Annotated in this window: 54 protein-coding genes and 1 riboswitch; of the genes, 26 read left to right on the top strand and 28 right to left on the bottom strand. The window is 33.5% G+C overall.

Features of this window, described 5'->3' with window-relative positions; translation table 11 throughout:
• Positions 1 to 49: 49 nt before the first annotated feature.
• The 3 genes from GTZ96_RS02585 to GTZ96_RS02575 form a co-directional block, all read right to left on the bottom strand.
• Positions 50 to 946, bottom strand: coding sequence for a hypothetical protein (locus GTZ96_RS02585; protein WP_161641030.1), 897 nt, complete (start codon positions 944 to 946; stop codon positions 50 to 52).
• Between the two features lie 306 nt (positions 947 to 1,252).
• Entirely contained in the window at positions 1,253 to 2,797 is a 1,545-nt protein-coding gene (locus GTZ96_RS02580) for an Rne/Rng family ribonuclease (protein ID WP_161641029.1), read from the bottom strand.
• A 398-nt stretch (positions 2,798 to 3,195) separates the two neighbouring features.
• The gene (locus tag GTZ96_RS02575) at positions 3,196 to 3,486 is read right to left on the bottom strand and encodes an HU family DNA-binding protein (RefSeq protein WP_024981932.1); all 291 of its coding nucleotides are present in this window, start codon (positions 3,484 to 3,486) and stop codon (positions 3,196 to 3,198) included.
• Between the two features lie 134 nt (positions 3,487 to 3,620).
• Here GTZ96_RS02575 and mutY point away from each other — a divergent pair, with 134 nt between their 5' ends.
• The 10 genes from mutY (at position 3,621) to GTZ96_RS02525 (ending at position 12,013) form a co-directional block, all read left to right on the top strand.
• Positions 3,621 to 4,655 (top strand): A/G-specific adenine glycosylase, encoded by a 1,035-nt coding sequence (mutY, locus tag GTZ96_RS02570; protein ID WP_161641165.1) that lies wholly within the window; start codon positions 3,621 to 3,623, stop codon positions 4,653 to 4,655.
• A gap of 54 nt (positions 4,656 to 4,709) precedes the next feature.
• Positions 4,710 to 5,150: a single-stranded DNA-binding protein gene (locus GTZ96_RS02565; RefSeq protein WP_161641028.1), complete on the top strand. Its 441-nt coding sequence runs from the start codon at positions 4,710 to 4,712 to the stop codon at positions 5,148 to 5,150.
• 23 nt (positions 5,151 to 5,173) lie between these two features.
• A complete protein-coding gene (locus GTZ96_RS02560) occupies positions 5,174 to 6,472 on the top strand; it encodes a gliding motility-associated protein GldE (protein ID WP_161641027.1) in 1,299 nt (432 codons plus the stop codon).
• Positions 6,473 to 6,497: 25 nt separating this feature from the next.
• Complete coding sequence (gldD, locus tag GTZ96_RS02555; protein ID WP_161641164.1) at positions 6,498 to 7,058, top strand: gliding motility lipoprotein GldD; 561 nt, start codon at positions 6,498 to 6,500, stop codon at positions 7,056 to 7,058.
• Between the two features lie 273 nt (positions 7,059 to 7,331).
• A complete protein-coding gene (locus tag GTZ96_RS02550; protein ID WP_161641026.1) occupies positions 7,332 to 7,901 on the top strand; it encodes a leucine-rich repeat domain-containing protein in 570 nt (189 codons plus the stop codon).
• A gap of 66 nt (positions 7,902 to 7,967) precedes the next feature.
• Entirely contained in the window at positions 7,968 to 8,621 is a 654-nt protein-coding gene (locus GTZ96_RS02545) for a hypothetical protein (RefSeq protein WP_161641025.1), read from the top strand.
• A 154-nt stretch (positions 8,622 to 8,775) separates the two neighbouring features.
• Positions 8,776 to 9,327 (top strand): hypothetical protein, encoded by a 552-nt coding sequence (locus GTZ96_RS02540; RefSeq protein WP_161641024.1) that lies wholly within the window; start codon positions 8,776 to 8,778, stop codon positions 9,325 to 9,327.
• Positions 9,328 to 9,475: 148 nt separating this feature from the next.
• Positions 9,476 to 10,093 (top strand): hypothetical protein, encoded by a 618-nt coding sequence (locus GTZ96_RS02535; protein WP_161641023.1) that lies wholly within the window; start codon positions 9,476 to 9,478, stop codon positions 10,091 to 10,093.
• A 280-nt stretch (positions 10,094 to 10,373) separates the two neighbouring features.
• Positions 10,374 to 11,000 (top strand): hypothetical protein, encoded by a 627-nt coding sequence (locus GTZ96_RS02530; RefSeq protein WP_161641022.1) that lies wholly within the window; start codon positions 10,374 to 10,376, stop codon positions 10,998 to 11,000.
• A 146-nt stretch (positions 11,001 to 11,146) separates the two neighbouring features.
• Positions 11,147 to 12,013, top strand: a complete 867-nt coding sequence (locus tag GTZ96_RS02525; protein WP_161641021.1) for a DMT family transporter — start codon at positions 11,147 to 11,149, stop codon at positions 12,011 to 12,013.
• Positions 12,014 to 12,096: 83 nt separating this feature from the next.
• On the opposite strand, the gene GTZ96_RS02520 is transcribed toward GTZ96_RS02525, so the two are convergent.
• The gene (locus tag GTZ96_RS02520; RefSeq protein ID WP_235972829.1) at positions 12,097 to 13,512 is read right to left on the bottom strand and encodes a M16 family metallopeptidase; all 1,416 of its coding nucleotides are present in this window, start codon (positions 13,510 to 13,512) and stop codon (positions 12,097 to 12,099) included.
• 13 nt (positions 13,513 to 13,525) lie between these two features.
• Entirely contained in the window at positions 13,526 to 14,851 is a 1,326-nt protein-coding gene (locus GTZ96_RS02515; RefSeq protein ID WP_161641020.1) for a M16 family metallopeptidase, read from the bottom strand.
• Between the two features lie 242 nt (positions 14,852 to 15,093).
• On the opposite strand from GTZ96_RS02515, the gene rplU reads away from it, so the two are divergent.
• Positions 15,094 to 15,501 (top strand): 50S ribosomal protein L21, encoded by a 408-nt coding sequence (gene rplU / locus GTZ96_RS02510; RefSeq protein ID WP_161641019.1) that lies wholly within the window; start codon positions 15,094 to 15,096, stop codon positions 15,499 to 15,501.
• A gap of 24 nt (positions 15,502 to 15,525) precedes the next feature.
• Positions 15,526 to 15,792, top strand: coding sequence for a 50S ribosomal protein L27 (rpmA, locus tag GTZ96_RS02505; protein ID WP_026709571.1), 267 nt, complete (start codon positions 15,526 to 15,528; stop codon positions 15,790 to 15,792).
• A 670-nt stretch (positions 15,793 to 16,462) separates the two neighbouring features.
• On the opposite strand, the gene GTZ96_RS02500 is transcribed toward rpmA, so the two are convergent.
• Together GTZ96_RS02500 and ahcY are read right to left on the bottom strand one after the other, a co-directional pair.
• A complete protein-coding gene (locus GTZ96_RS02500) occupies positions 16,463 to 19,282 on the bottom strand; it encodes an outer membrane beta-barrel protein (RefSeq protein ID WP_161641018.1) in 2,820 nt (939 codons plus the stop codon).
• Between the two features lie 180 nt (positions 19,283 to 19,462).
• Positions 19,463 to 20,779 carry an adenosylhomocysteinase gene (gene ahcY / locus GTZ96_RS02495; protein WP_161641017.1) on the bottom strand — a complete coding sequence of 439 codons (1,317 nt, stop codon included), beginning with the start codon at positions 20,777 to 20,779 and terminating at the stop codon, positions 19,463 to 19,465.
• Positions 20,780 to 21,087: 308 nt separating this feature from the next.
• On the opposite strand from ahcY, the gene GTZ96_RS02490 reads away from it, so the two are divergent.
• The gene (locus GTZ96_RS02490) at positions 21,088 to 21,720 is read left to right on the top strand and encodes a 4'-phosphopantetheinyl transferase family protein (RefSeq protein ID WP_161641016.1); all 633 of its coding nucleotides are present in this window, start codon (positions 21,088 to 21,090) and stop codon (positions 21,718 to 21,720) included.
• Between the two features lie 217 nt (positions 21,721 to 21,937).
• Here the strand turns inward: GTZ96_RS02490 and GTZ96_RS02485 are convergent, their stop codons facing one another.
• The 3 genes from GTZ96_RS02485 to GTZ96_RS02475 form a co-directional block, all read right to left on the bottom strand.
• Complete coding sequence (locus tag GTZ96_RS02485) at positions 21,938 to 22,345, bottom strand: group III truncated hemoglobin (RefSeq protein ID WP_161641015.1); 408 nt, start codon at positions 22,343 to 22,345, stop codon at positions 21,938 to 21,940.
• A 1-nt stretch (position 22,346) separates the two neighbouring features.
• A complete protein-coding gene (locus GTZ96_RS02480) occupies positions 22,347 to 22,628 on the bottom strand; it encodes a hypothetical protein (RefSeq protein WP_181033125.1) in 282 nt (93 codons plus the stop codon).
• Positions 22,629 to 22,708: 80 nt separating this feature from the next.
• A complete protein-coding gene (locus tag GTZ96_RS02475; RefSeq protein WP_161641013.1) occupies positions 22,709 to 23,305 on the bottom strand; it encodes a Crp/Fnr family transcriptional regulator in 597 nt (198 codons plus the stop codon).
• Positions 23,306 to 23,504: 199 nt separating this feature from the next.
• Here GTZ96_RS02475 and GTZ96_RS02470 point away from each other — a divergent pair, with 199 nt between their 5' ends.
• The 5 genes from GTZ96_RS02470 to GTZ96_RS02450 all read left to right on the top strand — a co-directional run bounded on the left by GTZ96_RS02470 (position 23,505) and on the right by GTZ96_RS02450 (position 29,386).
• Positions 23,505 to 24,239: a geranylgeranylglyceryl/heptaprenylglyceryl phosphate synthase gene (locus tag GTZ96_RS02470; protein WP_161641012.1), complete on the top strand. Its 735-nt coding sequence runs from the start codon at positions 23,505 to 23,507 to the stop codon at positions 24,237 to 24,239.
• Positions 24,240 to 24,884 (top strand): nicotinamide riboside transporter PnuC, encoded by a 645-nt coding sequence (pnuC, locus tag GTZ96_RS02465; protein ID WP_161641011.1) that lies wholly within the window; start codon positions 24,240 to 24,242, stop codon positions 24,882 to 24,884. It abuts the gene before it with no gap.
• A 29-nt stretch (positions 24,885 to 24,913) separates the two neighbouring features.
• Positions 24,914 to 26,530 (top strand): DUF4301 family protein, encoded by a 1,617-nt coding sequence (locus GTZ96_RS02460; RefSeq protein ID WP_161641010.1) that lies wholly within the window; start codon positions 24,914 to 24,916, stop codon positions 26,528 to 26,530.
• 3 nt (positions 26,531 to 26,533) lie between these two features.
• A complete protein-coding gene (arfB, locus tag GTZ96_RS02455) occupies positions 26,534 to 26,935 on the top strand; it encodes an alternative ribosome rescue aminoacyl-tRNA hydrolase ArfB (protein ID WP_161641009.1) in 402 nt (133 codons plus the stop codon).
• 297 nt (positions 26,936 to 27,232) lie between these two features.
• Positions 27,233 to 29,386 carry a TonB-dependent receptor gene (locus GTZ96_RS02450; protein WP_161641008.1) on the top strand — a complete coding sequence of 718 codons (2,154 nt, stop codon included), beginning with the start codon at positions 27,233 to 27,235 and terminating at the stop codon, positions 29,384 to 29,386.
• A 58-nt stretch (positions 29,387 to 29,444) separates the two neighbouring features.
• Here GTZ96_RS02450 and GTZ96_RS02445 read toward each other — a convergent pair whose 3' ends face one another.
• Positions 29,445 to 29,864 carry a Rieske (2Fe-2S) protein gene (locus GTZ96_RS02445; protein ID WP_161641007.1) on the bottom strand — a complete coding sequence of 140 codons (420 nt, stop codon included), beginning with the start codon at positions 29,862 to 29,864 and terminating at the stop codon, positions 29,445 to 29,447.
• A 162-nt stretch (positions 29,865 to 30,026) separates the two neighbouring features.
• On the opposite strand from GTZ96_RS02445, the gene greA reads away from it, so the two are divergent.
• The 4 genes from greA to GTZ96_RS02425 all read left to right on the top strand — a co-directional run bounded on the left by greA (position 30,027) and on the right by GTZ96_RS02425 (position 33,495).
• Entirely contained in the window at positions 30,027 to 30,503 is a 477-nt protein-coding gene (greA, locus tag GTZ96_RS02440; RefSeq protein ID WP_161641006.1) for a transcription elongation factor GreA, read from the top strand.
• 24 nt (positions 30,504 to 30,527) lie between these two features.
• Complete coding sequence (locus GTZ96_RS02435) at positions 30,528 to 30,917, top strand: HIT family protein (protein ID WP_161641005.1); 390 nt, start codon at positions 30,528 to 30,530, stop codon at positions 30,915 to 30,917.
• A 69-nt stretch (positions 30,918 to 30,986) separates the two neighbouring features.
• Positions 30,987 to 32,159 (top strand): transglutaminase domain-containing protein, encoded by a 1,173-nt coding sequence (locus GTZ96_RS02430; protein ID WP_161641004.1) that lies wholly within the window; start codon positions 30,987 to 30,989, stop codon positions 32,157 to 32,159.
• Between the two features lie 142 nt (positions 32,160 to 32,301).
• A complete protein-coding gene (locus GTZ96_RS02425) occupies positions 32,302 to 33,495 on the top strand; it encodes a transglutaminase domain-containing protein (protein WP_161641003.1) in 1,194 nt (397 codons plus the stop codon).
• On the opposite strand, the gene GTZ96_RS02420 is transcribed toward GTZ96_RS02425, so the two are convergent.
• A complete protein-coding gene (locus GTZ96_RS02420) occupies positions 33,492 to 34,637 on the bottom strand; it encodes a sensor histidine kinase (protein ID WP_161641002.1) in 1,146 nt (381 codons plus the stop codon). The genes GTZ96_RS02425 and GTZ96_RS02420 overlap by 4 nt on opposite strands.
• Positions 34,638 to 34,957: 320 nt before the next feature.
• Between GTZ96_RS02420 and GTZ96_RS02415 the strand changes: the two genes are divergently transcribed.
• Both GTZ96_RS02415 and aat read left to right on the top strand, forming a co-directional pair.
• Positions 34,958 to 35,326, top strand: coding sequence for a DUF3127 domain-containing protein (locus GTZ96_RS02415; RefSeq protein ID WP_161641001.1), 369 nt, complete (start codon positions 34,958 to 34,960; stop codon positions 35,324 to 35,326).
• Positions 35,327 to 35,425: 99 nt separating this feature from the next.
• Positions 35,426 to 36,064 carry a leucyl/phenylalanyl-tRNA--protein transferase gene (aat, locus tag GTZ96_RS02410; RefSeq protein WP_161641000.1) on the top strand — a complete coding sequence of 213 codons (639 nt, stop codon included), beginning with the start codon at positions 35,426 to 35,428 and terminating at the stop codon, positions 36,062 to 36,064.
• Here the strand turns inward: aat and GTZ96_RS02405 are convergent.
• The 15 genes from GTZ96_RS02405 to rplM form a co-directional block, all read right to left on the bottom strand.
• Positions 36,050 to 37,078: a M14 family zinc carboxypeptidase gene (locus tag GTZ96_RS02405; protein ID WP_161640999.1), complete on the bottom strand. Its 1,029-nt coding sequence runs from the start codon at positions 37,076 to 37,078 to the stop codon at positions 36,050 to 36,052. The genes aat and GTZ96_RS02405 overlap by 15 nt on opposite strands.
• 141 nt (positions 37,079 to 37,219) lie before the next feature.
• Positions 37,220 to 37,930, bottom strand: coding sequence for a HesA/MoeB/ThiF family protein (locus GTZ96_RS02400; protein ID WP_161640998.1), 711 nt, complete (start codon positions 37,928 to 37,930; stop codon positions 37,220 to 37,222).
• A 63-nt stretch (positions 37,931 to 37,993) separates the two neighbouring features.
• Positions 37,994 to 39,106 carry a 2-iminoacetate synthase ThiH gene (thiH, locus tag GTZ96_RS02395; protein ID WP_161640997.1) on the bottom strand — a complete coding sequence of 371 codons (1,113 nt, stop codon included), beginning with the start codon at positions 39,104 to 39,106 and terminating at the stop codon, positions 37,994 to 37,996.
• Positions 39,107 to 39,251: 145 nt separating this feature from the next.
• Positions 39,252 to 40,028, bottom strand: a complete 777-nt coding sequence (locus GTZ96_RS02390) for a thiazole synthase (RefSeq protein WP_161640996.1) — start codon at positions 40,026 to 40,028, stop codon at positions 39,252 to 39,254.
• Complete coding sequence (locus GTZ96_RS02385; protein WP_161640995.1) at positions 40,009 to 40,647, bottom strand: thiamine phosphate synthase; 639 nt, start codon at positions 40,645 to 40,647, stop codon at positions 40,009 to 40,011. Before GTZ96_RS02385 ends, GTZ96_RS02390 begins: the two co-directional genes overlap by 20 nt.
• The gene (locus tag GTZ96_RS02380) at positions 40,640 to 41,395 is read right to left on the bottom strand and encodes a hydroxymethylpyrimidine/phosphomethylpyrimidine kinase (protein ID WP_161640994.1); all 756 of its coding nucleotides are present in this window, start codon (positions 41,393 to 41,395) and stop codon (positions 40,640 to 40,642) included. The genes GTZ96_RS02385 and GTZ96_RS02380 overlap by 8 nt, the downstream gene beginning before the upstream one ends.
• Positions 41,371 to 41,967, bottom strand: a complete 597-nt coding sequence (locus GTZ96_RS02375; protein ID WP_161640993.1) for a thiamine phosphate synthase — start codon at positions 41,965 to 41,967, stop codon at positions 41,371 to 41,373. Before GTZ96_RS02375 ends, GTZ96_RS02380 begins: the two co-directional genes overlap by 25 nt.
• A 92-nt stretch (positions 41,968 to 42,059) precedes the next feature.
• Positions 42,060 to 43,883, bottom strand: a complete 1,824-nt coding sequence (gene thiC, locus GTZ96_RS02370) for a phosphomethylpyrimidine synthase ThiC (protein ID WP_161640992.1) — start codon at positions 43,881 to 43,883, stop codon at positions 42,060 to 42,062.
• Between the two features lie 128 nt (positions 43,884 to 44,011).
• Complete coding sequence (gene thiS / locus GTZ96_RS02365) at positions 44,012 to 44,218, bottom strand: sulfur carrier protein ThiS (protein ID WP_161640991.1); 207 nt, start codon at positions 44,216 to 44,218, stop codon at positions 44,012 to 44,014.
• 63 nt (positions 44,219 to 44,281) lie between these two features.
• A riboswitch (TPP riboswitch) is annotated at positions 44,282 to 44,377 on the bottom strand.
• Between the two features lie 87 nt (positions 44,378 to 44,464).
• Positions 44,465 to 45,028: a DNA-3-methyladenine glycosylase I gene (locus tag GTZ96_RS02360; protein WP_161640990.1), complete on the bottom strand. Its 564-nt coding sequence runs from the start codon at positions 45,026 to 45,028 to the stop codon at positions 44,465 to 44,467.
• A 3-nt stretch (positions 45,029 to 45,031) separates the two neighbouring features.
• Complete coding sequence (locus GTZ96_RS02355; RefSeq protein WP_161640989.1) at positions 45,032 to 45,679, bottom strand: queuosine precursor transporter; 648 nt, start codon at positions 45,677 to 45,679, stop codon at positions 45,032 to 45,034.
• 131 nt (positions 45,680 to 45,810) lie between these two features.
• Complete coding sequence (gene tsf / locus GTZ96_RS02350; protein WP_161640988.1) at positions 45,811 to 46,779, bottom strand: translation elongation factor Ts; 969 nt, start codon at positions 46,777 to 46,779, stop codon at positions 45,811 to 45,813.
• 127 nt (positions 46,780 to 46,906) lie between these two features.
• Positions 46,907 to 47,680 carry a 30S ribosomal protein S2 gene (rpsB, locus tag GTZ96_RS02345; RefSeq protein ID WP_161640987.1) on the bottom strand — a complete coding sequence of 258 codons (774 nt, stop codon included), beginning with the start codon at positions 47,678 to 47,680 and terminating at the stop codon, positions 46,907 to 46,909.
• 172 nt (positions 47,681 to 47,852) lie between these two features.
• Positions 47,853 to 48,239: a 30S ribosomal protein S9 gene (gene rpsI / locus GTZ96_RS02340; protein ID WP_161640986.1), complete on the bottom strand. Its 387-nt coding sequence runs from the start codon at positions 48,237 to 48,239 to the stop codon at positions 47,853 to 47,855.
• Positions 48,239 to 48,694 (bottom strand): 50S ribosomal protein L13, encoded by a 456-nt coding sequence (rplM, locus tag GTZ96_RS02335; protein WP_161640985.1) that lies wholly within the window; start codon positions 48,692 to 48,694, stop codon positions 48,239 to 48,241. The genes rpsI and rplM overlap by 1 nt, the downstream gene beginning before the upstream one ends.
• Positions 48,695 to 49,048: 354 nt before the next feature.
• Here rplM and GTZ96_RS02330 point away from each other — a divergent pair, with 354 nt between their 5' ends.
• The gene (locus tag GTZ96_RS02330) at positions 49,049 to 50,101 is read left to right on the top strand and encodes a LacI family DNA-binding transcriptional regulator (RefSeq protein ID WP_161640984.1); all 1,053 of its coding nucleotides are present in this window, start codon (positions 49,049 to 49,051) and stop codon (positions 50,099 to 50,101) included.
• 77 nt (positions 50,102 to 50,178) lie between these two features.
• Here the strand turns inward: GTZ96_RS02330 and polA are convergent, their stop codons facing one another.
• Complete coding sequence (gene polA / locus GTZ96_RS02325) at positions 50,179 to 53,025, bottom strand: DNA polymerase I (RefSeq protein WP_161641162.1); 2,847 nt, start codon at positions 53,023 to 53,025, stop codon at positions 50,179 to 50,181.
• A 248-nt stretch (positions 53,026 to 53,273) separates the two neighbouring features.
• Here polA and GTZ96_RS02320 point away from each other — a divergent pair, with 248 nt between their 5' ends.
• Positions 53,274 to 57,095: a T9SS type B sorting domain-containing protein gene (locus GTZ96_RS02320; protein WP_161640983.1), complete on the top strand. Its 3,822-nt coding sequence runs from the start codon at positions 53,274 to 53,276 to the stop codon at positions 57,093 to 57,095.
• Positions 57,096 to 57,671 lie beyond the last annotated feature (576 nt).

Here is a 57,671-nt window from a genome sequence, read left to right as displayed (position 1 = left end):
TGAGTGGGGAAGCGATTGATAAAAATGTAGAAAGAGGAATATGGAAAAGTTATTCAACTTCAAACATATGTATTATTTGTGGTAATAATAATTCGTAATTCATGTAAATATTTTCTAAAGGTTTTAAATTTAATTTTTTAGTTCCAATCAATATTGAGCATTCCTTTATTTTTAGCTCAGCATTATACATTCTACTATTAAGAGGAGTAAGAATCTTATTTTCTATTCTTTTAGTTTTAACAAGGTTAATCCTGTCTTTTTTATTTAAACCTCTTAAGTTGTTGAGTTCAGAAGGTAATAATTTGATATATACAGTAATAATGTAGTAATTTTCTTTTTCTAGATTTGGATATATTATGAAAGTATTCTCTTTGCTAAAGTTAGTTGGAAAAGCTTGAGCTTGGTGTAAAGGGATTTTAGCAAATTGATTTGCGCTACCTATAAATTCTGCTATTAAATTATTTGTTCGCTTTTCTTTTCGGTAAATAGTAAGTGCAGTATTGAAATTTAAGATTAGATTTTCTGCTAATTCGTTTCTTTCTCTTATGTCGAATTTATTTAAAGGAATTATGTATTTAATTTCTAATATAGTTGGTGAATTTGCAATTGTTAATTGTTCGGATATAGCTTTAACTTTATCCATTTCTTTTTGCAATTCTAAAAGTTCTTTTTTTGATTGTTCTGATAGTTGCTCAATGACTAATTTACTTTGATTGTCAATTTTTTTAATCGTGTTTTCAGTGCTAGAATCTATCTTTTTTACAGTTTTTTCAAATTTCTCATTTATTTTGTTAATAGTCAAGTCAATTTCAGTTTCAACTTTTCTTGAAATTTCAATTTTAGTTTTTTCCCCGCTTTTTTCAGCACCAACTTGGAGTAGCCAAATAGAAAGTACTGTACAAATAATAGAAATTGGAAGATAATTTTCAATAATCCAGTCGAGCATTTTTTTTGGTTTTAAATATTGCATTAATAAATTTATATAAAGAATTTCATGATGATTTGTTTTTGGCGAATATATAAAATATGTACTACAAGTTTATTTTTTATAACTACAATAATGTTTTAAACAAAATCCCTAGCCCTGATAGTAGTGGAAATCCTTTTATCTCGTTTTTTAGAGATAAAAGATTGAAACGGATAGCAGGAAGTAGCTTCAGATAAAACTGAAGTTAATTGAATTGTGCGATTGCTTCGTGCCTCGCAATGACGCACAAAAAAACCGCTAATCTTTCGAAAAGCGGTTTTTTGTTTAGTCTTTTATAGCATTTCCTTTGTTGTCAAAGAAATGATATTCTAAATACGTGTAAGCGTCACGTGGTATAATTTTCACCCATTTTTTATGTTCAAGAAACCATTTTGAACGTAATGATGGAAAACCTTTGCTGAGGTAAGCAGCCACAAACGGATGTACATTGAGTACAACTTTTTTGTGGTTTTTTAAAACTCTTTCCAGGTCGGAGTTGATTTTATCAATGATTAGTATTGGCGCTTCGATTTCGCCATTTTCATTGTTTGGATCTTCTTCTCTGGTTTTAATATTTCTTTCTGGTCTTACTCTTTGTCTTGTAATTTGGACTAATCCAAATTTACTGGGAGGTAAGATTTTGTGTTTTGCTTTATCGTCGCTCATTTCTTCTCTCAAGAAGTCGAACAAGACTTTGCGATTTTCGGGATTAGACATATCGATAAAATCCACTACTATGATACCGCCCATATCGCGCAAACGCAATTGTCTGGCTATTTCGGCTGCGGCAATCATATTGACTTCCATGGCTGTGTCTTCTTGATTAGTCGCTTTATTAGAACGGTTTCCGCTGTTGACGTCAATTACGTGTAGAGCTTCAGTGTGTTCAATAATAAGATAAGCGCCTTTACTCATGGAAACAGTTTTTCCAAAAGAAGTTTTGATTTGTCTCTCTATATTGTATTTCTCGAAGACAGGCGTGTCGTTTGATTGATAAAACTTCACAATAGATTGTTTGGATGGAGCAATTTCTTGCAAGTAATCCTTGGTTTGGTTGTACAACTCTTCATCATCTATTTGGATACTGGTAAAGGTATCGTTGAATACGTCTCTTAATATTGAGGAAGCTCTGTTGAGTTCGCCTAATACTTTTGAGGGATGATGAGCAGTTGGTAATTTTTTACACATTGCAGTCCATCTGCTTAGCAGGTTCTGCAAATCTTTTTCTAATTCGGCTGTATTTTTGCCTTCGGCTACTGTGCGAACAATAACACCAAATCCTTTTGGTTTGATGGATTGTACAAGTTTTTTTAGTCGGTCTTTTTCTTTTTTGTCTTCTATTTTTTGAGAAATAGATACACGGTCAGAGAAAGGAACTAAAACAATAAAACGTCCGGCAAGAGAAAGCTCAGCGCTAATTCTTGGTCCTTTGGTAGATATTGGTTCTTTTACAACTTGCACTAAGATAGATTGATTGGCGTTTATTACATCAGTAATGGTCCCATCTTTGTCTATCTCTTTTTCAAACTGAAAGTTTTTTAGGGAGAAATCTTTTATTTTACCTGCGCTTACAAGTTTTATGAATTTCAGTTGGGAAGTTAGATTAGGACCTAAGTCGTGATAATGTAAAAAGGCATCTTTTTCGAAGCCTACATTTACAAAAGCAGCATTGAGTCCAGCAACAGGTTTTCTTATTTTAGCAATAAAAATATCGCCTACTTGAAAGTTGCTTGTCTCTTCTTCCTTGTGTAATTCAATTAGTTTTCCATCTTTTAATAAGGCAAAATCTACGAAATCAGAACTAGATCTAATGATTAATTCTTTGTTCATTTGTAAATTTTTATCCGCACTTTCAGATTTCAGATTTCAGATTTCAGATTTCAGATTTTTGTAGTCACAAAAAACTTCCAACTTCCAACTTCCAACTTCTAACTTCGGTAAGGATGGATTAAACAATAATTTTAACAGGCATGAACCCGGGGAGATTTTAGATTTCTGAATTTTGATTCTTGATTTTAGATTTTTAAATCTGCAATCTTAAATCGGTAATCTACAATCTTAAATCTCAATTTCAATGAACGTTTAAAAAGAAAAAAGTAGTTCTAGACTACTTTTTCTTCTTGTGACGGTTAGCTCTCGCTCTTTTCTTTCTTTTGTGCGTAGCTACCTTATGTCTCTTTCTTTTTTTACCACTTGGCATATCGAGTTGATTTTATGATTAATTAATATTATTTTGCTTCGTTGTTTGTTTTTACTCCTTCTACAAAAACTTTTGCAGGTTTGAAAGCAGGAATGTTGTGTGCAGGTATTTTAATTGTAGTGTTCTTTGAGATATTTCTACCTGTTTTCTCAGCTCTAGTCTTTACGATAAAGCTACCAAAACCTCTTAAATAAACATTGTCTCCAGTTTCTAATGAAGTTTTTACTTCATTCATAAAAGTCTCTACTGTTGCTTGCACATCACCTTTTTCAAGACCTAACTTTTCTGAAATTTTCGCTACGATATCTGCTTTCGTCATTTTCTTTCCTTATTTATTATTCTGTAATAATTTTTTTGAGTGTGCAAATATATGAATTTAAAAAACAAATATTCAAGCTAATTCATTAAATTTTAATTACATAAACTTTTACTTTTGTCAACAAATATTTAATGATGATTTTTCATAACTTTCTAATAAAGTGGTATTTAGAAAACAAGCGCGATTTGCCTTGGCGAAATACGACTAATCCGTACCATATTTGGCTCTCTGAAATCATGCTTCAACAGACGCGAGTGGCGCAAGGAATGCCTTATTTTTTGTCTTTTACAACTGCTTTTCCAACCGTTTTTGATCTCGCCGCGGCGAGTGAAGAACAAGTTTTAAAATTATGGCAAGGTTTGGGGTATTATTCTCGTGCACGTAATTTGCATAAAACAGCTCAATATATAGCTTATGAATTAAACGGAATTTTTCCTTCTAATTATAAGGACTTGTTGTTGTTAAAAGGAGTAGGCGAATATACTGCGGCGGCAATTGCTTCTTTTTCCTATAATGAAGCGGTTCCTGTGGTAGATGGAAATGTGTTTCGGGTGCTTTCCCGTTATTTTGATGTAGAAGCCGATATTGCTTTGGCTTCAGCCAAAAAAGAATTTGCTGCTTTGGCTTTCGAATTAATGCCAAAAGATAGTCCAGCAATTTTTAATCAGGCCATAATGGAGTTTGGTGCTTTGCAATGTGTTCCTAAAAGTCCCGACTGTGGAAAATGTGTTTTTAATTCTGGTTGCGCGGCTTTGCAAAAAAAGAAAGTCGATCAATTGCCTGTGAAGTCAAAGAAGTTGAAAGTACGAAATAGATACTTTAATTATTTGATGCTTTCGGATGCTGAGGAGAATACTTTAATTCAGAAACGAACGGCGAAAGGAATTTGGCATAACTTATATGAGTTTCCTTTGATTGAAACTTTGCAGGAAGAAGATTTTGAATTTGTATCGAATGCCGTTGAGCAAGAATCGTTTTTTGTGAATCCTATTATAAGTATGCGTGCCTGCAATGAAAAGAGTATTGTTCATAAACTGTCGCACCAACATTTACATATTAAATTTTGGAAACTAAATGTAAAAGGCGTGGTTGAAAATGGGATTACTAAAGAGCAGTTAAGGCAATATCCTTTCCCGATTGTGATTCATAATTTTATTGAATCGGAATAGAATAAAAGAGCAAAAAAATGTATCTTTGGGATAGTACTATATATTAAAATGACTATGAACGGAACACTAAATAAGGTAATGCTAATAGGTCATTTGGGTGACGATGTTAAGATGCACTATTTTGAAGCGGGAAATTGTATTGGAAGATTTCAGTTGGCTACAAATGAAGTGTATATTAATAAGACTACCAATGAGAAAATCACTTCGACTGAATGGCATAATTTAGTGGTGCGTAATAAAGCGGCTGAGATATGTGAAAAATATTTGTCAAAAGGAGATAAAATTTATGTGGAAGGAAGGATTAAATCCCGTCAGTGGCAAGCAGAAGATGGTTCGATGAAGCATACTACTGAAATTCAGGTGACAGAATTTACATTTTTAACAACTAAAAAAGATACTGAAAGCAACAAGCAAAATCAGGGATCAGAATCCACAAAAAATACTAACTTTGACACACCAAACAAAGGCTTGCCTATCAATGATTTGCCTTTTTGATTGTTTAACTAATCTTTTTTAATTTGGACCCAGAGCCCAGTTTTAATTTTGTTTATACATTAGATTTAGATCTATTGTTTGGTTTTGCCGGAATGTTTGTATTGCTGTTTTGTTCGGCAGTAGTTTCGGGAGCCGAAGTAGCCTTGTTTTCGCTGTCGCAAAAAGATATTGATGATACGCTTCAAGAAAATCTTTCGACAGGAAAAATTCTTTCCGAGCTTTTGCAAAGACCCAAAAAACTATTAGCAACGCTTCTTGTCGCTAATAATTTCATCAATATAGGAGTTGTGATTTTGTTTTCGTTTATTGGTTCTGATTTGTTTGCAGCAATTAATTCACCCGTACTGAAATTTATTTTTGAAGTTATCGTTGTGACTTTCTTATTGTTGCTTTTTGGAGAAGTGATGCCAAAAGTATATGCGAGTAGAAACAATATTAAATTTGCTAAAAGGGTAGCTTATCCTATTTCTGTTTTAGATAGTTTGCTTTCGCCAATTAGTATTCCAATGCGTGGAGCTACGGTTTATTTGCACAACAAATTAGGGAAACAGAAGACTAATTTTTCGGTTGACCAATTGTCACAAGCCTTAGAACTCACGGCAACCGATGAAACTTCTACTGATGAACAAAAAATATTAGAGGGAATTGTTTCTTTTGGTAATACAGATACCAAACAGGTTATGAGTCCTAGAATTGATATTTTTGCTTTGGAAATCACAGAGACTTTTACGGATGTTTATAATAAGATTGTCGACAAAGGCTATTCCAGAATTCCTGTGTATCGCGATAATATTGATCAAATTGAAGGTGTTTTGTTTGTTAAAGATTTATTACCTCACTTAGATAAGCAGGATTTTGATTGGACTACATTAATGAGAGAGCCGTTTTTTGTACCGGAAAATAAAAAGCTGGATAACTTATTGAAGGATTTTCAGTCTATGAAAAGTCATCTTGCTATTGTGGTGGATGAATATGGGGGGACTTCAGGTTTAGTTTCTTTAGAAGATGTAATCGAAGAGATTGTGGGTGATATTAGTGATGAATTTGACGATGAGGATATTAATTTCTCTCAGATTGATGATCAAAATTATCTTTTTGAAGGTAAGATTAACCTAAAAGATTTCTATAGAATTGTTGATGTAAATGAAGAAATTTTCGAAGAGAAAAAAGGAGAGGCAGAAACCTTGGCGGGGTTTATTCTAGAAATTTCGGGTAATTTTCCAGCCAAAGGGCAAAAACTTGTTTTTGAAAATTGCCTGTTTACTATTGAGGTTGTAGATAAAAAACGTATCAAACAGATAAAAGTTACTATTGATGTTTAGTTTAAAATGTGTAGATAAGAAAAGAATGGGTGTTCAATGCAGTGTTGCGCTTGTCTTTCTTGGTTTAGTTTTGTTTTCAAGTTGTAAAAATGATGTTTTGCCTAAGCCATCGAGTTATTTACGATTGGATTATCCAATGGCTGAATATGCACATTTTGAGAATCAATGTCCGTTTACTTTTGAGATGAACTCAAAAGCAATTATAAAAGGGGAGAAGGATTGTGGTTTTACGATTACTTATCCAAAGATGAAGGCGACCATTTATTTGACCTACAAACCAGTAAATAGTAATCTTAATAAATTATTGCGCGATGCTCAAAAACTGACTTTTGAACATGTAATAAAAGCCGATGATATTTTAGAACAACCCTATTTAAATCAGCAAAAGAAAGTATACGGAATGTTTTATCAAGTGGATGGAAATGCAGCAACTAACTCACAGTTTTACGCTACTGATAGTACAAGGCATTTTTTAACGGCTTCAGTTTATTTTTATGCCAAACCTAATTTTGATTCTGTTATGCCAGCGGCTCGTTATATCAAAAACGATATGCAGCATTTGATGGAAACATTGGAATGGAAATAAATTAGGTAAATTAAATACTCGGCATTATATTCTAAGGATATTTCTTCTAATTCTTGCGGACTAAGTATTTCTTTAAGTTTTTTTGTAGTTCTCTATGATTTGATTATTGTTAAATGTTTTCTTGACGGTTTTTTCTTGTATATTTAGTTTTTTAAATCTAAACAAATCAAGTTAGTTATGAAATATGTAGTTTTCTTGAAATATCTATTATTCGTATTTTTTTTGTTTTCATGTAATAGTAATAACGCACAAGAAAATAAAAAGTCGCAATCTGTGGAACAAATATTATCAAAACTAAATACTCGAGATACCATACAATTATTAGATCTATCCTATAAAAACATCAAGGAATTGCCTGATTTGTCAAGGTTTAAAGTCAGGAAATTAAATATTTCCCATAATAATTTAGATACTCTAAATATGAAAAATCTTCCAAACTATCTGGTTGATTTAGATGCTTCGTTTAATAAAATTAATGATGGAATAAACTTTCAAAATATTAAAGGCACATATTCTCAAATGTTTAAAGGCGAAAATAATATTTCAAAATATATAAAACGGATTAATCTTTCAAATAATGAAATAGAGGGTATCTCCTTTATATTCTATGAAAAAGGAATTGAATCTATTGTTTTATCCAATAATAATTTAGATGGAGTTTACCTCTATTTGAAATATAAAAAACTTAATTATCTAGATGTTTCCAATAATCCAAAATTGAGTAATTTAGTAACATTTGATCCTGCAAACATAGATACTGTAAAAAGCAATAACATTGCCATCGATGCACCTCTTAAATTTATTGAACAACCTCAAATTACGACGATACCAGATAAAAATTAACCTGCTATGGCAGGAAATGGAAGTAGTCCGTAAAGAAGATTTAATCCAAAATAATTACCATCCACTATGCTATCAAAAAATCCTTTTTTGTGCCTAATTTTTTTTTGTTTTTTATTTTCTTACAACAGCAATATCGCACAAGGAAATAAAAACAAAAAGTCTGTTGAAGAAATACTATCCAAATTGAACCCTCGTGACACGATACAGTTATTAGATCTATCCTATAAAAATATTAAAGAATTGCCTAATTTATCAAGATTTAAAGTCAGGAAATTAAATATTTCCCATAATAATTTAGATACTTTAGTTCTTAAAAATCTTCCCGCTTATTTGGTTGATTTAGATGCTTCTCATAATAAAATTAAAAACGCATTAAAATTTTCTTGTAGTGTTGATGTATTTGGATTTGAAGAGTCAGATAATATTTCTAAATATATTACGAACATTAATCTTTCAAATAATAAAATTGCAGAAGTTTCTTTTTTATTATATAAAACTAATATTAAAAGGATTGTTCTTTCTGAAAACAATTTAAATGATATTTTTCTATATATGAATGGAGGAAAGCTTAATTATTTAGATGTTTCCGATAATCCAAAATTAAGTAATATATCAACTATTAATTATGTGATCATTGAAGAAATTAAAAGTGATAAAAAAACAATTCCAATTAAATTTATTAATCCTCCTAAAATTACAATGGTACCTGATAAGCACTAAAACACAATTAATTCAAGTTGCTAGTTGTGAGTAATAAAACCAAAGTAAATGTTAGGTAAATTTGTTTTGCTAAAGAAAACAGTAATAATACTTTGCCTCTGGGAGTTTGTTGAAATGTGTATAATGTAGTATTGGTTAATTTAGGACTTACTCAATGAAAAAAATAATTATATTTTCAGGTTTATTAAATATTATATTAGTTATAACGATTGTTATATTGTTTAATAAAAATTTGAAAACAACTGAAGAAAAGAAAGTAAATCAAACGAAATTGCATACATCTCTTGATAAAACAGATCCTATTTATATTTCGCACAAATTCCCTTGTGATTTGGCTTACGGAAGTATTGAAGTTGATTTGTGTACTAAAGAAAAACTTCAATTTTCTAATAGTCTGTTAAATCAGCTGGTAAAAAATAAATTGAATATAGTAGATAGTTTAATTGAAGTAGATAAAGAAACTATTTTAAAAGATAACAATAATAGTGCATTTTTTGTAAAATGTTTAAAAATTAATTTACAACAAAAACAACGATTTATAGATTATCAAAAATATTGGAATATTACTAGAAAATTAAATTGCGAGATCGTTAAATCAGGATGTGAAGGGAGTACAGGTTGTATAGGTATTGTTAATGAAGCAGAAATAAAGATTGTTTTAAATAGAATTAAAGAAATTAAAGAAACGAATTTAGGTTGTAATTAGGTTAGAATCAGATTGTAAATTTTATTTTAAATGAATTATTTTATTTTAATACTTTTAATATGTGCGCTTTATGCACAATTGGTGTTTTTTTTAAATTAATGATTTAAGTAGTTTTATAATGCAATTCATTTGCTCAAGAAGTAATAATATGATACAAAGATTAACTATAAAAAAAGGATTTCAATTGCTTTTGTTTCTCCTTGTAGCTACTAGCATGCACTCGCAAAGCTATTTGGATGAATATGATCAATTATTTATTAAAGAAACTAAAATAATTAATTATCATCGACCAGATAATTATTTCTATATAAGACCTGTCGATTCTTATTTTGAAATATACCCAAACATTCTGCAGAGTGAATTTAATATTTCTATGATAAATAAAGACAATCAGATTATGATTTGTGTAGCTGTTATTCATTATCCTGAAGGTAAAACTAGGGCACAAAAATATTTAATTGCTACTCGAGATTTGAATCGTCTTTATGAAAAGGGGTTATCTTCAGTAATGGATACCCGTTTATCAAAGTTGATTTATATTGATGCCCCTCACATAAAAAAAATGAATGCAAATAGAGGTTATCTCTATAATTTAAAAGTTAGAAAAAACTTATATCTAGGAATTTATCCAAGATGTAAAAAATTAATTGTTTATAAAGATAATGTTGGTAGAGTTGAAATACTGTTTTTTTACAAATATGGTCAAGACGATATAGTTAAGCAAGAAATAGAAAAAACATGGGGCATGTTGAAGTTTAAGGCTTGAGGATAGTTTTATAGATCTTAAAATTCTAAATATACTTATTTTACTAATTTTAAAGCTTTGACAACTTAAAATGTAGTCAAAGTTTATTATTTTCCATGAATCAAGAAGTCTATGTTTTAGATTTTGTTGATTTAAATCATTTAATTTACATATTCGAATGTAAATTCACTAAATGTTTTTTGAGAATATATTAAATAGATATGCAATTCATGGAAACTTTTATTGGGATTAGCAAGTGAATATTTTTTTAATTTATTATAGCTAATTTAAACTTACAAAAATGAAAATTAACTTGAATACACAAAAAGAAAGAAAATGGAAACTGTTGTTTGTTTTTATTTTCTTTATTGTTTTTAATATGCACTCGCAAAGCTATTTGGATGAATATGATCAATTATTTGTTAAAAAAGCCAAAATAATTAATTATCATCGGCCGGATAATTATTTCTATATAAGACCTATCGATTCTTATTTTGAAATATACCCAACCATTCAGCAGAGTCAATGTAATATTTCTATGATAAATGGTGATAATCAGATTATGATTACTGTCGCAATGATTCCTTACCCTAAAGGTAACACTAGGGCACAAAAATATTTAATTGCTACTGAAGATTTGAATCGTCCTCACAAAAAGTGGTTGTATTCAGAAATGGATATTCATTTTTCAAATACGAATTTAATAGGTGTGTCTCAATTAAAAAAAATCAATGCCGATAGAGGTTATCTATATAATTTAAAAGTTAGAAAAAACTTATATCTAGGAATTTATCCAAGATGTAAAAAATTGATTGTTTATAAAGATAATGTTGGTAGAGTTGAAATACTGTTTTTTTACAAATATGGTCAAGACGATATAGTTAAGCAAGAAATAGAAAAAACCTGGGGGATGTTGAAATTTAAATAATCTTTGGTTTGTGGATAATCCTTTTGTTTAAAATTTACGCCTAACTTAATGGTTTGTTTGCACTTCATAGGTTTGGCAGATTTTTTTCTTTAAAAAAAGAAGCTTATCTCGTCAAAATTGTACAATTTTGACAAAAAATTGAAGCTTTGGAATCAAAACAATTGAAGTGGATTTATTTATTGGTTCTTGCCTTGATTTGGGGTAGTTCGTTTATTTTGATAAAAAAGGGATTGTTAGGGTTGTCGGCTATTCAGGTAGGTTCATTACGAATTATTTTTGCTTCCTTTTTTCTATTGCTTATTGGGTTTAAAAGTCTAATGCTTATCCCAAAGTCAAAATGGAAATACATTGCTATTACGGCTCTTTTTGGAACTTTTTTTCCGGCTTTTCTGTTTGCAATTGCTCAAACGGAATTAGATAGTTCGGTAACTTCAATTTTGAATTCTTTAACGCCATTAAATACATTGGCAATAGGGGCATTGTTTTTTGGAATTGGTTTTCAAAGAAAACAGCTTTTGGGTGTGTTGATAGGACTTTTAGGAAGTTTGCTTTTGGTTTATAATGGTGCGCTAAATAATCCTGAACAAAATTACTATTATACTTTGTTGATTATTCTGGCCTCTTTTTGTTATGCCACCAATGTTAATTTGATAAAAAGACACTTGTTTGACGTAAGTCCGGTAAGTATAACTACAGGGAATTTTGTCGTGCTTTTGATTCCTGCTATACTTATTTTGGTTTTTTCAGGTTTCCCGGAACAAATTTATTTGGAGAAAACCCAAAAAGCAGTTTGTTTCATCCTGATTTTAGGAGTTTTAGGAACGGGGATTGCTAATATCCTTTTCTTTAAACTAATACAAATTGCTTCTCCAGTTTTTGCTGCATCAGTTACCTATTTAATTCCTGTAGTTGCTTTCTTTTGGGGATTATTAGATAATGAAATGCTGACTCCAATTCAGTTTTTTGGTGCTTTTATTATACTAATCGGTGTCTATTTGAGTGCCAGGAAGTAAGGAGTTGTGAGTTATGTGTTATGAGTTAAACTGCGTGAGCTTTTAACGCTTAACTCATAACACATAACGCTCAATATTTTCTACTATTTATAAATCGGTTTTTCTACAGGATTACCATATTTGTCAAAATAGAGAATAGGAATGTTGAGTTTTTCTAATCCCGGGATAACCTCTTTGCCTTTGCCTACAATAACTATTCGGCTATTGTCAATTAAGAAATATTTGTTGGCAGCAGCTAGAACATCTTCTTTGGTAACCGCATTGATGTTTTTAATGTAATTTTCGTAGAAATTGGCGGGTAAATCTTCGGTTGCGATATTTAATGCGTATCGAGCCACCGATTCTGGTTTTTCGACCTTCATTACAAATCGGCCAATGTAGCCTGCTTTAGCGTTTTCAAGTAATTCGGTAGTTACTTTTTCAGTTCTTATTTTTTTGATTTCTTTGATGAATTCGACTACAGCACTATCGGTTACGCTATTTTTTACAGCCGATGATGATCTGATACTGGTTACATATTTTCCTGCTCCAATATTAGTACTTGCTCCATAAGTCCACCCGTGAGCCTCTCTTAAATTCATGTTTAAGTAGCTGTTAAAACCTCCTCCCAAAATATAACTGGCAATTACCGCAGGAAAGAAATCTTTGCTATTCATCTTTAAATTATAGGTGTTTACTAATGAGATTTCTGACTGAACAGCATTAGGTACATCGATAAAATTAATTTGAGTTGTTGGGGTGTTTACGGGGTCGGGATAGCTAGTTTTAGGAGTATTGGTTTTTTCCCAAGCGCCAAAAAGCTCCTCTACTATTGGTTTTATTTCGTTGTATTTAATATCTCCTACAATTGCTAAATAGGCATTTTCAGGTGCAAAATTATGAGTGTAATTCTTGATGACATCTTCTAAAGTAATATTCGATAAGGTTTCTTCGGTGATGAATTCGCCTGAAGGATGGTTTTTTCCATAAGCAAGGGCATTAACCATTCTGTTAGCAATAGCTGAAACGCTTTTTTCCTGAGAGCGCAATCCTTCCATTAATTTTGCTTTCTCTTTGTCTAGTTCGTTTTGAGTGAAATTAGGGTCTAAGGCACCGAAGGATAAAAGTTCTAAAGTGCGTTTTGAGAATTTTGAAAGAGAGCTGGCATAGGCGTTGCTGGAACTAAATTCCATTGTGGCTCCCATGAAATCTACTTCTTCGTTAAAGTCTTCTTTAGATATTTTAGTGCTCCCATTTCCGATTAGGTTGCTGCATAATTCGTCAACCCCTTTTTTGTTTCCTTCTGCAAAAGGAGGATTGTCGATAGTAAGGTTGAAGGTTACTTTAGGTAATTTATGATTTTCTACAACCATTACTGTAAGTCCGTTAGCTAAAGTGAAACTTTGCGGTTTTTTTATGTTAACTACTGGTGGTTTTCCTGCTGTGGGTTGTTTGCGTTCTTGTGCTTGCATGATTGCGGAGACTAATATTATAATGAATAGTATGCTTGATTTTTTCATGATTCGAAATGGCTTAGTTTTCGTTCTTCTCAGGGCTAGGAATATAATCCAGTATCAGTCGCTGATTAGGATTTAGATACTTTTTGGCAACAGCTCGAATTTCTTCTCTTGTGATGGAATGATAAATATCGATTTCCGTATTAATAAGATTTATGTCGCCATAAAGCAGGTAGTATTTGGCTAGATTTTCAGCTATTCCCTCTACATTTGAGTTTTGGTTGACGTATTGATTTTCAAACTGGTTCAGTAGTTTTTGATAATCTTTTTCAGAAATTAATTCGGTTTGAATTTTTATAATTTCTTCGTCAATTTCTTGAAGTAAATCCTTGCTTGTGAAATTTGCCATTGGTAATCCATATAGAATGTACATTCCATAGTCTTCTTCGTTAAAACCTACCGCGCCAATTTGCAAGGCTTTTTTCTGGTCGTCTACTATTTTCTTGTAAAGTTTTGAGCTTTTTCCATCGCTTAAATAAGAGGAAATGAAATCCAATACGCGAGCGTCTCTGGTTTTCATAGATGGCGTTCTATAAGCAGCCACAAGCATCGGGATTTGGATGTTTGGATCTATGTGGGTTGCTTTGATGGTTTCGGTTATTGGTTTTTCAACAAATGTTTCTTTTTTTATTGCTGCTCCTTTTTTGATAGGGCCAAAATAGTTTTGAATCCATTCTTTGGCTTGTTTTTGTTCGAAATCGCCCGCAACTACTAAAACAGCATTGTTTGGGATATAGAATTTTTCGTTAAAAGCTTTGAAATCTTCTAATTTTGCAGAGTTTAAATGTTCTGTAGATCCTATTGTTGTCCAGCGGTACGGGTGATCGGTGAATAGATTTTCTTTAACAGCTTGAATTATTTTTCCGTAAGGTTGGTTGTCGTAACGCGAATTTTTCTCTTCCTTAATTACTTCTTTTTGGGTATCAACTCCAATTTGGTTAATCACAGGATGCATTAATCTTTCGGATTCCATCCAAAGAGCTAATTCTAAATTGTTAGAAGGGAAAACTTCATAATAATAAGTTCTGTCGTCTGAAGTATTGGCATTGTTTACTCCGCCATTTGCAGTGACAATATTGAACCATTCGCCTCTTTTAATATTTTTAGTTCCTTCGAATAATAAATGTTCGAAAAAATGAGCAAAGCCTGTTTTGTTTGGGTTTTCGTCTTTGGAACCTACGTGATACATCACAGAGGTAATGACTACAGGTGCGCTGTTGTCCTGATGTAAGATAACATGCATGCCGTTGTCTAAGTTGTATTCTTCGAAAGCTATTTTTTGGGCAGTGGCTACACCACCAAGTAAAAGCGCAGTACTAATTGCCATTATTGTTTTTTTCATATAAGATTAATAAAAAATAAAGTTGCAATACTTAATGAGTAATATTGTTACTTCAAAAATACTTTTTTTTAGTATTGATTCTATAATAGAACTTTTTTTAACAAAAATATAAGTTGAATCCTATTTCTAATCTGTTGATAATAAGTAAAAAACAGATTTAAATATTTTTTTAAATTTAGTGATTGTGTGATAAAAAAATAATTGTATATTTGCAACCTTAAAAATCAATAAATCAATTTGGTATGTATGCAATCGTAGAGATAGCAGGGCAACAATTCAAAGTAAGCAAAGACTTAAAGGTTTATGTTCACCGTTTAGCTAGTGAAGAAGGTTCAAAAATTTCTTTTGACAAAGTTCTTTTATTAGATGATAATGGAAATGTAACTTTAGGCGCCCCAGCTATAGAAGGTGCTTCAGTAGAAGCTAAAGTGTTACAACACTTAAAAGGAGACAAAGTTATCGTTTTCAAAAAGAAAAGAAGAAAAGGGTACAAAAAGAGAAATGGTCACAGACAATATCTTACTCAAATTGTAATTGAAGGTATTACTGCAGCAGGTGCTAAAAAAGCGGCAGTTGAAGCAACTACAGAAGAAGTTGAAGCTCCAAAGAAAAAAGTAGCTAAAGCTAAAAAAGAAGATACTCAAGAATAATAACAATATTAAAACTAAAACATCATGGCTCACAAGAAAGGTGTCGGTAGTTCTAAGAATGGTAGAGAATCAGAATCAAAACGTTTAGGTGTTAAGATTTTTGGAGGACAAGCTGCTATCGCAGGGAACATCATCGTAAGACAAAGAGGTTCAAAACACAATCCAGGTGAAAATGTTTACATCAGTAAAGATCACACCCTACACGCAAGAGTAGACGGAGTTGTTAAGTTCCAAAAGAAAAGAGACAACAAATCATACGTTTCAATCCTTCCATTCGAAGTAGAAGCATAATTGATTTATCTCAATTTATTAAAAAAACCTGTTAGCTATGCTGGCAGGTTTTTTTGTGTTTATGGATAATTTTAGAACAAAGATTGAGAGCTTAATAAAGTGTGAATAAGCTGAGCTTGATTAAGTTGAATTGCGTAGGACTAAATCCAATGTTGTTAAGTTGAGGTCTTTTACTCGTTTTTCGATACATTCTATTGAAAAAATATGTCGCATTTTTTAATAAAAAAACTACCAATGATGTTTTATTAGAAACGAGGATTTTTCTTGAATAATTTTCTTTTTTGCTTGATCAAAAAAGAAACAAAAAAATCAAGTCTTGCGCTTCCTCGTCGGTCAAATTAGTTTTCGAATTAGCTTCGCTCTGTTCGCCTTCGGCTCGAGTCTAAAAGAAAATAACTCTCCGCCGCGGCGGATCAAACAGATTTTCTTTTTACACATTCTTCAAACATTTGACACTCGACTGCGAAAGCTAAGGACGGTTGAGTATTGAAAATAACAATGTTTTGATTGTTTTTTTAAGAACATGAATCGCTACAATATTTGATGAGAATTAGAATAATAAAAAGGGTAAATTGATTTTGTCAGTGCGTTTTTGTTTAAATAACAAATCCCCTTGCTTTTTTTAAGCAAGGGGATTTGTTGTCAAAATTGAATTAATAATTACGTTTGATTAATCCATCATTCTTTGGCCGCCACCGCCGCCATTGCCACCACCGCCGCCAAATCCTTCCGGACGTTCGCCTCTGTCCATTCCTTCCATGTTTCGGTTGTTTCTTCCCGGAGGGTTTTTCATGCCAGAGAAATTCTGGATTTTATAAGTCAGAGAAAACATGGCATAACGTTTTAAAACGGTGTTTTCGTTGTCGCTAACCGATGTAGTCGAAATACTTCTTGTGATGCTTTGATTTTGATTTAAAACATCATATACTTTTACTTTGGCAATAAATGTCTTGTTTAAGAAAGTGTATGATAAGCTGGTATTCCATAAGTAATAATCCTGATTGATGGAATTGTAAGTGTATCCAAAATCGTTACCCCAAGTCCAGTTTGTAGGCCAGTAGCTTGTAGTTTGCAGATTGATTCTATGAACAACATTTGATCTTGATTTCAGACTGCTGATATCGTATTCAGTTTCGTTGTAAGAGAAATTATAAGAAGGAGAAACCGTGAAAAAAGTTCCGTAATCATAATTAAGGTAAACTCTAGGGGATATTCCCATAGCTTTGGCACCATATAAAACTCCATCAGTAAATCCTTTTGAGAATGAATAATTAGCGTTTAAAGCTAATCCATAACGCAATAGATTAGATTCTTGTTTGATGGATTTGTTCCAGCTACCACCTCCTGATAAGGAGTAAGTCCCAGATATATTTTCATAAGTAGTTGTTCTTTTTCTATCAGCGTCATAAACTGAAGAAGAAATGATGTCATTATTATAGAAATTAGTATTCACGTAGATGTTGTAACCTGAACGGGTACGGAAATCAAAATTTCTATAGTTAATGCTTGCACTGTGTGTTTCGGTAGGATTCAAATTTGGATTTCCTGTAACCGTATTCAAAGGATTTGAGATGTTTTCTATAGGAAGTAATTCAGATGCTGATGGCAATGAAAGGCTATAGTTGTATCGAGCAGTAACAAATTTTGAACGATCCATTTTGTATCTAATTTGTGCACTTCCATAAGGTAAAACATATTTTTTGTTCAAATCAGTTGATTGCCCTACATAGAATGAGTGATTGTCGTATTGTATAATAGATGTCGAAGAATTGATATCGAATGTGAATTTGTTCTTTTCAAATCGAATTCCTGCTTTTGGTGCAATACTATTTTGTTTAGAGGTAATGTAATTTGTTTGTAGGTCGTTCAAGTCTGTATAAGATTGATCGGCTTCATTAAAATTATAAGATTTTTTGTCGTTTATGGAATTTTGAAAATTGTATTCTACACCTACTTTGAAACGAATGGAATCAGTTACAGGTTCGGTATATTCAATTTCGGCAGAATAAGAATCGCTAATACTGTTGCTTAGATTGTTTAGGTTTCTAGTTTCTACCGTGTTTGTTTTGTAGTAATTGTTTGTTGATTCTGTAATTCCATTTGAATTAGAACTGTTGTTATTGTTGTTAAATACTACGCTTAAGTTTCTTGCTTTTTTCTCAAATGATTTATTAAAGTTAATCGAGTTGCTAAAACTGTTTGATTCGCTTTTACTTGATGATTCAGAATCGGAATCATTTATTTTTGTCCCATCTAAAGCCAGTGACTCGTTGTCCGATTTTGAATAATTGTCAGATTGAGAAGTACTAAATTTTGGAGCTACAAATAATCGCATGGTTGGTGATATTTTGTATTCTAACTCGACATTCGCCTTGTTGCTAGTGTTTCCGTTTTCTGATTTTGAATGCGATACAGTAGTAAAATCGCCATCGGGTCTGAAATTAAGTGAATTTGATGCGTTTTTATTTTCAGTATTTGTATCCGAAAAATTATAATTGGCATTTACCTGAAAATCTTTAGCCAATTGGTCAGAATAGTTAAATCCTAATAGATTAGATGTTGTAATTCCATTGGCTTGACCTCTATTTATGGTTGTCCCTCGGCTATTTCTACCGCCACCCATATTATCAAAAACTTCGTCCATAGAAAATCCGGGAGCATTGATGTTGTTAGATGAACCTAAAAGACTTATTTTTCTGTTATTATTAAAGAAGTTTAGGATAAAGCTGGATTCGTAATGATTATCAGTACCATATCCACCAAGGAATTTACCAAAATATCCTTTGTTTTTGTCATCGTCAATTGTTAGGTTGATGCTTGAATTGTCAGAAGCAGCCTGGTCTTTAGAGTATTCTTCTTTCTTGGTTTTAAAATCAGATACCTGAACTTTATTGATAATTTCGGCAGGAAGGTTTTTTAACGCCATAGCACCATCTCTATCAAAGAAAGGTTTTCCGTTCACTAAAACTTGGGTTACTTCTTTACCGTTTACGGTAATTTTACCATCACTGTCTACCTCAAAACCAGGAAGTTGTTTCAATAAGGTTTCTACGTTAGCATCAGGGCGAACTTTGAATAAAGAAGCTTTAAATTCGATAGTATCATTTTTAATTCGAATAGGTGGATCTTCTCCTTTTACGGTAACTTCTTTAAGTGTATTTACAGATTCTGCAAGATAAATATTGCTAAAATCTTTATTAGCACTAACTTCTTTTTGCTCTTCAGCAAAGGTTTCGAACCCCATATAGGTTACTTTCAAAAATACGGGTTTTTCATTTTTCTTAACTGCGAAATTGAACTCTCCGTTTTTGTCCGTTAAAGTGTATTCTAATATTGTAGAATCTTTTACCGTGCTGATATACACCGTAGCTGATTCTAATGGAATTTGGTTGTTTAAATTAAGTACTTTTCCTTTAAGAATATAACTGCTTTGTGCAGAAGCATAAAAAGAGAAAGCAAGAAAAAACAGAAATGATAAATATTTACTCATAATAATTTGGTTAAACTTAACATAAGATGTTAATTAAAAGAAAAGGTTTAACGGGAAGTGTAAAATTTATATTTATTTTTTTCAAAAAGCATGGTTGGCATTTTTTTAAACAAAAAACCCTCACATTTCTGCAAGGGTTCTAAATCTGAAATCATAAATCAGCAATCGCTAATCTAAAATCTAGTATCTGTAATATTCCGGTTTGTATGGACCTGCAACATCAACTCCAATATAAGCAGCCTGGTCGTCACGTAAAGTTTCCAATTCTACTCCTAATTTAGCCAAGTGCAAAGCAGCTACTTTTTCATCTAAATGTTTAGGTAACATATAAACGTCATTGTTGTAAGCAGCGCTGTTTTTCCATAATTCGATTTGAGCTAGAGTTTGGTTTGTAAATGAGTTACTCATTACAAAACTTGGGTGACCTGTAGCGCAACCAAGGTTAACCAAACGACCTTCAGCCAAAATGATAATGTCATTTCCAGCGATAGTATATTTGTCAACTTGTGGTTTGATCTCGATTTTTGAAGCACCGTGGTTTTTGTTCAACCAAGCCATATCAATTTCATTATCAAAGTGTCCGATGTTACAAACAACCGTTTTGTCTTTCATTTGTTCGAAATGAGAACCTAAAACGATGTCTTTATTTCCTGTAGTAGTAATGATAATATCAGCAGTAGCAATTACAGTATTTAATTTCTTCACTTCGTAACCGTCCATTGCAGCTTGTAAAGCACAAATTGGGTCAATTTCAGTAACTGTTACAATTGATCCTGCACCTCTAAAAGAAGCAGCAGTTCCTTTTCCAACATCACCGTATCCGCACACGATAACTCTTTTTCCGGCCAACATTAAGTCAGTTGCACGACGTACAGCATCTACAGCAGATTCTTTACAACCGTATTTGTTATCAAATTTAGATTTAGTAACCGAGTCATTAATGTTGATTGCAGGCATTGGTAAAGTTCCAGCTTTTACTCTTTCGTAAAGTCTGTGAACACCAGTTGTAGTTTCTTCAGACAATCCTTTGATTCCAGGAACCAATTCAGGGAAACGGTCAATAACCATATTAGTTAAATCTCCACCATCATCAAGAATCATGTTCAATGGTTTTCTGTCTTCACCAAAGAATAAAGTTTGTTCAATACACCAGTCAAAAGACTCTTCGTCAAGACCTTTCCAAGCATAAACTGAAATTCCAGCAGCAGCAATAGCAGCAGCAGCCTGATCTTGAGTAGAGAAAATGTTACAAGAAGACCAAGTAACTTCAGCACCAAGAGCAATTAAAGTCTCGATTAAAACTGCAGTTTGGATTGTCATGTGTAAGCATCCAGCAATACGAGCACCAGCAAGAGGTTGCTCATCTTTATATTCAGCACGAAGCGCCATTAAACCTGGCATTTCAGCTTCCGCCAATTCAATTTCTTTTCTTCCCCAAGCCGCTAGAGAAATGTCTTTTACTTTGAAAGCCACATATGGCGTAGTCGTTGTACTCATTTTTTATAGTATATTTGTAATTACTTCGTCCGTTCGTCCGCCGCGGCGGACTCGGGTGTAAAATTTTTGCAAATTTACGTAATAACTTTAGAATTAAACTAATTTCTAAAATATTTATGAATTGTTTAATGTCTTAATTTTTAGAACTTTAGTTTGATAATGGTTTTTAGAAGCTAATCCTGCCATCCACTATATCTTTTTGTTTTGCTCCCTTCGACAAGCTCAGAGGTCAAAAACAAAAAGGATGCCGTTACTGTCAGGGCTAGAAAGACATCCGGGTCAAGAGAGAAAACTCATAACTTAAAAGAATGCCTTTATATAAAAAAATACAATTTAATTCAGCAACCGTTATCTACGTTTGGAAGATTACCGAACCATTGGAACAATTATTCGAAGAAGTAAGTCTCAACCCTACATGTCAATCCCGAATTGATGGTATGAAATCCGAATTGCATCAACGAGGGTTTCTAAGTGTGCGTAAACTTTTAAATGAAGCAGGCTATACTGATTTTGACTTGTATTATGACGAATTTGGAAAACCACATCTTCATGATGGAAAACATATTTCGATAACGCACTCGTATCAATTTGCTGCAATAATCATTAGTGATGAAATCGTTGGGATTGACATCGAATTACAAAGAGAAAAAATAATTCGAATTGCCGATAAATTCTGTGATGCTGAATTCCAATATTTAGAACGTGAAAAAACAGCCGAATACATCAAGAAACTAACGGTGATTTGGGGAGCAAAAGAAGCGATTTTTAAAATCAGAAACGAAAAAGGAATCAGCTTTAAAGACCATATTGCGGTTAATGAATTTGATTTGGGCCAAACCCAAACTGCCTCAAGTCTTCATTTTGGAGGTTTGCACAAAGAATTCAATATTTATTTTGAAGAAGTGGAGGATTTTACTCTAGTCTATGCTTTAGAAAAATAGTTTTGTTTTTAACTAACCGCAAAGCAAACAAAGTTTTTTCGCAAAGAGAACCATAAAGTAACGCTAAGAGATTTTTTAAATATTTATAGAATTTCTTCAATCTGTGTTCCAAAAACCAGTGTAAATCTGCTTAGATCTGTATTATCTGCGTGCTATATTAAAGGCAAAGAGATTCACAAAGTCGCACTAAGATTTTTAAAAGATTTCTCAAATTTCTTCAATCTGTGTTCCTACATATTTCTTTTACTCTATTTTTAAACATATTCAGATAAAGAAAACTACCCATTTTGCGCGCTCTTCTTTTCAGAATTTCGACATTTTCTCCTTCAAAAAGAGAGTCTAAAGTTTGGAACCAATAATTTAACCAAATCCCAAATTCATTCGCGTTGATTTGACCATCAAAATGTTCGTCTACTTTATTGTGAACTTCGATCGGATTACCTTTGTATTTTCGAACAGTAAACAAATTGGTTTCCCAAAAATCAGTTAGCTTTTCTAAATGTGCATTCCAGTCTAAAATGAGCTCGTTAAAATAAGAACCGATTGCTGCATCGGCTCTTATTTTGTCATAAAAGCTATGGACTAAAACAGCAACATCCGCTCTGTTTTTGATGTCGTTTTTCATTTTACAGGTTGTTTAGAATAATAAATAAGATGCTTGAAATAGCACTTATGATAACGCTGTTAAAGATGAATTTATGTTTCATTTGGGCAAGAATTGATGTATTTGCGATGATGCATATAAATACAATAATTGCCAGTTGGACCATTTGTATTATTGAAGTTCCATTAGCTAATACGCTCATGGCAGCTGCGCCGCCTAAACAGCTTTGTGCCAGGATACTTAAAGTAGCAGAACCAATAAAATTTTGATTGAATCTTTCGAAGGTAGTGTTGTAAAGTGTCATAATAATTTGTTTTAATACCACAAATTTACAACGACACTACAGCTGCATTTTATGACTTAAATCATATAAAATAATATTTTTTATCGGTACACTTTTCTATTAATTATTTTTAAATCGCCTTTTTTCTCTAGGGATTTTATGGCTCGAATAACGGTTTCAACTCTTAAACCGGTTAAATCTCCTATTTGTTGTCGGGTGAAATTAATTAGAAAACCAGCTTCTTCTTTCTTGAAATTCAATTGCTCAATCGAATAATCAATCAGTCGCAGTACTCGGTGTTCAGGGTCTTGAGACGAAATTTCAGCTGCCATAACCGATTTGTAATACAGTCTTTGCGAGAGATTTTTGATGATTGCTAAACTGATGTCCGAATTATTTTTTAGCAATTCCAGGAATTTATCTTTTGTAATTACAATTAGTTCTGAATCTGTCACCGCAACAGCATTGGCAGGATAAACCTGGTCAATAAACAGCGGAGGTTCGCCAAAACATTGGTTTTTATAGAAAATCCCCTGAATGAATTCTTTACCTTCATCATTGTAATTGTTCATCTTTACTTCGCCCGAAATAATTTGATAATAGTATAAGGGTTGGTTACCTTCTTCAAAAATGAGATCTCCATTTTTATAGTTTTTTATAATGCCGTTATATTTTTCGAGTAAAGTAATAGCAATCATATTTGAATGAGTTTTAGGATTTCTAAAGTGCTAATACCGTTTGTTATTTCAAAATAGTTCCTTTAGCGGAACTAAATGAAATATACAACGGCATTATACCAAAAAGATAGAATTAAAAATAGAATCAGTATTGGTATAACAAATATAATTGTTTAGAATTTGTTCTTCTACTCTAAAAACTTTTTACTTTTACGCTCTCATGGAAAAAGCAACAATCTATCAGGAAATACAAAAAGCTAAATCGGAAAACCGGAAATTATTAGCGATTCTTCTTGATCCGGATAAAGTAGTTTTGGATACGATAACCGATTTGGTTTACAAGATAAATCAATCTCCTGCTACTCATGTTTTTATTGGTGGAAGCTTTGTAGAAAGTACTATTCTGGACGATTTAATAGTTAGAATTAAACAAGATTGTACTTTGCCAATAGTACTTTTTCCAGGACATCCTTCTCAAATTTCTAATCATGCCGATGGAATTTTGTTTTTATCTTTATTGTCTGGACGAAATCCTGATTATTTAATAGAACATCAGGTTAAAGCAGCACCAATTTTAAAACGAACGAATCTCGAAATTCTGTCTACGGGCTACATTTTGATTGAAAGCGGTAGTGAAACGGCTGTTGAACGCGTAAGTAAAACAACGCCTTTGGATAGGGACAATCTTGATTTGGCTCTGGCAACTGCTCAAGCAGGAGAGATGCTCGGAAATAAATTGATTTATTTGGAAGCGGGAAGTGGTGCTAAACAAGCGGTTTCTTTAGAAATGATTGAATATGTAGCTCGAAATATTGATATCCCATTAATTGTAGGCGGCGGAATTGTAGATTTGAAAGGTATTCAAAATGCCTATCAATCGGGTGCTGATTTAGTTGTGATAGGGACGGCTTTTGAAAAAGATGCTCATTTTTTTAATTCTCAAATAAAAATATAAATGCTAGACTTTTTTTTCGCTCAATATGCTAACTATCCCACTTCGGAAATCGTGTTGGAATTAGTAGGCGTTTTTTTTGGATTGGCAAGCGTTTGGTTTGCTAAAAAAGATAATATTTGGGTTTTCCCAACAGGATTGGTGAGTACTTTTATTTATGCTTATTTGCTTTGGAAATGGGAGTTGTTAGGTGATTCGATGATTAATGGCTATTATTTTATAATGAGTCTTTATGGTTGGTATCATTGGACACGAAAAAAAGGGGAAGTTGAAGCATTTCCAATTGCTGTAGCCAGTAAAAAAGAACATAAAATTGCAGCAGTTATTTTTGTTTTAACTTTAGTTTTTGTGTATTTGGTTTACCAGTATTTTGATAAATTTACTAATTGGTATAATTATGTGGATACTCTTTTAACGGCACTCTTTTTTGTGGGAATGTGGTTGATGGCCAAGCGAAAAATTGAAAATTGGATTTTTTGGATTGTAGGAGATTTCATTTCAATACCTTTGTACTTTTTTAAAGGCTATACATTTACAAGTTTGCAATATTTAATTTTTACAATTCTTGCGGTATATGGATATTTAGAATGGAAAGGAATTTTAAATAATCAACAGAAACAGTCTGGTGAAGCTGCTGTTTTAGAATAATATTTTTTTTAATATTTTATTGCAATTACATGAGTGAAATAAGAGTTTCGATGTTGGAGAAGTCTAAATTAATTGATGATTTAAATAAAATTAAAAGTATGGGATTGTCAGAACAGGATTTTGAACAAATCAAAGAACATGGAGTTTCATTGGAAAACATCAAAAAAGAACTTGCGATTTTTAAAAAAGGAATTGCTAAGATGGAATTACTCGAAGCGGCAACAGTTGGAAATGGAATTTTAAAATTGACCGATGCTGATTTTGTTGAGAAAGCGAACTTTTTTGACGAACATAAATCCAATTTAAAATTATTAAAATTTGTACCAGCTTCAGGAGCTGCAAGTAGAATGTTTAAATTTCTAACGGCTTTTCTGAACGAATTTAATTTTGAGAAAGAAACGATTAATGCTTATATAAACAGAAAAAAGGATACTAAGCTGCCGGTTTTTATCGTTGGGATGGAGAAATTGCCTTTCTTTGATATTATTTATGACAGATTAAAAGAAGAGTTTCTCGACTTTGATGCGTTGTCTCGTGATTATAAAAATTATTATTTTATAAAATTCATGTTGGATTCAACGTATTTTGATTTTGCCTCTAAACCCAAAGGGATTTTACCTTTTCATAAATATGTCAGTAAGATTGCTACACCTATTGAAGAACATTTGTATGAATGCGGTTATTATTCAAGTACTAATAATAAATCCTATTTGCATTTTACAGTTTCCGAATCTCATCAAGAACAGTTTGAGCAAATCATAAACAGTGTTAAGGATAAGGTAGAAAAGGAAACACAAACTAGTATTGAAGTAAGTTATTCTTATCAGGATAAAAGCACTGATACCATTGCAGTAACGATGAGTGATAAAGCTTTCAGAACGGAAGAAGGAAAGTTGCTTTTTAGACCTGGAGGTCATGGTGCACTAATAGGGAATCTAAATCAACTGGATGCTGATATTATTTTTATCAAAAATATTGATAATGTTATTCTTCATAATAATGAAAAAATTGCGCTTTATAAGAAAGCATTGGCTGGTATTTTATTAGAGCTGCAACAGCAAATTTTTGCTTGTTTGAATTTGATTGATCTTTATACTATTAATGATAAACAAATCGAAGAGATTAAAAAATTCTTGAAAGAAAAATTGAATATGGATATTAAGTCCGATTTTGATTTGTATACTATTGAGAATAAAATAAAATTACTGAAAAATGTTTTAAATCGTCCAATTAGAGTTTGTGGGATGGTGATTAATGAGGGTGAACCAGGAGGAGGTCCTTTTTGGGTAAAAAGTGCTCAAAAGGAAGTTTCGTTGCAAATTGTAGAATCTTCTCAGGTGGATTTGAACAATAAAAAGCAGGCTAAAATTATGGCGAATGCTACTCATTTTAATCCCGTAGATTTAGTTTGTGCTACTAAAAATTATAAAAACGAAAAGTTTGATTTGCATCAGTTTGTAGATGAGAATAGTGGTTTTATAGTTGAGAAAAATCATCTGGGAAAAGATATTAAAGGCTATGAATTGCCTGGCTTGTGGAATGGAGCAATGGCTAATTGGTTGACTGTTTTTGTTGAAGTGCCTTTGATCACTTTTAATCCGGTGAAAACCGTAAATGATTTATTAAAAGAAGCGCATCAGTCCTAAAAGATGGAAATTCAAAAAATCATATCCGAATTACAATATAAAGCAGTGCGAAGTAGTGGTGCTGGAGGGCAAAACGTCAATAAGGTTTCGTCTAAAGTCGTGCTGACTTTCGATTTAAAAAATTCTCAGGCTTTGTCTGAGGAAGAGAAATTGTTGTTAGAAACAAATCTTTCTTCAAGATTAACGACTGATTTGGTTTTGATTCTGAATTGTGATGAAGATAGAAGCCAACTTAAAAATAAAGAAATTGTTACCAAACGTTTTTTGGAACTGATTAAAAAAGGGCTCCATGTTCCTAAAATCAGAAAAGCGACTAAAATACCTAAGTCGGTGATTAAAAAACGAATCAAAGACAAAAAGAATTTATCCGAAATTAAACAATCGCGTAGGAAACCGGATTTTTAGTATCAAGATTTAGAGAATTAAGTATTAAGAAAATTCAAAAACTAAAAATCTTTGTATTGATACTTTTATCTTAATACTTTTCTATCTTTGCCGCGTCTCAAAGGGGTGCTTAAATCTGAATTTATTTCAGATTCTGAAACAAGTTCAGAATAAAGCTGAGATTATACCCAACGAACCTGGACGAGTAATGTTGTCAAGGGAAAAAATGATAAAATCAATTGTAATTACTATTGAGTTGTCATAAAAATCAATTAACAAAAAGAATAATTCCCCCTTTTATTCGTAAAACAATTACGGATGAATACTATTTTTAAAGGTACTGAGGTACTAAGTTACAAAGGTTCAAAGTCGATAAACTACAATTTGTTTCTTTTTTCTTTTTTCTTTTCTCTTCTTTCTGCAACCTCTTTTTCTCAAGTAAAAGATACTACTAAAATCAATCAACTCGATGAAGTGCTGGTTTCGGCAATTCGGGTTACTACAAAAACACCGGTAAGTTTTAGTAATTTAGACAAAAAGGAAATTAAATTTCGAAATTTAGGACAAGATATTCCTATTTTAATGAATTATTTACCATCAGTGGTAACAACTTCGGATGCCGGAAATGGAGTAGGGTATACTGGAATTCGCGTTCGTGGTAGTGATGCAACCAGAGTGAATGTTACTATTAACGGAATTCCATATAATGATTCTGAAAGTCATGGAACGTATTGGGTAAACATGCCTGATTTTGCTTCTTCAGTTCAAAGTTTACAGTTGCAAAGAGGTGTGGGAACTTCTACTAATGGTGCCGGAGCTTTTGGAGCGAGTTTGAACATGTTGACGGATTCTTATTCGAAAGAAAGCAGCGGGGAAATTTCTAATTCTTACGGAAGTTTTAATACACACAAACATACTGTGAAATTCAGTACAGGTTTGATGAATGATCATTTTGAAATTGCAGGACGTTTGTCAGCTTTAAAATCGGATGGTTATATCGACAGAGCCAGTTCTGATTTAAAATCCTACTTCTTACAAGGAACCTATGTTGGTAAAACCACTTTAATAAAAGCATTGGCTTTTGGTGGAACAGAAAAAACCTATCAAGCTTATTGGGGAATCGATAAAGTAACTTTAGATAGCGATAGGACTTATAATCCGATAGGGATTTTTACTGATGAATTTGGAAATACACGATTTTATGATAATGAAACTGATAATTACCAGCAAGACCATTATCAATTGCATTGGAATGAAAAGTTATCATCTAATTGGAATACCAATTTAGCGTTTCATTATACTAAAGGAAAAGGATATTATGAGAACTATAAAGAAGATGCTGATTTTGGGGATTATGGGTTGCTTCCTGTTGGTTCAGAAACTTCCACTGATTTAATTCGTCAAAAATGGTTGGACAATGATTTCTACGGAACTACATTTTCGGCAAACTACAAAGGAGAAAAACTGGATGTGGTTTTTGGTGGTGGTTATAATAAATATGAAGGTAATCATTTCGGAAAAGTAATTTGGGCACGATTTGCTTCTAAATCTGAATTAGGGGATCGTTATTATGATGATTTTGCAACAAAAACAGATGGAAATATTTTTGCGAAAGCCAATTATCAAGTTTGTTCTAATGTGAGTCTTTTTGGAGATTTGCAACTTAGAAATGTGCATTACAAAGCCGATAGTCCTGAGACAGGTTTAGTAAATGATAATTTCAATTTTTTCAATCCTAAAGCAGGTTTGAACTACACGATTAACAATAACAATGCAATTTATTTTTCTTATGCCAGAGCAAATCGTGAGCCTAATAGAACTGATTATGAAAGTGGTAATGCTAAGCCTGAAAAGTTAAATGACTATGAATTAGGTTGGAGATATGTTTCAAACAAAGTCAAATTTAATTCGAATGTGTATTACATGGCTTACAAAGATCAGTTGATTTTAACGGGTAATTTAGATGATGTTGGAGCACCAATCCGTTCAAATAGTGAAAAAAGCTATCGTTTGGGATTAGAGGTGGATGCAATCATCGCTTTGTCAAATGAGTTGATAATTAGACCTAACTTTACTTTAAGTGCGAATAAAAATATTGATTTGGCTGTTGAGAATCAAAATTATGGGACAACGGATATTGCGTATTCTCCGTCAGTAATAGCAGGGAATATAATTGTGTATTCTCCTATTTCAGATCTTCATATTTCTTTGATGCAAAAGTTTGTTGGGAAACAATACATGAATAATATTGAACTAACAGATGCTAAATTAGTAGATTATTTTATAAATGATGTTAATGTGGCATACGAAATAAAACCTAAATCAATATTCAAATCAATAGTAATTACTGGTTTAGTAAATAATGTTTTAGATAAAAAATATGTTTCAAATGGATATATGTGGGATGTTTATCCATACTATTATCCGCAAGCTAGAATCAATTTCTTAGCGGGATTAACATTGAAGTTTTAATACCGAATTTTATAGATTTAAAAAGCCTGAAAATTTTAAAATTTTCAGGCTTTTTAATTTAATTATATACTCGGAGTATATTCCCTATAACTTCTACGCGATATTGTTTTAACGGATATTGTAATTTTCCTTGTCCCGAAAACAAACTGTATTCTTGATTGTCACAAGGGCAAACCAGATTAATGCCATTGAGTGTTAAGGTGGAACAACTACTGAGCGCTTGGTTAGGACAGGCTGCATCAAAAGCATTGTAGCCGCTTCCCGTGTTGAATACATAAATTCCTTTTGGACCTACATCAGGACCTGAATAATAAATTGCATTGCTCACAAATTTCAGATTGGAATAGGCTGGGTAATTCATATCGAAAGTTACTGAGAAATTATAGTTAGGTATGTATGGGTTTTTATTATTAAAGCCATTGTCAGAACAAGATAAAAATAAAAGGCTAATCAGGAAAAGCGGGATAAATTTTTTCATGTTTTTAATTAGTGAAAGTATTAGTGAAACAAATTTAATTTATTTACATTTGAAATATTATATGGTTAACATATAATTATAGACTATAAAAAAATATATTATCTTTGTGGAAAGAAATCCCGTTCCGATGGGATTTTTTCTATTTTATAAAATGATGAAGTTATGAGTACAGTATCTTATTATACCGCAGAAGGATTAAAGAAATTAAGAGAAGAATTAGATTATTTGAAAAGTGTGATGCGTCCAAAAGCATCTCAAGATATAGCCGAAGCAAGAGATAAAGGAGATTTGTCTGAAAATGCAGAATACGATGCGGCCAAAGAGGCACAAGGAATGTTAGAAATGAGAATTGCCAAACTGGAAGAAGTTCATGCTAATGCCCGTCTTATTGATGAAACACATTTGGATTTGTCTAAAGTGTTGGTGTTGTCTAATGTGAAAATTAAGAATCAGGCCAATGGTATGGAAATGAAATATACATTAGTTGCTGAAAGTGAAGCCGATTTGAAAACAGGAAAAATATCTGTTACTTCTCCAATTGGAAAAGGATTATTAGGAAAATCAATAGGTGAAGTTGCCGAAATTAATGTGCCTAATGGTGTGTTGAAATTTGAAATTTTAGAAATTTCAAGAGACTAGTTTAATAATTTAAAAGCTTTAAATATGAGTTCGATATTCACCAAAATAGTAAACGGAGAGATCCCATGTTATAAGATTGCTGAAGATGATAATTATTTCGCTTTTTTAGATATTAATCCTAATGCAAAAGGACACACTTTGTGCGTTCCAAAATTAGAAGTTGATAAGCTTTTTGATATGGATGAAGCCCATTATTTGGGATTGATGCAATTTTCGAGAAAAGTGGCGATTGCTTTAGAAAAAACAATTCCTTGCAATCGAATTGCAGTATCAGTCATTGGTATTGAAGTTCCACATGCTCATGTTCATTTGATTCCATTAAATAAGATGGATGATATTCGTTTTCAGAAAAAAGTAGCTTTAAGCAAAGAAGAATTTGAAAATTTAGCTCAGGAAATTAGAGCTAATTTATAATCTATTAAATCTCATAAAATAAAAGCACGAATTTGTTCGTGTTTTTTTTTATATAAAAACTGAACCAATATGAGAAAATTTGTTTCTTTTATATTCTTGTTTTTATCTGTTTTAAGTGTTGCTCAAACTAAAACGGTTTATACAGATATTGATAATAAGATTTCCAAAATTCCTGTTGAATTGAGAAATTCAACAACTGGAATCGCAAAATTCATAACGGATAATTTTAAAACGGATACCGAAAAAATTCGAGCGGTTTTCTATTGGACGGCTACTAACATCAGTTATGATGTGTCAAATATGTTTTCGCCAAATCAATTGGAAACTGTTCAAGAAAAAATAGAAAATACATTAAAATCTAAGAAAGGAGTTTGTATTCATTATGCTGAAGTTTTTAATGATATTTCAAATAAAATTGGAATTAAATGTCGAGTAATTGAAGGGTATACAAAACAGAATGGAAAGGTAGATAATCTAGCCCATGCTTGGTGTGCGGCTAAAATTGAAAATAAATGGTTTGTGTTTGATCCTACTTGGGGAGCTGGAGGTATAACCAATGGAAAGTTTATAAAGAAGTTGAACAGTGCTTATTTTAAAGTAGAACCTTCTAAAATAATAGCCTCGCATATGCCGTTTGATTATTTGTGGCAATTCTTGAATTATCCTGTTACAAATGGGGAGTTTTATGGAGGGAAAACGCAATTGGATAAAACTAAAAAATATTTTGATTTTGAGAAAGAGATCGTTCTTTATTATAATATATCAGAAAACGATCAGTTGTTTGAGTCGGCTGGACGAATAGAAAAAAACGGTTTGAAAAATGCTATGATTTTAGAGGATTATAACATTAAAAAGAAACAGTGGAATAATTTAATGCAAAATGCCAATATTGAGAAATTGAATACTATTGTAGCGGAACTCAATGAAGCGGTGGTGCTGTTGAATGATTTTATAATGTATCGAAATAAAAAATTCAAACCTACTTTTTCGGACGAAGTAATTAATAAAATGATTCAAACTCCAAGAGAGAAATTGGCAAAATGCCAAAAAGATATTTTTAATCTTGGAATGGTGGGCAGTGAAGATAAATCAAATTTAATTTCGATAAAAAAGACGATTGCAGAAGCTTTGGTCCAAGCAGATGAACATGCTTTATTTGTGAAAGATTATTTGAGTAAATCTAAGTTAATCAGAAAAACAATGTTCTCGAAAGTATCTTGGTTTGGAGTACCATTAAACTAAAAAACTTTTTTAAAACTCATTTACATAGTTGTTCCATTTCTAATTTCCGATTAGAGAATAAATCAAGGTTGAATTTCTTACAATTTGTGAGCTTGATTTTATATATTTGATCTTCTAAACCAACCATTATTTATCAAGTGTTATGAGACATACCCTTTTATTGCTTTCTTGTCTTTGTTCCTTTTTTGTTTTGGCACAAAAAAAACAAAAAATCCAAAAAAATTACGATTTGGTTGATACTAAGATGGATAAAATGCCAGCTGAATATAATCAGTCTATGGATAGTATTGGTAATTATATTAAAAGTAATTTTCAAACAGAATCAGAGAGAGTTCGTGCTGTTTTTTATTGGACAGCCAATAGTATTAGCTATGATGCTGACAATATGTTTGAGGTTAAATTTGACGAATCGCTTCAAGATAGAATTACAAGAGCCTTTAAAGCTCAAAAAGGGAATTGTTTTGATTATTCCAATATTTTTAATCAATTAGCTACTGTAGTAGGAATAAAATCGGTAGTGGTAAATGGATATACAAAATGGAATAAGGTAAAAGTGGATAATCTGTCTCATTCATGGAATGCTGCCAGAATTGATAATAAATGGTATTTGTTTGACCCAACTTGGGGTTCGGGATATGTTGTTAACGGGATTTTTACACGAAGACTAGATGATAAACATTTTAAAGTAGATCCTGAGCTAATGATAAATACCCACATGCCATTTGATTATTTGTGGCAGCTTAGAGAATATCCAATTACCAATCAGGAATTTATGGATGGCGTTTACGCGGGAGATGAATCAAAACAAAAATTTGATTTTGTGAAAGAAATAGCAAGATTAGATAGTTTGCCTAAAGTAGAGCAGCTTTTAGAAGTTTCTCAGCGAATTGAAAAAGGAGGAATGAGAAATCAGCATATTTCTCAGGCTTTTGTACATGCAAAAACGGCTTGGAGAAATGAAAATGAAAGAGAAAAAGGAAATAAATACACTGAAATTATAAATCAATTCAATAAGGCGAATAGTCAGTTAAACGATTTTATTCATTTTAGGAACAAGCAATTTCAACCCATAGTCCCAGATCAGGAAATAAAAAGAAAGATACAAGAACCTATAGATAGTTTAATTATATGCCAAAAGACTCTTTCTGATTTTGAAAAAGAGGTGAGTAGTGCTAATAAGCCTAGTGTTGAAAATTTAAAAAAAGCAATTTCTCAAACTTTAGAGAGAGCCGAAGAACATTTGCAATTTGTAAATTTGTATTTGACCAAACCAGCTTTAGTTAGAAAAACGATGTTTTATAAGGTGGTACAAAGACCTAAAGTGGTACATAATTAGATTTTGCTGTATTTGACTTGCATAGTGGTGCCTTTACCAATTTCGGATTGCAAGACTTTGATGCTGCCTTTGTGGTATTCCTTCACAATTCGTTTGGTTAAAGAAAGTCCTAGCCCCCAACCTCTTTTTTTAGTGGTAAATCCTGGTTCGAAGACTGTTTTGAATTGATTTTTTGGAATTCCAATTCCGCTATCAACAACATTTATCCGTACATAAAGAGCATCTTCCTCTATAGAAACAACAATTTTTCCTTTTCCTTTCATCGCATCAATGGCATTTTTAATCAGGTTTTCTATAGTCCAGCTATGTAAGGTAGGGTTAAGCATCGTGTAAATTTCCGAATTTGGACTCTCAAAAGAGAATTCAATTTGTTTAGAAAATCGAGATTGAAGGTAATTGTAGGTTTGTAAAGTTTCTTCAATAATGTTGATTTTTTCTAAAATGGGTTCCGAACCAATTTTAGAAAAACGATCGGTAATAGTTTGCAACCGATCTATATCTTTTTCGATTTCGATAGTAGTGCTTTCATCAATATTTTCGGTTTTTAAAATTTCTACCCAACCAATTAATGAAGAAAGAGGCGTGCCTATTTGGTGCGCAGTTTCTTTGGCCATTCCCGCCCAAAGTTTGTTTTGAGTTGCAATTTTTGTACTTCGATAGAAATAGTAAATCAATGCCGAAAATAAGACTATAATTAACAATAAGGCGATGGGATAATATTTCAGTTTGTTCAGTAAAGCCGAATTTCCATAATACCATTTTTGGAACTTATTAGGCGCATATTCAATAATAATAGGGTCGTTTTCTTTCTTCAAGCGGGATAAAAAATCCATAGCTTTCGTTTTATCTTTTACTATGGCTTCGTCAATGTTGATGGTATTGATGATACTGTCTTTTTCAGTAAGAATAACAGGAATAGAGGTGTTGTTGTTGAAAATTTGAAGCGGAAGTTCAACATCGGTATTTTCATCGGCATTGATGAGGGTTTTTTGGGCTTTGGCCAAAAGGTTCATCTTTAGACGTTCTTCGTTTTTGAAAATCTGAAAAAAAGTATAGGTATTCCAAAGTATCAGGGAAATGATAAAAAAAGAAGCAAAAATAAGAATCCATCTTCCAGTATTTCTTTTGTCCGAAAATTGCATAAACGATATTTAGAACCATAAATATAACGAAATATTAGTAGTATTATTTTAGTTTTTTTAAGTTTCAGTGCTAATTCGTAATGCTAAAACAATTTTGATTAGTGCGAAACTCTCTGGTTCGACAAGAATTAAAAATTAAATCTGAAATTGTAAAACAAACGTTATTGTCAGATAGAAGAAGTTACTATATTTGTATATTCAATATTTTTCTGTAAAAGAGTTTTACTTTCTAAGTTAAAAGGCTTCAATGAAAATGATATGCTTCTGATATAGAAGTGTTTTGAAATAATAATAATCAAATAACAATTAAAATAACGAAGATGGAAGTTACAGGGAAAATCAAAGTTGTTAATCCAGAGCAACAAGTTAGTGCATCATTTAGAAAAAGAGAATTAGTTGTTACTACAGAGGAACAATATCCTCAACATATATTGGTTGAGTTTGCACAAGACAAATGTGATTTATTAAACAATTATAGTGTTGGTGAATCAGTTAAAGTTTCTATCAATTTAAGAGGAAGAGAGTGGGTAAATCCACAAGGAGAAACAAGATATTTTAACAGTATCCAAGGTTGGAGAATCGAAAAAATGGTTGCTGACGCTCCAGCTTCTGCGCCTATGCCAGCTGCTCCAGCATTTGCACCAGCTACAAATTTAAACGAAGATGAGCCAGACGATTTGCCTTTCTAAAAAATAAAGAAGTTAGAAGTTAGAAGTCAGAAGTTTGAGTTTACTTGAATTTCTGGCTTTTTTGTTTTTGAAATTGTTATTGATTTTTGAAATTTAAACATGTATTATTTATCTCAAGACTTATTTTTTCCACCAGTTCATTTAGCCCATTCTTCAGGAATTATTGGGTTAGGTGGTGATTTGTCGTCTGAGCGCCTGCAATTAGCCTATAATAGCGGCATTTTTCCCTGGTTTGAAGATGGAGAGCCTATTACCTGGTGGTCGCCAAATCCAAGGATGGTTTTGTTTTTAGAGGAATTGGTAGTTTCTAAAAGCATGCATAATATTTTGAACAGGAATATTTTCAAAGTGACTTTCAATCAAAATTTCAGGGATGTGATTTTTAATTGTCAAAACATAAAACGGGAAGGTCAAAACGGAACTTGGATTACCAACGATATGATTGAGGCTTATTGTGGTCTTCATGAATTGGGAATTGCTAAATCAGTTGAGGTTTGGCAGGATGATCAACTCGTAGGCGGATTGTATGGTATCGATTTAGGTCATGTTTTTTGTGGTGAAAGTATGTTTTCTTTGGTTTCGAATGCTTCTAAAGTCGCTTTTATTGCTTTGGTCAACCAATTAAAAAATGAGAATTACAAACTGCTCGATTGTCAGGTTTATAATTCCCATCTGGAAAGTTTAGGTTGTCGCGAAATTGAACGCAATGAATTTATGGCAATTTTAAATAGCTTCTAATCCCGAGACTATAAACTGCCATTGTAATTTCAATTGGTCTTCCCAAGGCATAGCATGCACCCTTTTTTCTTTCATTTCAGTTTCTAATGCTGTGGCAGATAATTTGCCGGAAATTAATTCGTTTTTCCATTTGGTAAATTGGTCACTCCATTCGTTTAAATAAGTATCAGGCCAAACCAATTTTCTATCTTTTTTTGGAAAAATAAACAAAGGCATTTCTGAAACTAGGGTCAAGCAATCGCCTCCCAAACTTCTAATGGATTCCATTGAACTCGCATGAAATTGTGTCGCTGTTTTGGAATCATCCAAATTCAAAAAATGCTCTCGCATTTTTCCACCATCAGGACGTGTACAAAAACCTTCATCGATGCGTGTGAAGCCTTTTTCGCCTTTACGTTCTAAATCATATAAGTCATAACCCAGTTCAATCGTTTTGTCCTTGCAATCTTGTCTTAATTTTTTTGTTCTTTCAATCCAGGCTTCATCAATTAAAAACCAAGCACCATAACTTGATTTCATTCCGTGGAGTGAGGCATGTAGAGAAAAAGGAGTATTTGCTGTTTTCCAAAAATCATAAACAGCAGTGTTTTCAGGACGCAAAGCAGGAATTTTTCCTTCTATTGGATAACCAAATTCTAAATCCCGACCGGGTAATTCTCGTTGGACATGGAGTAAATATTGAGCTAAGTCAGTTTTAGTATCGGTATAGTTATACCATTTTAAGTTTTGTTTTTCACCATCAGGATTGGTATGAGGGACAATCCACCAACTGTATTTTTCCAATAAAAAATGGTTTTCCGGAAGGGAGGAAAAATAGGAAACTAATTTTTTTAAAAGCAATGGGCCAATAGGTTCATCAGCATGATTGCCTGCAATAAGACTAATGTTTTTAATGCCTTTCCCAAATTGGAAGCCTTGAATAGTATGACCTTCAACAGAAGTACCAATATTAATTCCTTCAGTTTCTGTTAGAGGTGTATCTAATATAAAATGGATATAATCGTATAAATTCATGGTGAATATTTATGAATTATAAAGATACAATTGAATCCCGAATAGCTTTTATTTTTAATAATAAAGTTCATGAAGAGAATCACAAAGGATTTTTAAGATTTCTTGAATTTCTTAAATCTGAGTTTCTTTTTAATATAAACGCTAAAAATTCAACTTCACAAAACTCCAATCCAAAGTTTTATACAAAACCAATTCGTTTTTTAAACTCGGTAAACCGATAATTAATTTCAAGGTTTCGTGAGCCATCATGGTGCCAATCATCCCGGGCAAAGTGCCTAAAACGCCATTAAAACTGCAATTAGGCACATCTTTAGGATTAGGTGGTTCTGGAAATAAATCACGTAAATTTTTACTTCCCTGATGATTAAAAACAGCTAACTGACCTTCGAAACCTAAAATACTTCCATAAACAAGCGGTTTTCCTAAAGTCACACAAGTATCATTCACTAAATATCTTGTGCTAAAATTATCCGAGCCATCGACTACGATATCAAAATCAGCAATAATTCTGGAAGCATTTTCAGCGGTTAGTTTTTCTTCGAAAGCCAAAACTCTAATTAACGGATTTAGTTTTTCGATAGTCGCTTTTGCCGTATTGGCTTTGCTTAATCCTAGTTGGTCTTCGGTATATAAAATTTGGCGGTGAAGATTATGAATTTCGATAGTGTCAAAATCAACAATGCCTATTGTTCCGACACCAGCAGTAGCAATATATTGTAAAATAGGACAGCCTAAGCCACCTGCTCCTATAACAAGTACTTTGGATTTTTTTAATTTTTCCTGTCCTTCATCGCCAATTTCAGGTAAAATGACTTGGCGATTGTATCGTAAAAAATCTTGTATTACGCTCATCTTTTATAAGGTTCTAAGTTGGTAAGTTGCTGAGATGCTAAGAATCTTAGTACCTCAGGAACTTTAAAAATAAGTTCTATCCCAATCTTTCCATACGGGCTCGTATCCACTTTTAGAAATGATGGATGCGATTTCGAAAGAAGAGCGTTCGTCACTAATTTCAAATTGTTCCAATGATTGCGGGTCTACAACATAACCACCCGGATTGGTTTTTGAACCGGCACTCATACTGGTAATTCCAATCGGGATAATATGATTGCGGAATTTTTCATTCTCTCGGGTTGATAACGAAATCTCTACATCTTCATTCCACAAGCGATACGCACAAATCAGTTGGGTTAAATCCTTGTCGTCCATTATGAAATTGGGCTTAATAACTCCTTCTGCGGGACGCAATCGAGGGAAAGAAACCGTGTATTTAGTTTGCCAATAGGTTTTTTGCAAATAATCTAAATGTAGTGCATTGAAAAAACTGTCAGTACGCCAATCTTCTAATCCTAATAAAACACCCAATCCTATTTTGTGAATTCCCGCTGAGCCGACTCTGTCTGGCGTTTCCAAACGAAAATCAAAATTAGATTTCTTACCCTTGGTATGGTATTGTTTGTACACTTCTTTATGATAGGTTTCCTGATACACTAAAACCGAATACACTCCAGCCTGATGCAATTGTGTGTATTCTTCTGTTGAAAGCGGTTGTACTTCTACGGATATTATCGAAAAATCCTTTTTGATTTGTTCAATAGCATTTAGAAAATAATTGATGTTTACAGTATAATTAGCTTCTCCGGTTACCAATAAAACATGGTCAAATCCTGCTTTTTTCAAGGCTTCAACTTCTAATTTTATTTCTGGATCGGTAAGTGTTTTTCGTTTGATTTTGTTGTCCAGACTAAAACCACAATAGGTGCAAATATTTTGACACTCGTTACTGAGATACAACGGAGCATACATCTGAATCGTTTTACCAAATCTTTTTTTGGTCAATTCATGACTTAACTGCGCCATTTGTTCCAAATACGGTTGAGCAGCAGGAGAAATTAATACCAAAAAATCATCTAGATTCCTTTTGATTTTTGCCAAAGAACGTTCCACGTCTGAGGCAGAAGTACTGTATATTTTAGTCTTAATGGTTTCCCAGTCGAATTGTTCAAAAACCGATTTAAATGTTGTCATTGTTTCATTTTTAGCACGAAAAATTTAACCGCAAAGGGCACAAAGATTCCGCTAAGTTCACAAAGTTTTGTGTTTACTATTTTTTATTGAACACAAAGTATTTCTATTCCGTCTCCCTCTCCTTTGGAGAGGGTTGGGGAGAGGATTACTCATATAAAAACGCTGTCAAAGGGCTCGATGCTATTGCATGCTTGTATTGTTGTCCTAGTCTGGCTTCGTAGGCTTTTCGGCCTGCAATTACGGCTTCTTTGAACGCTTCTGCCATCAATTTCGGATTACCGGCAACTGCAATTGCGGTGTTGACTAAAACGGCATCGGCACCCATTTCCATTGCTTTTGCCGCATCCGAAGGCGCTCCAATTCCCGCATCAATAATCACAGGAACTTTAGATTGTTCGATGATAATTTCCAGAAAATCAATCGTTTTTAATCCTTTGTTACTTCCTATTGGCGAACCTAAAGGCATTACTGCTGCTGTTCCCACATCTTCCAAGCGTTTGCACAAAACGGGATCGGCGTGGATGTAAGGCAAAACGATAAATCCTAATTTGGCCAACTCCTCTGTGGCTTTCAAGGTTTCGATTGGGTCGGGTAGCAGGTATCTTGGGTCGGGATGAATTTCGAGTTTTAACCAATTTGTTTCCAGAGCTTCTCTTGCCAATTGTGCTGCAAAAACGGCTTCTTTAGCATTTCTCGCTCCTGATGTATTAGGCAATAAATTGATTCCAGGATGTTTTAAATGCGATAAAATAGCATCGGTATCCGTTTCTAAATCGACACGTTTTAAGGCAACCGTAACTAATTCGCTCCCAGAAGCCAAAATAGCTTCTTCCATTTGGATATTCGAACCAAATTTCCCTGTTCCTAAAAACAAACGAGATTGCAGTTCTTTATCTCCAATTTTAAACAATGACGTTTCCATATAATTTTTCGTTAAGTTCAGTTATTAATTTTGTTTTGCTATCGCTTTCAGTAATCAATCCTGAAACGGCAATACCATGAATTCCTGTTTTGATGATGGATTCCACATCGTCAGTCAGGATGCCTCCAATAGCATAAACAGGTGTTTTTATTTGTTGCTCTTGCAGCTGACTCAGGATGTTTTGGTAGCCCTCTAATCCTAAAATCGGACTTAATTTTTCTTTGGTTTTTGTAAAACGAAAAGGACCTAAACCAATATAATCAGCCCCTTGATTGATGTGTTTTTGAATATCCTCAAAAGTATTTGCTGTACCACCAATGATTTTTTGGTTGCCCAGAATTGCTCTTGCATTGGCTATTTTCATGTCGCTTAGTCCTAAATGAACGCCGTCGGCATCAATTTCAAGTGCTAGCGGTACATTGTCGTTGATGATAAATGTGGCTGAATATTCGTTGCACAAGATTTTTACGGCTTCTGCCAAAGTAAACGTATCTTCTGAAGTAGCATTTTTGAAACGCATTTGAATCCATTGACAACCATGCTGTAAAGCTTGCTGAATGTTGTGCAATTGTGCTTCAATTGTGTTTCCTTGCGATATATATTGTAAACGCTTATACATAATGATGTCCTAATTGTGAGGGATTAGATAATAAAAAGTTTTCCGTATAATTTTTGCCGTTTTTGCAGGCAGTTAAAAGCTCTTGTTCTAAGGCCAGATTAGCGGTTATAGCTGCGGATAATACACAACCCGAACCGTGTTTTGGATGTATTTTGGCATTTTTAGATTCCAGTCTAAAAAATTGATTTGGTGTATGTAAATAATCGGTACCAATTTCTGTGGGATGATGTCCTCCTTTTAATAAAATAGAGCAGTTTTTGGATAGTTTTTCGGTAATAACTTCAACTGATTTTTCTTTGGAATCCAATTTTAAAATTTCATAATAATTGGGAGTTATCAGCTCTATTTCTTTCAAAATAGCAATCAAATCGTTTTGATTTTCAATAGTCAAAAAGTCAAATTCAGTAGTAGATCTTAAAACTGTGTCCCAAACTATTTTGGTTTTTGGCGAAAGCTTTTTTATCAAAAAAACAATCGATTTTAAATAGTCTAATGAAGGAACAATCCCAATTTTAACCGCTTTAATTTCATAAGCTTCGAATAGTGTTTCGATCGATTGTAATACAAAATCGAGTGCAGTCCATTCAATACTCACAAAATCATTTTCAGTCTGAATCGTGTTTGCCGTATTGATAGCAAAACCATATACCTGATGTTGTTCGAATGTTTTGACATCTGCCAAAACCCCAGCACCAGCCGAAGGATCAAAACCGGCAATGCTTATTACGAAAGGACGATTTGTTGACATAATTCGAAGTTTTTTATGGGTTGGTTTGTGTTCCAAATAGTGCCTAAAAGGGCTACATTATCAAAACCAGCTGCGAGTGTTTTTTGAATATTAGCAGATTCAATTCCACCTAACGCAACGAGTTTAGTTTGATGATTGGTTCGGTTTTGTATTGCGTTCAATAAATCGATTTTTGACTTGTAATTTTCTTTCGAAATACTATTATAAACAGGGCTTAGAAATGCATATTGAAAAAAGATTCTCAAATCGTTAAAGGCTTCTATAGTATGAATGGAAGTCGATAGATGAATCCTTTTTTCATTGTAATGATACAAAGTTTCGGGATTGATTTGTTCCCTCATTTTTTCTGAAAAATGGAGTCGATTAATACCTAAATCTTCTGCTATTTGATGCTCACTGTGTAAAACCAGTTTGCGTCGATATTCCAATCCAATAGCAGCTACAAAAGTTTTCATTTCTTCCGCTGAAAACTCAGGTTTTCTAACGTGCAGCAACTCCAATCCACGTTCAAAAAGAGCATGGATGGTGTTGATTTCGTTTGCTATTGCAATTGGATTGGAAATGACTATCATATTAAAATGTATCAAGTAAGAAGTATTAAGTATTAAGATTTTATGAGTTTTATTCCTTTAGTCTTGATACTTAATACTCAGAATCTTAATTCTTATGAATAAATTTCTTTACCCATTTCCACAAACTCTTCTGATTTTTCTTGCATACCTTTTTCGGCTTCGGCTACGTCACGAATTTCTTGTGAGATTTTCATTGAACAGAATTTCGGTCCACACATCGAGCAGAAATGAGCTACTTTAGCACCATCTGCTGGTAAGGTTTCATCGTGAAATTCTCTTGCAGTATCAGGATCTAATGATAAATTGAATTGATCTTCCCAACGGAATTCAAAACGCGCTTTACTCAAGGCATTATCACGGTATTGAGAACCCGGGTGACCTTTGGCTAAATCGGCAGCGTGAGCCGCAATTTTATAAGTGATCACACCGTCTTTTACGTCTTTTTTATTAGGTAGGCCAAGGTGCTCTTTTGGAGTAACATAACACAACATCGCACAACCGTACCAACCAATCATAGCAGCACCAATAGCTGAAGTAATATGGTCGTAACCTGGAGCAATATCAGTAGTTAATGGTCCTAAAGTATAAAATGGAGCTTCGTCACAATGTTCTAATTGTTTGTCCATGTTTTCTTTAATCATGTGCATTGGGACGTGACCTGGACCTTCAATAAATACTTGCACATCGTGTTTCCAAGCTACTTTTGTAAGTTCTCCTAGTGTTTCCAATTCGGCAAATTGTGCAGCATCATTCGCATCAGCAATAGAACCCGGACGTAAACCATCTCCTAATGAGAAAGCCACGTCATATTGTTTCATGATTTCGCAAATTTCTTCAAAATGCGTGTACAAGAAGTTTTCTTTGTGGTGAAATAAACACCATTTTGCCATAATCGAACCTCCACGCGAAACGATTCCTGTAACACGGTTAGCTGTTAAATGAATGTATCTTAAAAGTACTCCTGCGTGAATTGTGAAGTATGATACTCCTTGTTCCGCTTGTTCGATTAAAGTATCGCGGAAAACTTCCCAAGTTAAATCTTCGGCAATTCCGTTTACTTTTTCCAATGCTTGGTATATTGGCACAGTTCCAATTGGCACTGGAGAGTTACGGATAATCCATTCTCTGGTTTCGTGAATGTTTTTTCCAGTGGATAAATCCATGATGGTATCAGCTCCCCAACGGCAAGCCCAAACCGCTTTTTCCACTTCTTCTTCGATAGATGAAGTCACGGCACTGTTACCAATGTTGGCGTTGATTTTTACCAGGAAATTACGTCCTACAATCATCGGTTCACTTTCAGGGTGGTTGATGTTGTTTGGAATAATAGCACGACCTCTGGCTACTTCAGAACGCACAAATTCCGGAGTGATTTTAGATTTTGGAGTGTTGGCACCAAAACTGTTTCCTCCATGTTGGCATTGCATCGCTTTGGTTTGTTCGTTCAGTTGCTCGATGCGTTGGTTTTCACGAATGGCAATGTATTCCATTTCAGGAGTAATGATTCCTTGTTTAGCGTAATACAATTGGGATACATTCGCCCCTTTTTTGGCACGCATTGGTTGGTGTAAATATTCAAAACGCAAATCATTCAGTTTCTCATCATTCAAACGTTCTTTACCATAGTTTGAAGTGATTTCTGTTAATTCTTCTACATCTCCACGGTCTTTTATCCATTGCTCACGGATACGAGGCAATCCTTTTCTAACATCAATTTCGATATTTGGATCAGTATAAGGACCTGAAGTGTCGTAAACGGTTACTGCTGGGTTTTTCTCCACACCGCCTTTTGATAATTTGGTGTCAGATAGAGTGATTTCACGCATAGCGACTTTTATCGGGTGGATTTCACCATCGATGTACACTTTTGTCGAATTCGGGAAGGGCTGTCTTGATATTTTTTCTTCGTTGTTCATTTGTTTGAAGTTATGAGTTATGTGATATGAGTTATGGGTTTGGTATAACGTTTGGATTTTTATTGGAAATTTGTTATTCCTAGAGGCTAAATTGGAATTTGTTATTTAGTTTTTGGAATTTAAAATGTTTATCCACCCTGTGTAGCCGAAATAATTAAAATATCGTCCGTTTCGGATAGGAGGTGGCTGTTCCAATTGGATTTTGGAATTACGCTGTTGTTTATGGCTATAGCAATGCCATTTTGTTTTTGGGGAATTTCAATATCGAGCAAGGCTTGAATGCTTAGTGCATCTGCTTGAAATTGTTTGATTTGGTTGTTGATCTTTAGTTCCATTCCTTTTGATTTAGTATGAGTACTACTTTAGGAATGGCTACAATTGCCCAAAAATGGGACTATGGAAGTCATCTTACTTTTCCCTACGCTAGTATGAACTAGATCAGGTTCAGAGGGTAAAATCTCAGCCTGCGATTGCAGACACCCCTAAAGTGAGCGACAAATGTAATGAAAAAGTTAGAAATAAGATTTTAGAAGTTAGAAGTTTAACAATTTTATACTGAATACTTCTAAACTGAACACTATTTACTGTTTTCTTGTCCAGCAACTTTGTATGTGATCGTTAACCATTCCTGTTGCCTGCATGTGTGCATAAACTACGGTGGAGCCAACAAATTTAAAACCACGCTTTTTTAAATCTTTGCTAATGGCATCTGAAAGCGGAGTTGTGGCAGGAATGTCTTTGAGACTTTGGAGTTTGTTGTCAATGGGTTTGCCATCTACAAAACCCCAAATGTATTTCGAAAAACTACCAAATTCTTCCTGTACTTTCATAAATGCAATGGCATTGGAAATGGCAGAATATACTTTGAGTTTGTTTCGAATGATACCTGCGTCTAAAAGTAATTCCTGAATTTTGTCTTCCTGATAATCAGCTATTTTTTTATAGTTGAAATTATCAAACGCTGAGCGAAAATTTTCTCTCTTTGCCAAAATTGTGTACCAACTCAATCCCGCTTGAAAAGTTTCCAATATTAAAAATTCGAATAAAGTGGCATCATCATACACAGGTTTTCCCCATTCTTCATCGTGGTATTTTCTATATAAATCGTCTTTTTCGCACCAAGCGCAACGTGTTTTGTTATCCATGGTTTATTTGTTGTGAATGTATTTTTCAATGAGGTGATGTCCAAGGTAAATTAATGGTGTTAAAACAATAGCTAGTATTAATTTGAAGGTATAACCTGTGATAGACATGTTGAGGTATTGACTCGTTGTGATTTTTCCTGTGAGCCAAAAGGCAATTCCCGAAACGATAAAACTGTCAATAAGTTGGGATATTAAAGTAGAACCTGTACTTCGAAGCCAAATCATTTTTTTGCCGGTTTTGTTTCGCAAAAACCAAAAAATAGAAACATCGATTAACTGAGAAATTAGAAAGGCAATAATGCTGGCAACCATAATGAACAACCCTTGACCAAAAACGGCATAAAATTGTTCGTCATTAACCGTTTCTTTAGTGATAAAAGCAGGGATTTTTGTCCCGATGAAAAGAATCAGAATGCAATAAGCAATAAGTCCTGCGGTTATATAAGAGAGTTTTTTGACTCCGTCCTTTCCAAAATGTTCATTGATGATATCGGTGGTGATGAAAACAATAGGCCAGGGAAGAATTCCGAGGCTCATGATAAAGGGACCAATTTGAATGAGTTTTCCGCCTATTAATTCGGCTACAACAGCATTGGTAATAAATATTCCAGCGAGAATTAGATAAACAGTGTCTTTTTTGGATTGAAACATATTTCTGGATTTGATTCAACCAAATTTAGTTTCTTTATTTTGAATTTAAGAATGCGACAAAAGTTAAAATAAAAAAATAAATCCCATTCGAATGAACGAATGGGATTCAATATGATTGTGATCGAATTAGATTAACCTAAAGCAACTCTTTTGAAAGCTGAAATTTCTACATTGAATCCTTTAACATAATCACCAACTTTTTTACTGTCATCTTTGATGAAGTTTTGATCTAGTAAGGCTTTCTCTTGGTCTAAAGTAGTATTGTCAGAGATAAAACGTTGAATTTTTCCTGGAATAATTTTATCCCAAATTTGTTCTGGTTTACCTTCAGCTTTTAATTCAGCTTTAGCATCTTCTTCAGCTTGTTTTAAAACTTCTTCAGTTAATTGAGAGAAAGAAATATATTTAGGAACATTTTTTAAAGTTTTTCCTAAACGTTTTGCTTCTTCATTTTCTTTTTCGATGATAGCAATACGAGCATCAAGTTCAGAAGCAACGAAAGCTGGATCAAAATCTTTGTAAGATAATGTATCAGCTCCCATAGAAGCAACTTGCATAGAGATGTCTTTAGTTAATACGTCAGCATTAGGAACTGATGCAGAAATAGCTGTTAAAGCAGCAATTTTGTTAACGTGAACATAAGATCCAACGAAAGCACCTTCTACGATTTCGAAACCACCGATTTCAATTTTTTCTCCAATAACACCAGTTTGCTCGATTAATTTTTCAGCAACAGTAATTCCGTTGAAATCTGAAGCTAAGAATTCTTCTTTAGAAGAGAAATTGATCGCTTTTTCAACTAATTCTTTAGCTAAAGCTACGAAAGTTTCATTCTTACCTACGAAATCTGTTTCACAGTTTAAAGTAATGATAGCTCCTTTAGTTTTGTCTGCATTGATAAAGGAAACAGCTGCTCCTTCAGAAGACTCACGGTCAGAACGGTTATCAGCAACTTTTTGTCCTTTTTCTCTAAGGTTTTGTATAGCCTTATCGAAATCTCCTTCAGCTTCAACTAAAGCTTTTTTACAGTCCATCATTCCGGCACCTGTAGTTTGTCTTAATTTATTTACGTCTGCTGCCGTTATTGTTATAGTTGACATAGTATTTTATTTTTAAGGTTTAAAAGTAAAAATTCCAATCTTCAAATCCCAAATTCCAACGTTATCAGATAGTTAAAAAATCTGATTTTGGAATTTGGAATTTAAAATTTGGAATTTAAAAGTTTATTTATTCTTCAGTTGCTGGAGCAGCAGTTTCAGTTGCTACTGGAGCAGCTTCTTCAGCTACTACATCAGTAGTTTCTTTATCAGAACCTCTTTCAGAAAGTCCTTCGATAACTGCAGCAGTTACTAAAGATAAAATTTTATCAATTGATTTAGAAGCATCATCATTGGCTGGGATAACGTAATCTACTTCACGTGGATCAGAGTTAGTATCAACCATTGCGAAAACTGGAATGTTTAATTTTTGAGCTTCTTTTATTGCGATGTGCTCAGCTTTAATATCTACTACGAACAATGCAGCTGGAAGTCTAGACATATCAGCGATTGAACCTAAGTTTTTTTCTAATTTAGCACGAAGACGATCTACTTGTAAACGCTCTTTTTTAGATAACGTCATGAAAGTACCATCTTTCTTCATTTTATCAATAGTAGCCATTTTTTTAACTGCTTTACGGATAGTAACAAAGTTTGTTAACATTCCACCAGGCCATCTTTCAGTGATGTAAGGCATGTTTGCAGCAGCTGCTTTTTCAGCAACGATGTCTTTTGCTTGTTTTTTGGTAGCAACAAATAATATTTTTCTACCTGATGCAGCGATTTTTTTCAAAGCTTCGTTAGCTTCTTCAATTTTAGCTGCAGTTTTATATAGGTTGATAATGTGAATACCATTACGCTCCATATAAATGTAAGGAGCCATGTTTGGATCCCATTTTCTAGTCATGTGTCCAAAGTGAACACCTGCTTCTAGTAATTCTTTTACTTCTACTTTGTTTGACATTTTTTGTACTAGTTTACGTTCTGTTGAGTAAGCAATGCATAAATGGCGATTTCTCGGCTAAATGCATTTAGATGCTAAACTAATTTCTCACCTCAGTGAGACAACAACAACATTGTTTAAATTCAATAATAAATTCAATAAAGTCTTGCTCCTGTGAACAAGACAGGCAATATTAACGTTTAGAGAATTGGAATCTCTTACGAGCTTTCTTCTGACCGAATTTCTTACGTTCAACCATTCTTGGATCTCTTGTTAATAAACCTTCTGGTTTCAAAACACCTCTGTTTTCAGCATTTACTTCACACATTGCGCGAGCGATTGCCATTCTTACAGCTTCTGCTTGACCAGTTACACCACCTCCGTAAACGTTTACTTTTACGTCAAAGTTAGATGCATTTTCTGTCATAGACAATGGTTGCAAAACTTTGTACTGTAAAGTAGCTGTAGGGAAATAAGTTGCAAATTCTTTTTTGTTTACAGTGATTACTCCTGTTCCTTCTGAAACATAAACACGTGCAACAGCGGTTTTTCTTCTACCGATTTTGTGAATAACTCCCATTACTTAAGATCGTTTAGGTTAACAGTTCTAGGTTTTTGAGCTCCTTGTTTGTGCTCAGATCCTACAACAACATTTAAATTTCTGAAAAGTTCAGCTCCTAATTTGTTCTTAGGTAACATTCCTTTTACTGCTTTTTCAACTAAAGATGCAGGGTTTTTAGCTTGCAATACTTTAGCAGTTAAAGTTCTTTGTCCTCCTGGATAACCTGTGTGACGCATGTAAATTTTCTCGTCCATTTTGTTACCTGTAAGGTTGATTTTCTCTGAGTTGATAACAATTACGTTATCTCCACAGTCCACGTGTGGGGTATAGCTTGGTTTGTACTTTCCTCTTAAAATCATAGCGACTTTAGAAGCAAGACGTCCTAAGTTATGACCCTCTGCATCTACAACGATCCACTCTTTAGTAGAGTTTGCCTTTGTAGTTGAAATTGTCTTGTAGCTTAATGCGTTCACAATAAAAATTTTTTAATTAAACATTCCATCCCCAATAAAGGGGTTGCAAAAGTACAATTAATTATTTTAAATACAAATACCTTAAATGAATAATTTTTTTGGGTTTTTATGCTGATAATCAATCGGATATTTATTGTGCTTAAGAGAGCTTCTTTTTTATAATTCCAGTTGATGCTTTGGTTCTAAATTTATCATACATTTGATTTGAAAAATAAATTGATTATCTTGCAATCTTGCAATGGAAATAATGGGGTAAATATACTTCTTTTTTAGAGTTAGTAAAGTAGTGTTTTAAAAAATATTTTACTGTATCTCTATCTTGCAAACCACTAAAACTAAGACAATAAATTCATTATGAAAGTTAAAGCAACACTGAAGCAAATTGCCAAAGAATTGAATGTTTCTGTTTCTACAGTTTCTAAAGCATTGAATGATAGTCCTGAGATTAGTAGCCAAACTAAAATTAAGATTAAAGAGTATGCTAAACTTAAAAATTACAAACCCAATATCATTGGTTTGAATTTGAAAAACAGAAAGACAAAAACCATAGGAGTAATTATTCCGAATATTTTGAATTCTTTTTTTGCCAAAGTTTTTAGTGGAATCGAAAAAGTAGCCGATGAAAAAGGATATAATGTAATTACCTGTATTTCTAATGAATCGATAGTTAAAGAAATTAATACTTTAGAAATGTTGAGCAACGGAACTACCGATGGTTTTATTTTATCGGTTTCACAGGAAGCTCAAAAACTCCAGGATTACTCTCATTTTACCGATATTATTAATGAAGGAACGCCAATTGTGATGTTTGATCGCATTGCTGATGAAGTAGAATGTGATAAAGTTGTCGTAGATGATTACGATTCGGCATTAAATGTTACCCAAAGATTAATTGATACAGGTTGTAAAAATATTGCATTAATCTCTTCGGTAGATGATTTGAGTGTTGGGAAACTAAGAACCCAAGGTTATTTGAAAGCCTTGGCCGATAATGGAATTCCAGTAAATGAAAATATTATTCTTCGTACCAATTCTGAAGATGATATGAAAAAAAGAATTGAAGCTGTTTTTGAAAATAATACTATTGATGGTGTTTTTGCTTTAGACGAACGCGATTCGGTTGCAGCATTAAAAGTCGGAATTAAAAAAGGTTATAAAATTCCAGAGGAGTTGTCCATCATTGGTTTTGCTGACGGAATTTTAGCTTCCAGACGATTAACACCAAGTTTGAGTACAGTAAGTCAGCATGGAGTTGAGATTGGAGAAGTGGCTGCCAGATTACTGATCCAGCGTTTAGAAGCTGATGAAGAAAATGAAGCTCCTTATCAAACCGTTGTTATCAAAACTAATTTGAAAGAAAGAGAATCTTCTAGAACCAAAAAAAAATCCATTCTTAAAAATAAATAAGAATGGATTTTTTTATTTTTATTGCTGATTGCTACTGCATTCTGAAATCTAAATTCTGCAATCTTCAATCTAAAATCTTAATGCGCTTCCAGCCAGTTTTTCCCCATTCCTAAATCAACTACCAAAGGAACTTCTAACTTAAAAGCATTTTCCATTTCGTGTTGAATCATCGGTTTGATTTTTTCTAACTCATCATTGTGTACATCAAACACAAGTTCATCATGTACTTGCAATAACATTTTCGATTTCCAGTTTTCGGCAATCAATTTATTATGAATGTTGATCATCGCAATTTTGATAATATCAGCCGCCGAACCTTGAATAGGGGCATTAACCGCATTACGTTCGGCACCACCGCGAACAATAGCATTTTGCGAATTGATGTCTTTTAAATACCTGCGACGTCCTAAAACTGTTTGTACATAACCATGATCTCGGGCAAAATCAATTTGCTCATTAATATAAGATTTTAATCTTGGATACGATTTGTAATAAGCTTCAATCAATTCGGCACTTTCAGAGCGGGAAAGATTCGTTTGATTCGAAAGTCCAAAAGCCGAAACCCCATAGATAATTCCGAAGTTCACCGTTTTTGCATGACTACGTTGTTCGCGGGTCACTTCTTCTAAAGGTACATTGAAAACCTTAGAAGCAGTCGATCTGTGAATGTCTTCATTATTTTGGAAAGCCTTAATCATGTTTTCTTCGCCACTTAGTGCCGCAATCACACGCAATTCTATTTGAGAATAATCGGCAGAAACCAGAGTGTAATTTTCATCACGGGCAATAAAGGCTTTACGAATCAATCGTCCTCTTTCGGTACGAATAGGAATGTTTTGTAAGTTCGGATTATTAGAACTCAAACGTCCCGTTGCCGCTACGGTTTGCATATAATCGGTATGAACACGTCCTGTTTTGGTGTCGACTTGGTTCGGTAAGGCATCAATATAAGTGCTTTGTAATTTCACCATTTGGCGCCATTCGAGAATATCGCGTACAATTTCGTTGTCATTGGCTAAATAACTCAAGACTTCTTCGCCAGTGGCATATTGTCCTGTTTTAGTTTTCTTTTGTTTGGCTCCGCCAATTTTTAATTTGTCAAATAAAATATCACCGAGTTGTTTTGGTGAAGCCAAATTGAATTTCTCTCCAGCGGTTTCGTATATTTTTTGTTCCAGAGCATTGCTTTCGGCAGCCATTTCCACTGACATGCTTTTCAAAAACGGAACATCTAAGTTGATTCCTTCGGTTTCCATCGCTGCAAGGACAGGAACAAGCGGGATTTCGATTTCGTCAAATAGTCTTTGAGTAGCTGTTTTTTCTAATTCTACAGCAAATAATTCCTTTAATTGAAAGGTGACATCAGCATCTTCGGCAGCATATTCTTTGATGTCTTCCAAAGCGACGTCGCGCATTGATTTTTGATTCTTTCCTTTTTTACCAATTAAATCCTCAATGGATTTCGGAGAATATTTTAAATAAGTCTCTGATAAAATATCCATATTATGACGCATATCAGGATTAATCAAATAATGCGCAATCATGGTGTCGAATAATTTCCCGGCTACGCGAATGCCGTAATTAGCCAGTATTTTTAAATCGTATTTGATGTTTTGACCAATTTTTTCAATCGCTTCATTTTCGAAAAACGGAATAAATTTCTCTGCCAAAGCTTTGGCTTCGTCCTGGTTTTCAGGAAACGGAATGTAGAATCCTTTTCCTTTTTCGTAAGAAAAAGAAATTCCAACCAGTTCAGCGTGTAACGCATCTAAACCAGTAGTTTCAGTATCAAAGCAAACCGTAGTCTGTTTTTGTAAATTTTGCAATAACAATCTAATTCCTAAATCGCCTTGAATAATTTGGTACGAATGAGGTGTGTTTTCAAGCGTATTGTAAAATTGTTGGTGTGTTACCTCGCCATCATGAGTGGGAAGTGTACTTGAAAAAAGATCAAATTGCTCTTCGTTCTTAGGTTGTGGTTTTTTATATAGTTTTGCGTCAGGTTCCGAGTGTTGAGGGCTGCTTTCTCCAGTAGCTTTTGGTTTGAAAATGGCATCAAATTGTTCGGCCATTCTTCTAAATTCGAGTTCGTTGAATAAAGCATCTGTTTTTTCTACATCAGGAGTCGAAAGTTCATAGTCTTTTTCACAAAAAGTTACTGGACAATCCAGCAGAATAGTCGCCAGTTTTTTAGACAACAATCCCAGTTCGGCATTGGCTTCAATTTTATCTTTGATGGCTCCTTTTAGTTGGTGCGTATTGGCTAATAAATTTTCGATAGATCCGTATTCAGCCAGGAATTTTTTGGCTGTTTTTTCGCCTACACCCGGTAATCCGGGGATATTATCGGCCGAGTCGCCCATCATTCCCAGATAGTCAATTACTTGTTCCGGTCTTTGGATTTCAAATCTTTCTAATACTTCAGGAATTCCCCAAATCTCGATTCCGTTGCCCATACGAGCGGGTTTGTACATGAAAATATTTTCCGAAACCAATTGGGCAAAATCCTTATCAGGCGTAACCATAAAGACTTTGTAGTTTTCTTTTTCAGCTTGTTTGGCAATCGTTCCTATCAAATCATCGGCTTCATAGCCTGCCACTTCAATAATTGGAATGTGCATGGCGTTCAATAGGGCCTGGATATAAGGAACCGCAATTTTGATGGCTTCGGGTGTAGCATCACGATTGGCTTTGTATTCCGGGAACAATTCGTTGCGCAAATCACTGCCGCCTTTGTCAAAAGCCACCGCCAAATGGTCTGGTTTTTCACGCTTAATCACATCCATCAGCGAATTCATAAATCCCATAATGGCCGATGTATCCATGCCTTTAGAGTTGATTCTTGGATTTTTAATAAAGGCATAATACCCTCTAAAAATTAAAGCATAGGCATCGAGTAGAAAAAGACGTTTTTGAGCTGACATATTGAAATAATTTGGATGTAAAAATAAACAAAGCTTTTTAAAATCACTGTTTTTTGATTCAATCATTTAGTAAAGAAAGGTCTTCGAGAAGCTCAGACTGACAGTAATATTGAATTAAGAGATTGATTATTTGTTTTCCTTCAAGGTCAAAAAAAGGTCTTGCAGGATTTAAAATCGTAATCTTTTTCATGACTACAATATTTTGTTTAATAAAATACCTACATTTACAAAAGCTGTTTTATTAATATATGAATAAAAAACTACTTATAATTTTCTTTTTTCTTTCATTAGACAGTTATGCTCAGGGAGAAAGTAATATTTGGTATTTTGGAGGAAATGCGGGATTAGATTTTAATAGCGGTAGCCCAGTAGCTCTTACAGATGGTCGTTCATTTTCTTTTTCAGCTTGCGCTTCTATATCAGACTCGAATGGGCAATTGTTATTTTATACCAATGCTTTTTATATTTGGGATAAAAATCATATGGTGATGCCTAATGGCAGCTTTTTATTAGGGCATGCTAATGCAACACAAGGAGCAACCATAGTCCCTAAACCAGGATCGTCAAATTTATATTATCTGTTTACAGTAGATTATGAAGGAGGACCGAATGGGTTTAGATATTCAGTAATAGATATGAATCTTAACGGTGGTTTAGGTGATGTTACAGCCGAAAAAAATGTACTAATTTATACTCCTACAACTGAAAGACTAGCTATAGTTAGACATGCTAATAAAATTGACTATTGGGTAGTTACCCATGGTCCTGGCAATACTTTTTACAGTTATTTACTTACTGCTTCAGGTTTAAACGTGACTCCTGTACTATCTAATGTTGGTACATTGGAGTTGACTAAAAGCAATTATCAAGGTCAGATGAAAATATCCCCGGATGGTTCTAAATTAGTGATTGTTCATAATGTAATGAATGCTGAAATGTTTGATTTTGACAATAGCTCAGGATTGATTTCAAATCCTATAATTTTAAGAACTAATCAAGGTAGTGGTGCTGAAATGTATGGTGTGGAATTTTCACCGAATAGTAGGGTTTTGTACCTTTCTTTACAAGGGAATGAGACAACACAAAACGGAATTATACAATACGATTTAAATTCCAACGATATTGTTGGTTCTGCATTTACTATGTTAACTCCTAAGATAATAAGACCAATGGCACTTCAATTGGGACCGGATGGGAAAATTTATGTTGCTAAATATGGTAAATTAGGAGTGATCAATTATCCAAATCTTATAGGCTTATCATGTGATCTCCAGCAAGAGGCTGTTGATTTAGGTACTGGAAGATGTTATAATGGCTTACCTGGTATCGTTTCATCATTTTTATTTAAATCTGAAATCGATGTTGAAAATTTATGTTTAACGCAAAGTACTCAATTTAAATTGCATACTAATCACACTATGACATCTGCCACTTGGGATTTTGGAGACGGGCATACTTCTAATGATTTAACTCCTACACATATTTATACTTCGGCAGGAACATATACTGTTTCAGTTCAGGCAGCGAGTGCTATAGATAAAACCATTACAACTAGAGAAATTACTATTTCGCCAATACCTACCGCAACTCAACCTACTTCTATTTTGGCTTGCGATGATGATAATGACGGTCTGTATGCTTTTGATCTAACAACGCAAAATCCCATGATACTAAATGGTCAGGATCCAGCTATTTGTACTGTGAATTATTTTGCAAATGCCGATGATTATGCAAATAATGTAGCAATAACTGATTCCAAAAACTATAGCAATAAAGCTCCTTATCAACAAGAAACTATTATTGCAGAGGTTTCTAATACAGTAAATAAAGATTGTAAAAGCACTACTACATTTACTATAGATGTATTTGATACACCCAAACCGGGTACAGGTATTACTAATTTAGCTATATGTGACAATTCAAGTGTAGGTAGTGATGCCGACGGTAAAGTGGTTTTAGATTTAACTCAAAAGACTAGTAGTATACTGAATGGTCAATTGGCTACTCAATTTTTGATTTCATATTACAAAGATTCAGGTTTATTGCAGTCCATTTTGACTCCTGAAGCTTATCAAAACACAAATACAACCGAAACTATTTATGTGAAAGTAGTCAACAAAGATAATCCAGATTGTACAGCGACAACTTCATTTAAGATTGAAGTTTTAGCTTTGCCACTTATAGCTAATACTGTTGATCTAAAGCAATGTGATGATAATATCGATGGATTTAGTGTTTTTAATTTAGAAGAAGCTATCAGTAAGATAACGGCTAGTGTGGGAACTCAAACTATTGCTTTTTTTGAAACTGCTTTGGATGCTCAAAACAATACTAATCCGATTCCGAATCCAACAAATTATACTAATCAAACCGTTAGCACAGACCAGGTATTCGTTAGAGTGGCTAATACGAATAACTGTTTTAGAATCGCCCAACTCAATCTTATAGTATCGACCACCCAAATCCCCTTAACTTTTAAAAAGAATTTTACTCAATGCGATGATGCCATTTCCGGCACCAACATAGATGGAATCGCTTCTTTTGATTTTAGTGAGGTAACGAATCAAATTCAGAGTATATTTCCAATTGGACAACAATTTGATATTAGATATTATAGAAATTTAACTGATGCACTTGCTGAAAAAAACAGCATTTCGGATATTTCAAACTATAGAAATATTGGATATCCAAACACTCAAAATATTTATATCCGTGTAGATAGTAGATTAAATAACGATTGTTTGGGACTTGGGAATCACATAACACTCACCGTCGAACCTATTCCTATTGTACAATCAATGAAACAAAATCATTGTGATGACAATCAGGATGGAGTCTATGCTTTTGACACTTCGGCTATTCAAACCAATTTATTGAATGGATTGACCAATGTCACGGTTTCTTATTTTGATCAAAACAATAATCGGCTTTCGAGTCCGTTGCCAAATCCTTTTATAACAGTTTCGCAAACCTTAAAAGTAGTGATTACCAATACTACTTCAACGGCTTGTTCGTTTGAAAGCAGTTTACAGTTTATTGTCGATAAATTACCACAGGCTTTCCCAATTGCTCCATCGCTTACAACTGTTTGCGATGACGAAATTGACCCTGTTTTACAAGATGGAAAATATGCTTTTGATACGTCGGGTTTTCAAACTGCAATTCTGGGAGGGCAAACAGCTATGAGTGTAAATTATTTTGACGGAAATAACAATCCACTTTCCAGTCCGTTGCCGAATCCTTTTTTAACTGCTACCCAAAATATAAAAGCAGAAGTTTTCAATCCTGTAAATCATACTTGTTCTGCAACAACAGTTATTCCTTTTGTGGTCAATCCTGTCCCTAATATTCAATTAATCGGTGATGAATTAGTGTGTAGTGACTTGCCTACTTTTACCAAAGTCATCAATGCAGGATTACTGGACGAAACTCAAAAAAACAATTTTGCCTATTCATGGACATTAGATGGAAACCTAATTGTGGGCGAAACAAATTATGATTTGATTGTTAATAAAAAAGGAGTGTACCAAGTAGAAGTAATCAATAACCAAGGCTGTTCCAGAACAAGAACTATAACCGTAAACGCATCCGATAAAGCAGCAGTACAAGTGGATATTGTTGATTTGTCTTCGCAAAACAGCATAACCATTTTGGCTACAGGAGCTGGGGATTATGTCTTTTCTCTTGATGATGAAAATGGTGATTATCAAACCAGTAATATATTTGCCAATGTTCCTGCTGGGATACATAATGTTTTTGTTAAAGATTTAAATGGTTGTGGAATTGTTTCACAAGAAGTGGCTGTTTTAGGAATCCCGAGTTATTTTACGCCCAATCAGGACGGATATAACGACACTTGGAACCTAAAAGGAGTAAATACAGTTTTCAATCCAAAAACTACTGTCCGAATCTTTGACCGTTATGGAAAATTGATAAAAGAAATCAATCCGATGGGTGATGGCTGGGATGGTACCCGTTTAGGACAGCAAATGCCGGCAGCTGATTATTGGTATTCGATTCAGCTTCAGGATGGCAGAATTTTGAAAGGACATTTTGCATTGAAGAGATAGCTTGTTATTTGGGTGTACCATCAGCACTAAAAAGGGGCTGACTTCCTTTGCAGTCATGCGCCCCTTTTTAGTGCTGCTGTCGTGCTATCCGCTCCGCTGCGGCGGATTGCTTCTATCACTCACGCGGTTAAAGGAAAAGAATGACGTTTTGTGTATTCAATTGATATACGGCTAAGGTTTAGTAGTTACTTCTAGTAATTTACACGGTATCTGGTTCTCGATTGCATCGAGGACCTATTTAAATTAAGAGATAATCCGTAGCGTTTGCAACGCGGATTATTAAAACAAAAGCTTTTCGATTGAACGAGGAAGCTTAATGAGCCGCGTTGCAAACGCTTTGTTTTTGTTTTTTCAAGAAAGTAGACACTCGATGTAATCGAGCGCCAGATGGAGTTTTTCGTAAACCATAAAGTGAACCTAGAATAAAATCAGCTATTTCGCCAAACCGCTGTTGAACTAAACCTTCGGTAGCACTTACCGTAGTTTTAGTACCTTACGAATATAATTAAATTTCGTAAGTTATGGCTACAAAAAAAAGCATCCAGAAGATTTAAGAGAAAATAAAATTCTCAATCA

The organism is Flavobacterium undicola, from assembly GCF_009909155.2.
Classification (GTDB): Bacteria; Bacteroidota; Bacteroidia; order Flavobacteriales; family Flavobacteriaceae; genus Flavobacterium; species Flavobacterium undicola.
This window is presented reverse-complemented; position numbering and strand designations above follow the sequence as displayed.

Excerpts from the sequence above, each read along its gene's own strand:
- GTZ96_RS02585 (WP_161641030.1), bottom strand. The coding sequence starts at position 946 with ATGCTCGACTGGATTATTGAAAATTATCTTCCAATTTCTATTATTTGT.
- GTZ96_RS02580 (WP_161641029.1), bottom strand. The coding sequence starts at position 2,797 with ATGAACAAAGAATTAATCATTAGATCTAGTTCTGATTTCGTAGATTTT.
- GTZ96_RS02575 (WP_024981932.1), bottom strand. The coding sequence starts at position 3,486 with ATGACGAAAGCAGATATCGTAGCGAAAATTTCAGAAAAGTTAGGTCTT.
- mutY (WP_161641165.1), top strand. The coding sequence starts at position 3,621 with ATGATTTTTCATAACTTTCTAATAAAGTGGTATTTAGAAAACAAGCGC.
- GTZ96_RS02565 (WP_161641028.1), top strand. The coding sequence starts at position 4,710 with ATGAACGGAACACTAAATAAGGTAATGCTAATAGGTCATTTGGGTGAC.
- gldD (WP_161641164.1), top strand. The coding sequence starts at position 6,498 with ATGGGTGTTCAATGCAGTGTTGCGCTTGTCTTTCTTGGTTTAGTTTTG.
- GTZ96_RS02545 (WP_161641025.1), top strand. The coding sequence starts at position 7,968 with ATGCTATCAAAAAATCCTTTTTTGTGCCTAATTTTTTTTTGTTTTTTA.
- GTZ96_RS02540 (WP_161641024.1), top strand. The coding sequence starts at position 8,776 with ATGAAAAAAATAATTATATTTTCAGGTTTATTAAATATTATATTAGTT.
- GTZ96_RS02535 (WP_161641023.1), top strand. The coding sequence starts at position 9,476 with ATGATACAAAGATTAACTATAAAAAAAGGATTTCAATTGCTTTTGTTT.
- GTZ96_RS02530 (WP_161641022.1), top strand. The coding sequence starts at position 10,374 with ATGAAAATTAACTTGAATACACAAAAAGAAAGAAAATGGAAACTGTTG.
- GTZ96_RS02520 (WP_235972829.1), bottom strand. The coding sequence starts at position 13,512 with ATGAAAAAATCAAGCATACTATTCATTATAATATTAGTCTCCGCAATC.
- GTZ96_RS02515 (WP_161641020.1), bottom strand. The coding sequence starts at position 14,851 with ATGAAAAAAACAATAATGGCAATTAGTACTGCGCTTTTACTTGGTGGT.
- rplU (WP_161641019.1), top strand. The coding sequence starts at position 15,094 with ATGTATGCAATCGTAGAGATAGCAGGGCAACAATTCAAAGTAAGCAAA.
- rpmA (WP_026709571.1), top strand. The coding sequence starts at position 15,526 with ATGGCTCACAAGAAAGGTGTCGGTAGTTCTAAGAATGGTAGAGAATCA.
- GTZ96_RS02500 (WP_161641018.1), bottom strand. The coding sequence starts at position 19,282 with ATGAGTAAATATTTATCATTTCTGTTTTTTCTTGCTTTCTCTTTTTAT.
- ahcY (WP_161641017.1), bottom strand. The coding sequence starts at position 20,779 with ATGAGTACAACGACTACGCCATATGTGGCTTTCAAAGTAAAAGACATT.
- GTZ96_RS02490 (WP_161641016.1), top strand. The coding sequence starts at position 21,088 with ATGCCTTTATATAAAAAAATACAATTTAATTCAGCAACCGTTATCTAC.
- GTZ96_RS02485 (WP_161641015.1), bottom strand. The coding sequence starts at position 22,345 with ATGAAAAACGACATCAAAAACAGAGCGGATGTTGCTGTTTTAGTCCAT.
- GTZ96_RS02480 (WP_181033125.1), bottom strand. The coding sequence starts at position 22,628 with ATGACACTTTACAACACTACCTTCGAAAGATTCAATCAAAATTTTATT.
- GTZ96_RS02475 (WP_161641013.1), bottom strand. The coding sequence starts at position 23,305 with ATGATTGCTATTACTTTACTCGAAAAATATAACGGCATTATAAAAAAC.
- GTZ96_RS02470 (WP_161641012.1), top strand. The coding sequence starts at position 23,505 with ATGGAAAAAGCAACAATCTATCAGGAAATACAAAAAGCTAAATCGGAA.
- pnuC (WP_161641011.1), top strand. The coding sequence starts at position 24,240 with ATGCTAGACTTTTTTTTCGCTCAATATGCTAACTATCCCACTTCGGAA.
- GTZ96_RS02460 (WP_161641010.1), top strand. The coding sequence starts at position 24,914 with ATGAGTGAAATAAGAGTTTCGATGTTGGAGAAGTCTAAATTAATTGAT.
- arfB (WP_161641009.1), top strand. The coding sequence starts at position 26,534 with ATGGAAATTCAAAAAATCATATCCGAATTACAATATAAAGCAGTGCGA.
- GTZ96_RS02450 (WP_161641008.1), top strand. The coding sequence starts at position 27,233 with ATGAATACTATTTTTAAAGGTACTGAGGTACTAAGTTACAAAGGTTCA.
- GTZ96_RS02445 (WP_161641007.1), bottom strand. The coding sequence starts at position 29,864 with ATGAAAAAATTTATCCCGCTTTTCCTGATTAGCCTTTTATTTTTATCT.
- greA (WP_161641006.1), top strand. The coding sequence starts at position 30,027 with ATGAGTACAGTATCTTATTATACCGCAGAAGGATTAAAGAAATTAAGA.
- GTZ96_RS02435 (WP_161641005.1), top strand. The coding sequence starts at position 30,528 with ATGAGTTCGATATTCACCAAAATAGTAAACGGAGAGATCCCATGTTAT.
- GTZ96_RS02430 (WP_161641004.1), top strand. The coding sequence starts at position 30,987 with ATGAGAAAATTTGTTTCTTTTATATTCTTGTTTTTATCTGTTTTAAGT.
- GTZ96_RS02425 (WP_161641003.1), top strand. The coding sequence starts at position 32,302 with ATGAGACATACCCTTTTATTGCTTTCTTGTCTTTGTTCCTTTTTTGTT.
- GTZ96_RS02420 (WP_161641002.1), bottom strand. The coding sequence starts at position 34,637 with ATGCAATTTTCGGACAAAAGAAATACTGGAAGATGGATTCTTATTTTT.
- GTZ96_RS02415 (WP_161641001.1), top strand. The coding sequence starts at position 34,958 with ATGGAAGTTACAGGGAAAATCAAAGTTGTTAATCCAGAGCAACAAGTT.
- aat (WP_161641000.1), top strand. The coding sequence starts at position 35,426 with ATGTATTATTTATCTCAAGACTTATTTTTTCCACCAGTTCATTTAGCC.
- GTZ96_RS02405 (WP_161640999.1), bottom strand. The coding sequence starts at position 37,078 with ATGAATTTATACGATTATATCCATTTTATATTAGATACACCTCTAACA.
- GTZ96_RS02400 (WP_161640998.1), bottom strand. The coding sequence starts at position 37,930 with ATGAGCGTAATACAAGATTTTTTACGATACAATCGCCAAGTCATTTTA.
- thiH (WP_161640997.1), bottom strand. The coding sequence starts at position 39,106 with ATGACAACATTTAAATCGGTTTTTGAACAATTCGACTGGGAAACCATT.
- GTZ96_RS02390 (WP_161640996.1), bottom strand. The coding sequence starts at position 40,028 with ATGGAAACGTCATTGTTTAAAATTGGAGATAAAGAACTGCAATCTCGT.
- GTZ96_RS02385 (WP_161640995.1), bottom strand. The coding sequence starts at position 40,647 with ATGTATAAGCGTTTACAATATATATCGCAAGGAAACACAATTGAAGCA.
- GTZ96_RS02380 (WP_161640994.1), bottom strand. The coding sequence starts at position 41,395 with ATGTCAACAAATCGTCCTTTCGTAATAAGCATTGCCGGTTTTGATCCT.
- GTZ96_RS02375 (WP_161640993.1), bottom strand. The coding sequence starts at position 41,967 with ATGATAGTCATTTCCAATCCAATTGCAATAGCAAACGAAATCAACACC.
- thiC (WP_161640992.1), bottom strand. The coding sequence starts at position 43,883 with ATGAACAACGAAGAAAAAATATCAAGACAGCCCTTCCCGAATTCGACA.
- thiS (WP_161640991.1), bottom strand. The coding sequence starts at position 44,218 with ATGGAACTAAAGATCAACAACCAAATCAAACAATTTCAAGCAGATGCA.
- GTZ96_RS02360 (WP_161640990.1), bottom strand. The coding sequence starts at position 45,028 with ATGGATAACAAAACACGTTGCGCTTGGTGCGAAAAAGACGATTTATAT.
- GTZ96_RS02355 (WP_161640989.1), bottom strand. The coding sequence starts at position 45,679 with ATGTTTCAATCCAAAAAAGACACTGTTTATCTAATTCTCGCTGGAATA.
- tsf (WP_161640988.1), bottom strand. The coding sequence starts at position 46,779 with ATGTCAACTATAACAATAACGGCAGCAGACGTAAATAAATTAAGACAA.
- rpsB (WP_161640987.1), bottom strand. The coding sequence starts at position 47,680 with ATGTCAAACAAAGTAGAAGTAAAAGAATTACTAGAAGCAGGTGTTCAC.
- rpsI (WP_161640986.1), bottom strand. The coding sequence starts at position 48,239 with ATGGGAGTTATTCACAAAATCGGTAGAAGAAAAACCGCTGTTGCACGT.
- GTZ96_RS02330 (WP_161640984.1), top strand. The coding sequence starts at position 49,049 with ATGAAAGTTAAAGCAACACTGAAGCAAATTGCCAAAGAATTGAATGTT.
- polA (WP_161641162.1), bottom strand. The coding sequence starts at position 53,025 with ATGTCAGCTCAAAAACGTCTTTTTCTACTCGATGCCTATGCTTTAATT.
- GTZ96_RS02320 (WP_161640983.1), top strand. The coding sequence starts at position 53,274 with ATGAATAAAAAACTACTTATAATTTTCTTTTTTCTTTCATTAGACAGT.